The sequence below is a fragment of the Hydrogenophilus hirschii genome, from assembly GCF_054656675.1.
The window spans coordinates 285462-342693 of the sequence record NZ_BAAHXQ010000001.1 but is presented as its reverse complement, the minus strand read 5'-3'; the positions used below and the strand labels follow the sequence as shown (position 1 = coordinate 342693).

The window sequence follows — 57232 nt, the reverse complement described above, 5'->3', positions numbered from 1 at the left end:
TTCACCGAAAAAAAACACACAAAATTTTCGCAGCAAACTCCACCGACTCCGCGAACGCTTTTTGCTTGTTGCAAAGCCGGAAAACCGAAAAAGAAGAATGTCAAATAAACTCGACATACAATAACCGCAACTGAGGGTAACGCTGAAAATACTAAAGGAACATAAAAATGGTTAAAATTATAATAAATAGATTTAGAAAAATACAGAAATCTATTAGATCAGAGGGGTTAATCGCGTATTTACTGCGCCTTTACCAGTTTGGCGAATGGCGTCGTTTTTTGTACTTAGGAACACGTTTCTTTCGTAACAGAACAACCGCTCCGATGTTTGGTTACTCTTTAAAGCTGTCAGCAAGGTGGGAAGGACTTACCGAAGAGCTTGTTCTTATGGGAGTTCACGAGCCCATTGCTACAGAAACTTACAAAACCTTAATTTCTCCAGGAAAAACCATTATCGATGTAGGAAGCAATATCGGCTACTACATGGCATTAGCTGATTCGATCATGAATGGAAATGGGCAAATTCACGGATTTGAACCTGACCCTGAGCTTTATTTATTGCTAGATGAAAACACTAGACAGTTTAAAACAAAGACAAAAATAAATAATCTGGCAGTATGCGATAAACAAGGTCAGATTCTTTTTTATACTTCAGAAGCAAGTAATTGGGGATCAATCCTTCAGCATTCCGCTCTTAAACAGCAGCAAGCCATAAACGTAAAATGTACGGACATAGATACTTATTGCGCCACAGCTAAAATTAATCCAGACGTTATACGTATGGATATCGAAGGGGGTGAGCTTTACGCCCTAAGGGGGGCAAAAAAAACCCTCTTGAGTAAACCTATGCTGTTCATCGAGTTACATATTTTCATGTTTGAAAACGAACAACTTGAAGAAATTATTGATATATTGTCTAAGCCAAATTATTCAATGGCAACCTGGACAAACCGCTACTACGATACACCTTGGTCCTCCCGTGCAAGTCGTGCGGGTGCTTTGTACAGAGGCAACCCCAGCTGTCTATTTAGGGCAATAAAAGAAAGAGACTTTGCTGTTATGGGGATTTTCTTAAGCTGAAAAATTGCATCCGCGGCTGGTGATTCTTGGTATCACCCACGCGGATGCATACGAATTGCTTGCGCCTTGGGGTAGCAGATACATTCTTTTTGACTAGTCACGTGGCGAACGTCCACGATTGGCTGGCGCACGCCACGGTGTTCGCCCTCTGTTCTCGCTACGAAGGCTTTGGGCTGGTACTGCTGGAGGCGTTGAGCTGCGGGACGCCGGCGGAGGCGATGGACTGCCCGAGCGGACCGCGGGAGATTTTGCAGGGCGGTTGGGCCGACCTGCTCACGCCCGATGGCGACGAGGTAGCGTTTCAGGCGGCGCTAGAACAACTATTGACTTCCCCTGAGTTGCGCAGAACTTACACCGAACGCGGCTTAGAACAGGCGAAATACTATTCGCCGGGGCGGATCATCCCAAATGGGAAGCACTTCTTGCGCAGGTGGCAAGCTCAGGACAACGATCTGGCGCGGGCTAAACGCCAGCCTGTCGCCAACGCCTTAAGCGGCACTAAGCTGCGCGCTCGCCATGATCGCACCAGCGCACGCAGGGGGAGGCTGACCATGCGGCCAGCGAGCAGCAGCCACCGTTCACGCCGCGAGCGGGCGAGCTTTCCGGCGAGCCGCCAGTGGCCCGCCGCCACATGCGTTTCGTAAAACCACGAGCCGTTTCGGCTGGAGGCGCTGCCCTCGTGCCACGCCAGCACCTGTGGCACATGCACCATGCGTTTCGCACCCAGGCGCCAACCGAGCATCACGTCCTCGCCGTACATGAAAAAGTCTTCGTCGAATAGCGGTGGCTCGATGCGCTCGGGTGCGATGAGCAGCAGGCTGCCGCTGGGGTAGGGGAAGCTGCCCGGCCAGGCACGATCGAACCGCAGCAAGGCAAAAAGGCGTTGGTAATAAACCGTTCCGATGACCTGCCCGCCATGATCGAGACGGGGATAGGCGATGACCGCCTGCGGATGCGCATTCAGTGCGTGCGCCAGCGTCTGGATCGCGCCGCGGTGCAGGGTGGCATCGTTGTTGATGAGTAGCACCCAGGCTTGCGGCCAGTGGGCGAGAACGGCGTCGATCCCGCGATTGACACCAGCGGCAAAACCCAGGTTGCGCGTGCTGGCCTCGATGACCACGCGCGGCTCGTGCGCCCAATGCTGGCGCAGCGCCTGGGCCGAGTGCCCGCCGTCTTCGGAGTTGTCCCAAACCAGCACTCCGTCTGCACCATCGGCCATAAGCGAAGCGATGCAGCGGCTGGTGCGAGCGGCGTCGCGGTAGTTGAGGGTCAGGCCGATGAGGGGCCGGGGTTTATCTCGCATCGTGCGCGAACGATTTGCAATAAACGTCGAGCCACTGGCTGAGCTGCCTCGATGTATTGAAATGCCGCTCTGCCCGCTTCCTTGCCGCCCGGCGCATCGCCAGCCACCGTGCCGGGTTTTGCGCGAGCTGACGCGCCGCATCGGCGAAGGCGGCGACATCATCGACCGGGCAAAGCCAACCACTCGTGCCCTGTTCGACCACCTCGGGCAGCGAAGAGGTCTCGGCGGCAATCACCGGCAGACCGCAGGACAGCGCCTCGATGACGGTAAGCGGCAAGCCTTCCAGCCGACTGGGAAACAGCAGCGCGTCGGCCTGCTGGTAGGCGGCGACCAGCCCGGCCGTGTCGAGTCGGCCAAGGCAACGGGCGTTCGAGGGCAGGGCGAAGCGGGTGTGCGCGCCGCTGCGGTCGGCGGTGTAGTGCAGCTCGAAGCCCGGGCCGAGGGCGTGCAGGATGGGCGCGAGCAGATCGACGCCTTTGCGCTTGACCCAATTGCCGACGTAGAGCAAACGGAACGGCTGGTTCGGCGCATTGCGGTCGATGGGGCGGAATTCCTCAACGTCCACGCCGTTGTGGATGACCTGAATATCGCGACGGCCGAAGGCGGCTTGCGCAACTTGCGCGGTGTAGTGGCTGACCGCAACCACGGCCCGCGCGCGGCGCAGGTTTGCGGCTTCGACCCGTTTGATCCAGGCGGCGTGGTAAAGCCGCTGCGCCGGGCGCTTGTACGGCGCGAGCGCCGGGTCGTGCACGCAGGAATGCAGGGTGCTCACCACCGGCAGGCCGCGCGGTAAAAACCGCGGGTGCAGCCAGGAGTTGACGTGAACGATCGTTGCCCACTGCGGCGGCATGGGAACGGGCACGCTCCAGGGCGCGTATTCGGCACGCAGTGGCAGCCAGGTGATTTCGGCGCGGATGCCGCGCGCGTTGAGCGCGGCGCACAGCCGCTGTGTGAACACGTCGGCGCCGCTGTGAGCGCGCACGGCGGGGAACCAGACGGCTGGGGGCTTTTTCGGGTCAGCCGTCATGCTGCGAGCTCCCGCGCGACCCCCCGCCCAAACGCCTCCCACGCAAACCCCTGCGCAAACGACCGGCAACGCTCGGCGCCGGGCGGCGCGTCGAGCGCGCTCAGGATGGCGGCGGCGAAGGCAGCGGCGTCGCCCGGTGGCACCAGCCAGCCGCTATCGCCGGGTGCGACGGCATCGACCACGCCGCCGGTGGCGTAGGCCACGGTGGGCAGGCCGTGCGCGGCGGCTTCGACCGCGACCATGCCGAAACCTTCCGGGTCGCCGGGGATGTCGCGCACGGGAAAGACGTGCACGTCGGCGCCAAAAAAAGCGTCGGCGAGTTCTTGGCCAAATTGCGTGCCCAACAACCGAACCCGATCACCAACACCAGCTGAGCGTGCTGCTTCGAGAATCGAGCGCGGGCTTTGCGGCTGGGCGTAGAGCGCTTGTGTCGGCGCGTCGCCGACGATGGCGAGCACCACGTCGGGCCGGGCGCTGGCGACTGCGGGCAGCACCTCCTGCACGAACTCGCGCAGCCCCTTGCGCGCGGTGAGCCGCCCAACCGACAGCAGCACAGGAGCCGTGTTCGGCAGCCCCCAACGCTTGCGAAAACGCGCGCGGGCGGCAGGGTTGGGTTCGGGAATCGTGACACCCGGATGGACGATGCCGATGCGCGCGGCATCCACCCCAACACTGCGGGCGAGTTGAGCGGTAGGCGTGCTGTTGGCGATCACCCGGTCGAGGCGCCGCAGCGCTGGCAACCACAGCGCGCGATAGACCGGGTGCGGCACAACCAGATCCAGCCCGTGAACGTAAGCAGCCGTTCGGGCGGCACACTCGCGGGCAGCCCAGAGTGCGATCGGCGCGGTCAAACCACTTCCCGCTAGGACGATGTGCGGCTGAAATACGCGCGCCTCTTGCCGTGCAGCCCACGCAGCATGCCACAAAAAACGCGCCAGGGGCGCAAGAGGCACCTCTCGGACAACCGTCCCGTCTGGCGCCTGCTGCGCTGCACCTTGTGGCGCGATGATGCGCACCGCATAGCGCTTGGCAAGTTGGTCGGCCAAGTGCCAGTTGAGCCGCTCCATTCCACCCCACAGCGGCGGAAAGTTGCGGGTGACGAGCAATAAACGACGCCGCTCACTCATCGCGCTTGTAGGTAAGATGGGTGATCTGCTCCGAAACCAACCCGAACAAAAACACGATCACGCTGGCAGAAAAGAGCAACGCGCTCATGTTGGTAAACCGTCCCCAATGGTAAAAAGTATATCCGTACCACCCCAACCCAAGGGTTAGAAAGAAGAGCGCCACCGGCCCAAAAAGTTTGAGTGGCGCATAAAGCGTCGCGATCTTGAAAATGATCAACAAAAACCGCACCCCATCACGCAGAGGCCGGATGTGGCTCGTACCGATGCGCTTGTGCGCGGTAATCGGCACATAGGCAACCGAGTAGGCGCTGCGGAAAAACGCCATCGTAATCGTGGTGGGGTAGGAAAAACCGTTGGGTAGCAAATAGAGAAATTCGCGAAACTTATCCGCGCGCACCGCGCGAAACCCGCTCGTGAGATCGGCCACGGGGTGCTCGACCATCCAACTCGCCAAGCGGTTGTAAAAAGCGTTGGCCAGACCTCGCCAGAGATTCGCCTGTGATCCCTTTTGTCTGGCACCCACGACCATGTCGTAGCCTTCTTCCAGTTTGGCCAGAAGGCGCGGGATATCGGCAGGGTCGTGCTGGCCGTCGGCGTCCAGGAAGACCAGCACTTCGCCCGTGGCCGCGCGCGCGCCGCTCTTCACCGCGGCGCCGTTGCCCAGCGACACGGGGTGGCGCACCACGCGCGCGCCGGCGGCCTGGGCGATGTCGGCGGTGCCGTCGGTGGAGCCGTCGTCGACCACGATGAGCTCGGCCTCGGGAAAGCGCTCGCGCAGGCGCGCGAGCAGCGGGCCAAGCGCGGCGGCTTCGTTCTTGGCGGGGAGGATGAGGGAGAGGGTCATCGTGGTGCTCTGCATTCAGGACGAAGCTGCTCTCAAAAACGTACGCAAAAGTGCGCACGGTTTTCTTCCTGCCCCGAGCCGTCTTGATGACCGTGCTCGTGCCTGACAGGCGTGACTTTCCCGACTACTTCAGGAACCCCTCCTGAGGTAGCGCCGCCGTTACCGGACGGACTCGCCACGGGTAGGGCCGTTGCGGTGGCCAGCCGTTGAAGGTTGATCGCCGCGTTGAGATCGCGGTCGTGGTGCGTGCCGCATTCCGGGCACGTCCATTCCCGCTCGCCCAGCGTGAGCGTTTCGTGTTTCCAGCCGCAGACGGAACAGAGGCGACTGCTGGGATACCAGCGCTCGGCAAACACCAGGCGGGTGCCGTAGCGCAGCGCCTTGTATTCCATCTGCGAGCGGATGAGGCCAAAGCCCACGTCGGAGATCGCTCGCGCAAGCTTCTCGTTGGCGAGCATCCCCGAGACGTTCAAGTCTTCGAGCACCACCGCCTGGTTTTCGCGGCAGAGCCGGGTCGTGAGCTTGTGGGCGAAATCCGCTCGGATATGGGCAATGCGGGCATGCAGCCTTGCCAATGCCTGAGCGGACTTCTGGCAGTTGCTGGAGATGGGAAGACGGGTGCCTTTCGGCAGCGTGCCCTTGGCCTTGAATCCCGCAGCGACCTTTGCCGCCTCGAGCTTGCGGCTGAGGCGACGCGAGCGGATGCGAAGGCGGCGCAGGGCCGCCTTGAGCGGTTTCGGCGCTCGAAGCGATTCGCCATTGGAGAGCGTCGCGGCGGCCTTGACACCGAGATCGACGCCAACGATCCCATCTGCCTTTCGGCGGCGGTAGAACTGCTCGTCCTTCACCTCGACCTGAATCGACACGAACCAGCGATCCGCCATGCGGCAGACTGTGGCCCCGAGGATTTTCCCCTCGAATCGCAAAGATTCGGTCATGGCGACGTCGCCGATTTTCGGCAGGCGGATCGTCTGACCGGAGACGGAAAACTTGTCGTTGGCGACGTAGAAACTGTCGCGGCTGTGACCTTTCTTCTTGAACTGCGGCGGATAGGCGAGCTTGACGCCATGCTTGCGCAGTTTGCGCCGAAGCGCTTTGTCCTGCGGCGCGATGCGCGCCCCTTCTTCGATCTGCTTGAAGAACCGCTTCCACGCCCTTTCCAGGTGCGCGAACGGCTGCGAATGCGCATCCCTGTGGATGCCCTCGAGCCACGGCTGGCCGTTTTCGTCGAGCCAGTCGGAGTCGCTGTACTTGATGGCGTTGAACTGCCGCTTGAGCGCCATGGCATTGGGCTTTTGCCCGGCGGCATACTGCCGGTTCCATTCGGCGAGCGCCCAGTTCCACACGCGCCGGGCCGTGCCGCAGGCGCGTTTGAAGTAATCCGCCTGCTCGGGCGCGGGACGAAGGGCGATCTTGTGGGTAAGGTGCATGGTCAGTCACTCATCGCCAAGAAGTTTTGCCGCCTTGCCCGTGCTCATGGTGTTTTCCATGAACCCCATTATGGACTAATTTGCATTTTTTGTAATACGAGAGTTGGCTCCCTCGGGCGCGGTGGGGAGCAGGCCGCGGCCGCGGGCGTATTCGGCGAGCTCGGCGGCGAGCGCGAAGCGGCCTTCCTGCAGCAGGTTGGCCACGATCTGGCCGGGGAGTTCGGGCTGGCTCTGCGCGTGCTCGATCGCCTGCCGGAAGTAGCCGAGGGCGCGCGCTTCGTCACCGGCAAAGTTCAGGGCGAAATCGCCCACTTGGGCATAGAGGAAAGCCGGTTGGGGGCCGCGCGAGAAGAGGATGTCGAAGGCCGCGAGCAGCTGGTGTTCGTCCACGGGGTGCCCCTTGCGCCGGGCCGAGAGGAGATTGGTGAGGGAGTTCATGGTCTCGGGTGTGAGGGGGATGGTGCGCAGGCGGCGCTGGAGCCGGTCCCAGGATGCCTGCGGCGAGGGTTCGTCCCGCAGGGCGGCAAGGAGGATGAGGTTGGCGTCGGGCAGGATGCCGGCGCGCGGCAGGGCGGCGGCATGCTCCAGCTGCCGGCGGGCCATGTCGAGGAAAGGGGAGTCGGGGTTCCCGTCGGCCATGCCGTAATAAATGATGCCCAGGTCGAGCGCGGCGCGCGGCGAATCGGGGTTGCGTTCGGCCAGCTCCATGGCGAGCATGAGGGGGTTGCTCCACATGGCGGCACGGATGGCGCCGAACACGGCGAATCCTGCCACCAGAGCGCCGACGCCGAGGTATTTGATGGCCGGCCCGTCTCTCGTCGGCACGAGGCGCACGAGGTCGGCCAGGGCGAGCAGCACGCCGAAGAGGGCGAAATAGTTGCGGTGCTCGAACATGAGCTCCAGCGGCACCACGTTGCTGGTGATGAGGTGCGCGGCGAAAAACCAGAAGACGCCGAGCGCAAAGAGCGGGCGGCGCCGGCGCAGGGCCCAGGCCGCTGCGGCCAACGTGCCGAGAAAGAGCCCGCCCAGCGCCGTGGTGGGCGGATCGAAGAGGCCGCGGGAGGGTTCGAGCGTGTCGTAATAGAAGGTGAGGAAGCGCGGCAGGGGCAGCAGCATCTGCCCGAGGTAGGCGGGCAGCACGCGCAGCTGGGTGAGCAGGCGCTCGGCGGTGTTGAAATCCCGGTAGGGATAGGGTTCGGCAGCCCAGTAGTGCGGCGCCACCACGAAGGCGAAGAGCGCGAGCGCGGCCAGCGTTCCGGCGCAATAGGCCAGGCGCCAGGCACGGGCCACGCCCGGGCGGGCGGCGCGAAAACCCAGCACGGTGAGTTCCAGCGCCAGCGCGTAGGCCGGAAAGAGCGCGGCGCTTTCCTTGGCGAGCAGCCCCAGGGCGAGCAGCGGCAAAACGGCAAGGAGCCACGGCCAGGCACGCCGCCCCTCTTGCTGCCGCTGACGGGCCGCAACGTAGGCGATGAGCGCGAGCAGCACGAAGAAGAGGGAGAGCGTCTCCATGCGCTGCACCACGTAGAGGGCGGTGGAGACCTGCAGCGGATGCACCGCCCATAGCAGCGCCAGCGCCAGGGCGGCCGGCGGACGGTGTCTTTCCCCTACGCCGGCGAGCGCGAGCAGACGCAGGGCGAGGAAGAACACGAGGGCGGCGTTGGCGGCGTGCACCAGCAAGCCGGTACGTTTGTAGACGAAGGGGTCGAGGCCGCCGGCGAGGTGATCGAGGGCAAAGCTCGCCATGGCGAGCGGCCGGGCGCCGCCGCCGGGCTGGAAGCTCGTCGCCGCCCTCATGAACCCTTCCCAGGAGAAGGTTTCGAGGTGCAGCGCGCTATTCTCGACGAGGGCATCGTAGTCGTCGAAAAGAAAGCTGCCGGAGGTGCCCGGCCAGAAGACGAGGGTGGCGGCCGCGGCCACCAGCAGGGCAAGGACGAGGGGACGCAGGGCGGAAGGAAGGGTCATGGTCCTGGGGCCGGATTCAGTTGGTGCACTCGGGCGGAAGATAGCGCACCTCCAGCCCCGGGACGGAACAGCTCCAGCGGCCGGAGGCGGTGCGCGTGAGGGTGATGGTCTTGTCCGAGACCTTCGGGCTGCCGCGCAGTTCGCAGGTGATGCTCTGGCCGCGCGCATCGCCGGTGCTGCCGCCCAGCGTGACGTGGGCGCAGCGTGCCGTGGCAGCGGGGAGCCCCACGTCGGCGGGCTGGGGGGAAAAGCGGGTTCCGGACTGGATCAGCTCCTCGTAGGAAACCACGCCACCGCCGATGTCAGCCAGGCCGGTGGCCACTTGCGCCCGGGCGAGGTAATCCTGGAACATGGGCAGGGCGAGCGCGGCGAGCACACCGAGGATGGCCACCACGACCAGCAGTTCGACGAGGGTGAAGCCGGAGGGCGAGGGTTTCACGGAACGATCCCGGTCGGAAGCGGGGACACAGGCGAAAAATCGCCCCGCGAACGGGGCGAGAAGTGGCTCCTTCAGGCGGCGGCGCGGTGGCCGCCGCCGACGGCGAATGAGCGCTCAGTTACAGCCGACGGGTTTGTATTTGGCGTTAACGTTCGCGGTGCATGTCCACTGACCGGAAGAGTTGCGCGTGAGGGTGACCGTCTGGCCTGCGACTTTGGGGTTGCCCTTGAGGGTGCATGTGATTGTCTGGCCGCCGTTGTTATTAGCGGCGCCCGCGACCACGATATTGCAGCGCGCCGTGCTGGGAGCAAGGCCGATATCAGCCTGTGTGGGTGTTTTGCTCGTTCCCGACTGGATCAGCTCCTCGAACGCCGTGACGCCGCCGCGGATGTCGGCCAGGCCCGCCGTGACCTGCGACTTGGCGACATAGTCCTGGTACATCGGCAGCCCGATGGCGGCCAGGACACCAATGATCGCGACCACGATCATCAGTTCGATGAGGGTAAAACCCTGTTGTACCCGTTTCATGATTACCTCCTGTCGGTTAGACCATATCCGAACGCCCCATGCGTTCGCACGTAGTGTAGGAGCAATAACCGTGCCAACCACGAGAGCGTAGCGAAAGCAACAGACAATTGCTTCTTGCACAAAGATTTTTTGTTTTGTACCGCTTGGCGGTGCCCGTGTTGCGCGCGGCAGAGGCGTCGTGTGTTAAGGACACGCTGAACAAATCAGCATTTTACTGGAAATGAGCGAGAGTGACCGTATCCCTTCGACATTCACACCTCGGTGGGCAAGAAATGTCTTTTTTGCCGCCATTTTCGGCTGGCTTTCGCCCCGTTTCTCGGCGAATTTCCTCATTTCGCCCCTCTCAGGACGCACCTTGGGCGTTGAGTGCAAACAATTGCCGCTTGGCGATCAGCAGATTCGCCAACCCAAAGAGCGTGTAGAGCTGCGCAGTGTTCTTCGCCAATCCCTTGTAGCGTACCTTCTTCATGCCGAAGAGGTTCTTGACGATGTGAAACGGGTGCTCGACCTTGGCACGCACGCTTGCCTTGAGTTGCTCGATCTTGTCGATCAACCTGCCCATCGCCGTCTTCGGCAGCGCCTTGCGTTTGCCCGGACGCATCGCAACTTCCCATCGAACCTTGCCGTTGCGGTTCTCTTGCCGCTTCTCGACGCCCTGGTAGCCCGCATCGCCAAAGGCCACTTTCTCTTCTCCATGCAGCAGGGCATGGGCTTGGGTGACATCATTGGTGTTGGCCGGGGTGGTCACCAGCGTGTGGGTGATGCCGGTTTCGGCATCGACGCCAATGTGGGCTTTCATGCCAAAGTACCACTGATTGCCCTTCTTGGTTTGATGCATTTCCGGATCGCGCTTGCCGCTTCGGTTCTTGGTCGAGGACGGTGCGGCGATGATCGTGGCATCAACGACCGTGCCTTCCTTGAGGATCAAACCCTTCTGCGCCAGCACGGTATTGATGGCAGCAAAGATGCGCTCGGTCAGATGGTGCTTTTCCAGCAGGCGGCGAAACTTGAGCAGGGTGGTGGCATCGGGCGCAGACTCCCGCGACAGGTCGATGCCAACGAAGCGCCGGATGGCCTGGCTGTCGTAGATGGCGTCTTCGATCCCTTCATCGGACAATCCGAAGCACTGCTGGGCAATATACATGCGCAGCATGCGTTCCACGCCAATCGGCGGCCGGCCTCGTCCGGTTCCCTTCGGGTAGAACGGTTCGATCTCAGCCACCAGCGCCGACCAAGGCGTTACCGCGTCGATTTCGGCAAGAAACCGGTCGCGCCGCGTCACTTTCTTCTTGCTCGCATATTCAAGTTCGGAAAAGCTCGCTTGCATCGTCAAGTGCCTATCAAATGTCAGTACTTCAATTGTCGCATGTCAGGGATGAGTTCGGCCCCATCGATCTGCGAATAAATCAGTGTGTCCTTAACAATCCTGCGCGTTTTTGTTAACAATCCCGCTCATAGACCACCTTCCCCACCCACGCGATGTGGGCGCGCAGGTCTGTTGCCCGCAGCATCTCGAGCGTTCCCGGAGAGAAGCCGCCAAGGGGCGGTGCGGTTCCAGAGGAGGTCGGTTTCATCGCGCAGCAAGTGTCTCTTGAAGCACCAGGAAGAGGGGATAAAAGCGGGTGATCACCGCGTCGGCGATCGCGTGGGCAAGCGCCTCGTCGTAGGTGTGGCTGGTGCGGTTGCGGGCGTCGACCATCGCCAGCCACCCTTCGCCGTCCTCGATCAATCCCTGCTGGAACGCTTCGCGCAGGGTGCTGCGTGCGCCCACCAGTTCGGTGATCCCTTCGTGGGTGAGATAGTCTTTGAGGGTGTGCCCTGCCGGTTCACTACCGTGCCTCTCTCCCCCCCACCGGCGTCACCGCAAAGAGCGCGGCGATCTCCGCTTCGGTGAGCGTCCAGCCGCCCTGCCCTTCGCTGCCGGTTGCAGCGGCCGCGAGCGCCGCTTTCTGGGCTTGTAGTTTCAGGATCTGCTCTTCCACGGTGTTGGCGCAGATCAGTTTGTAGATGAAGACCGGTTTGTCCTGGCCAATGCGGTGGGCGCGGTCGATCGCTTGCGCTTCCACCGCGGGGTTCCACCACGGATCCAAGAGGATCACGGTGTCAGCCTCGGTGAGGTTGAGCCCCGTGCCGCCCGCTTTGAGGCTGATGAGGAAGACGGGCACTTCGCCGCGTTGGAAGCGCGCAACTACCTCGTCGCGGCGGCGGGTGGCGCCGGTGAGGAGCGCGTAGGGGATACCCTGCGCGGCGAGGCGCGCTTCCACCCGTTTGAGGAGCTGCACGAATTGCGAAAAGATGAGCACTTTGCGCCCCTCTTCCACCAGTTCTGGGAGCGTGGCGTCGAGCCAATCGAGTTTCGCCGACTCATCCACCCGTTTCGCATGCGGCACGTCGACGAGCGTCGGGTCACAGCAGCACTGGCGCAGTTTCAAAAGGGCGTCGAGCACCGTGATCTGGCTTTTCGCCAACCCCTTTTCGGCAAGGGCCTGACGCACACGCGCCTCCATCGCGATGCGGATTGCCTCGTAGATCTTGGCCTGTTTCTCTCCCAGAATCACGCTTTCGACGATTTCGCTCTTGGGCGGCAGTTCCTGCGCCACTTCCGCTTTGGTGCGGCGCAGGAGAAAAGGCCGGATGCGGCGACGCAGAAGCGCCAAGCGCTCCGTGTCGTGGTGTTTTTCGATCGGGGTGCGGTAGTGGCGGGTGAACGATTCGCGCGGCCCCAAGAAACCGGGCATGAGGAAATCGAAAAGCGCCCAGAGTTCGCCCAGGTGGTTTTCCATCGGGGTGCCGGTGAGGCACAACCGCTGTTCTGCGAAGAGCTGCCGCGCACATTGCGCCACCCGTGCACGCGGGTTCTTGATCGCCTGCGCTTCGTCGAGGATCAACACCGACCAGCGCTGCGCGCGCAACCGCTCGATGTCGCGCCACAACAAGGCGTATGAGGTGACCACCAGGTGGTGCGCCCCGAGCGTAGCTAGGGTGTTGTCGCGCTCGGCGCCGTGCCACGCCGCAACGCGCAATTCTGGGGTAAAGCGTGCCGTTTCGCGCAGCCAGTTGCCGATGAGGCTCGTGGGGGCGACGACGAGCGCCGGCGCGGTGAGCCGCCCCGCAAGCCGCTCGATCTCCAGATGGGTGAGCGCCTGGAGCGTCTTCCCCAGCCCCATGTCGTCGGCCAAAATTCCGTGCAGCCGATGGCACCGCCAGAATTGCAGCCAGGCCACCCCCTGGTGCTGATAGGGACGCAGCGCGACGGTGAGCGTCGCGGGGATCTCGACCGGCGCGGGGCCACCGTGGGTGCGCAGCTCGTCGAGCATCGCGGCGAATGCCGGCGGTTTTTCGGGCCAGAGGGGTTCGGGAATCGCTTCGAGCAGCGCGACGTCGAAGCGGGAAACGCGCGCCCGCCCTTTGCGGTGGGGTTCGCGGCTCAAGAGCTCCGCCGCGACGCGCAGCACCGGCTCAAGCGGCGCGAGCGGCACGCGCGCGCAGCGGTTGGTTGTCCCGGGGAGATCGAAGATGAGCGCTTCGGGCCAACCGTCTGCGCCGTAGCGCGCGAAAACCTCTGCGGCGATCGTCTCCACCGGCACACGCGTCGTTTCGTCCAGGATGACGTTGCCTTGCCATTCGAACCAGTCCGGTTCGTCGGCAAGCGGCATGAGTTTCACTTCGGTGAAGCGCGCCTCCACCGTTTCGGGCCAAAAGTCGGGGTCGGCGGCGATTGTTGGGGCGAATTCGGCCAACGCCGCAGGCGCCTGGTCGCGCAGTTCGAGCCACTGCGCAGCAGACCAGCGCGGAGTAAGGCGCCGGTACTCCGTTGTTACGGCGCGCGGTTCGCCGGCAAAGAGCGCCACCGCGTCGAACCAAACCCGTTCGCGGTCGCGGCGCCGTTTTGGGACGGTCAAAACCGTTTCGCCAAAGGGGTGGCTGAGCGTTCCGTCCGCGAACACCGTCACCGGGCCATAGACCACTTGCGGTTCGATCTGCCGCTGCCCCCCGTCGCTGGTGGTGAGATGCAGAAGAAAACGCGGCGCGTCGGGCACAGAGATCTGCGCTACCGGTTTGGGGGGCGGCAGTTCGGCGGGCAACACCTCGCGCCAGCGGCGCGCGAACGGGTCGACCACCTCGGGCGGGATCGCGGGCAACGTCTGCAACTGCGCAAATTGCGCCCATGAGACTCCTTCGGGGAGCGCAAACGCTCCGACGCGGCGCGTGCGGGGGCAGAGGTAGTGCCACGGCCAGGTGTTGGTGATCAGCAAGCAGCCTTCCAGTTCGTCCGGGATGCGGTACGCGCCGCAGAAGCGGCCGCGCGCATCTTCCCGCCATTGCCAACCCAAAATGGGCTGCGCGTCGCTCCACGCTAGGGGCAGGCCGTAGGTATGGTCGCCCCAATAGGCGCGGCCGCTTGCGACGATCGCTTTGAGCGCCTCACCCAGCCACTGCGGCACGGAGAGCATCGCACTTACTTGGGTTGCTTCGGCAAAGAGGAGGCCGTAGAGATCGGCCAGGGTCAGATGGCCCTCCAAGCCAACGAGCAGATGACGCGCCTCCCAACTCACCGCGGTACCGCGGATGAGGCGGTGCGCGTCGCGTTTGTGCGCCCGGGTGCGCCACGCGCTCCAGCGCACTTCGTGGTGAATTACGTCGACGTCGAAGACCAGCCGTTCGCCGTCGGTTGGCGGTTCGGTCTGCGCTTCGGCAATGCGCTCAAGCTGCGCGAACGCAAGCGATTCACGCGCCGGACGTGGCGATGCGCTCGCCCCTTTTTTGGGTTGTTGCGCCTGAGGGCCGTGCAGGAAGAGATGAACCAGGTGCCCAAGCTCGCCAGCCATGATCGTTCGCAGTGCGCGCCAAAAGGGGAAGTATAATCGGGCGGTAGCGCAAAGACAACGAGCGAAATGGAGGCTTGAGTCATGGCTGGACACTCCAAATGGGCAAATATCCGCTTTCGTAAAGAGCGCCAGGACGCCAAGCGCGGACAGATTTTCACCCGGCTGATCCGGGAAATCACCGTCGCGGCGCGCAACGGCGGCGGTGACCCGGAGTTCAACCCGCGGCTGCGTGCAGCGATCGAAAAAGCGAAAGAGCACAACATGCCGGCGGAGAACATCGAGCGGGCGATCAAGCGCGGGACGGGGGAACTCGAAGGGGTCAGCTACGAAGAGGTGCGCTACGAAGGGTACGGCCCGGGCGGCGCGGCGGTGATCGTCGACTGCATGACCGACAACCGTACCCGCACCGTGGCCGAAGTGCGCCACGCCTTCGCCAAACATGGCGGCAACCTGGGTACCGAAGGGTGTGTGGCGTTTCAGTTCACCCATTGTGGTCAAATCATCCTGCCGCCAGAGACACCCGAAGACAAGGTGTTGGAAGTGGCGCTGGAAGCAGGCGCGGATGACGTGCTCACCCATGAAGACGGTTCGATCGAGGTGATCACTCCGCCGTACGAGCTCGACAAGGTGAAAGCCGCGCTCGTCGCGGCTGGGCTCGAGCCCGCTGCCGCCGAGGTGGTGTGGAAAGCGCAGAACGAGATCGAGCTCACGGGTGACGACGCCGCGAAGATGCGCAAGCTCCTGGATGCGCTCGAAAGTCTGGACGACGTGCAAGCCGTCTATACCTCGGCGGTTTTCGACGAAAGCGAATGAGACGTGGGCAAACGCTCTTGGGTGTCGATCCGGGGCTGCGCCGCACCGGTTATGGCGTGATTCGGTGCGACGGCGCGCAGCTTGCCCACCTTGCGCACGGCGTGATCACCGCCCCCACCGCGGCACCGCTCCCGGAGCGGCTCGCGGCGCTTTTCGATGCGCTCACCGCGCTCATTACCAAATACGCCCCCGACGCGATCGCGGTCGAACAGGTCTTCGTCAATACCAACGCGCAAGCCACACTTCTCTTGGGACAGGCGCGGGGGGCACTTCTGGCTGCTGCGACCCGCAGCGGCGCACCGGTTGCGGAATACACCGCATTGCAGGTGAAACAAGCGGTGGTCGGTTACGGTAAAGCGCAGAAAGTGCAAGTGCAGGAGATGGTGCGGCGGCTTTTGGCGCTTGCCGAACCGCCACCACCCGACGCCGCGGACGCGCTTGCCTGCGCGATCTGCCATGCCCACCAGAGCCGCCATCCGCTTGCCGCCGCGGCGCTCGCCAACGTTTCCGGCGTCACTCGGCGCAAAGGACGGCTGCGCTGGGACGCCGCGGCGCTGGCGCAATTGAGCCGAAACGGGGAGCAACGGTGACGACCATGCGCGCACCCCCCCACACCTCCGCCGCAGGTTCGAAGACGCCCACCATTGCCACCCCTGAAGCCCTGTGCGCGCAGCTGGAAACCACGCTCTTTGGCAAAGGAGCAGCGCTGCGCTTAGCGCTCGCGGCTTGGCTTGCCGATGGGCACGTGTTGATCGAAGATCTGCCCGGCGTGGGGAAAACGACGCTGGCGCGGGCGCTCGCGACCGCGTTTGGCTTTTCCTGGCAGCGGCTCCAAGGAACCCCGGACCTGTTGCCCGCCGACATCACCGGCGGGCTCGTCTGGGACGCGGCGAAAGCAGAACTGCGTTTCGTCCCTGGCCCCATATTCAGCGAAGTGGTGCTCTTCGACGAACTCAACCGCGCCAACCCCAAGACGCAGAGTGCGCTTCTAGAGGCGATGCAGGAGCGGCAGGTGAGCATCGAAGGGCAAATCCACCCGCTTCCCGATCCGTTTCTGCTCATCGCGACGCAAAACCCGCTGTCGCAGATCGGCGCTAACCCGCTGCCCGAAGGGCAGCTCGACCGCTTTGCGGTGCGGCTGACGCTCGGCTACCCGCCGCGCGCCGCGGAGCGGCAACTCGTCCGCCACGCGTTGGACCGCAGCGAAGCGGTTGCCACACCACCAGCGCATGTGACCCGGGAGACGTTTTTGGCGTGGCGCGCGCAGGTACGCACGGTCACCGTTCGCGAGGCGCTCATCGACTACGCGCTCGATCTCGCGGCGGCTTCGCGCCGTCATCCCGCGCTGAAGCTGGGGTTGAGTCCCCGCGCGGTGGTGCAACTGCTGGAACTTTCCCGTGCTTGGGCCTTTCTCAGTGAACGGACGTTCGTGTTGCCCGACGACCTGCAGGCCGTCTTTCGTGCCGCCACTGCCCATCGCCTGTGGGCCAAGGCTGACGCGGCCCAGACGCCCGAAGCAGTTGCCGTCGAGTTGCTCACGACCACGCCGGTACCCCATTGACGTCCACCCAGCGAACCTTGTGATCTGCAATACCCTGTGATGCCTTCTGCCCACACGGTTACCCCATCACCGCCTTTGCCGCCCCGCTGGATCCACTGGCCGCGCTGGGTGCGCCGCCACCACCGCGGCGCGCGCTGGCAGTGGAACGCGTGGCAGGTGTTCCTGCTTCCTACCCCCTTTGGCTGGCTCTATGGTGGGGCGCTGGGGGCGCTCTTTCTCTTTGCGGCGAACTACCAGTTGTCGCTTGCCTATCTCCTCCTCTTCGTCATCTCGGCGTTCGGCGTCACCGCTGCGGTGCAGACGGTGCGCGTCGCGCACGGTGTCACGTTCACGGCACAACCGCCCGAATGGGTCTTCGCCGGCGACCCCGTCACCTGGACCCTGCACTGGCACGCCCCGCTCGACGCGCAAGGAAGCGCCTTGACCGTGAGTGCGGTAACGCCAGACGGTCACGTAGTTACCCGCCGGGTTCTCTTCGACGGCGCCGCAGGGGCCGTGACGTTGGCGCTCCCTACGCACCGCCGCGGTGCGTACCCGGCGCCCTGCTTCGCCCTTTCGACGACCTTACCGTGGGGGCTTTTTCGTGCCTGGGCGGTTTGGCACCCGCCGCTTACCGCATGGGCGGCACCACGACCGTTGCCCGACGCTCCACCGCTGCCCCGCACGTTCACGCCGCGCGCCACCACTTTGGCACTCGGGCGCGAGCAGCTGGGCGAAGGGGTGGATTGGGGCGATTGGCGTGCCGCGCAGCGCGGCGAACCCCTGCGCCGCGTGCACATGCGGCAGTTGGCGCGCCGGGGTAACCTATGGCTCGCGGAAACGACCGCCCCTACCGCGCCCAGCGACGACACGGTTTGGCTGCGGTTCGAAGCGGCAGCCGGTGCGAACCTCGAGGAAAAGTTGGCGTGCCTTGTGACATGGGTGCTGCACGCCGACGCGCTTGGGCTTCGGTATGGGTTGGCGTTGCCCGGCTTTTCCCTGGCTCCTCAACGCGGCGCGGCGCACAAAACGGCTGCACTCCTCCAGTTGGCTAAATATGAGGAGTGGCAATGAGCAGGCCAAGAATCCCCAGCAGTTTGTGGATTCGGCAAGGGTGGCAGCGCGTTGCCGCTACGCTTCCCCCGCCCCCGTTTCCCGTTGCGGCTTCGGCGCCGTGCGTCGCTGCCGGCGCTCTGGCGTGGGGGTTACACGCCGCAGCGCTCCCACTCCTCTGGAACGCCGTGGTGGCGCTCCTGATGGCCGGGGCGCTGGCGCGCTTTCTGCTTGCCGTACGCTGGCCGCGCTGGCTGCCCACCGTGGTTGCTCTGGCGGCACTTGCCGCGATTCGACCGATCTATGGGTACGGATTCGGGCAAGAGACCGGTCTGGCGCTCCTCTTTGCCGCTTTTTGGCTCAAAGGGTGGGAAGCCACGACTGCGCGCGACCTGCGCGCATGGGGGCTCACCGCGCTCTTTCTCCTGGCTGCGGCGTTTCTGCGCAGCCAATCACCCTTTTATGCGGTTGCGGTGCTCACCGGCTGGCTCGTGGTCGTGGTCGGCTGGGCGCAAGCGGCGCGGGTGGAATGGGGGTTGGCAACGACCTTGGGCCAACTGCCCGCGTTGGCGCGCCATACCGCGTTGACGTTGACGGTGAGTCTACCGCTCGTTCTTCTCCTCTTCGTGCTCGTGCCCCGGCTCGACCGCCCGCTCTGGGGTGTGCCGCAGGACGCCGCGCAGGCGCGCAGCGGCCTATCTGAGACGATCGCACCCGGTGCAGTCAGCGCGTTGGCGCTATCGGACGCCGTCGCGTTCACCCTGACCTGGGAAGGAGCGGCCCCGGCCCCTTCTGAGCTCTACTTTCGCGCCGTGGTCCTCACCCATTACGACGGCACGACGTGGCGCCCCGCACCCGAAGAGACGCTCGAACGCGAAATCGCGCAACAGCGCGCCCGCACCGCCCCTGCCGCAGTGGAAGAACCCCCCAAAGCCGTTCGCGAATCCTTCACTTCCGCCCTCGAGTCCCAAGGCCCCGCGGCAGCAACCGTTGCCGAGCGCAGCGCCCGCGGCGAAGCGCCCTCGGCCACCCGCCACTTTGCGCTGCTGCTCGCCCCGCAGCCGATCCCTTGGCTTCCCGCCCCCGAACGGACGGTGGCGCTTCGCGGAGCCTCGGTCGCGCTCCCCTGGCGCGACGGCCGGTGGTTGAGCGCCCACCCCCTCATCGAACGGACCCTCTGGTCTGGCGAAGCGCAACTGACCGACCGTTGGCCAGAGCCCCTGACCGCAACCCAGGCGCGGCAACTCACCGCGCTTCCTCCGAACCACAACCCACGGGCGCAAGCGCTAGGACGGCAGATCGCCACCGACCACGCAAGCCCCGCGGCACGGCTTGCGGCGATCGAAGCCGCGTTTCGCGCCGCGAACCTGCGCTACACCCTCTACCCGCCCCTCATGACGGAAAACGCTGCGGACCAGACGCTTTTCGACGCCCAAGCCGGTTTTTGCGAACATTTCGCGAACGCGTTCGCGGTAGTCGCCCGTGCTGCAGGACTGCCGACGCGCCTCGTTGCCGGTTACCAAGGAGCGACCTTCAATCCGGTGGATCGCAGTTGGGTGGTGCGCCACGCCGACGCCCACGCCTGGGCCGAAGTATGGCTCGACGGCGAATGGCGGCGCGTCGACCCCACCCGCTGGGCCGCGCCCGCACGCATCACGCTGGGCAGCGACGCCGCGTTGCGCAGCGAACTGCCACTGGTGCGCGCCGCCTGGCTCGATCAACCGTGGCTTGCAACGCTGCGCCAACAGCTCTGGGCGTGGCAACGGCAGTGGGATTTGTGGGTGGTCGGTTTCGACGCGGCGCGGCAGCGCGCGCTGCTCGCCCGTCTGGGGTGGGAAAGCGGCGATTGGCGTTGGGCGGCAGGCGGCGCGGTGCTCGTCGCAGCAGCGACGGCACTCCTTCTCTTCGTTCGCCTTCCAGAAAAACCGCGCGACCCCGCGCAACGCGCTTGGGCCCGGCTCACCGCGACGCTCACGCGCCGCGATCTTGCGCCGCATGCGGGCGAAGCGCCATTCGCGTACGTGGCGCGGGTGCGCCAAGCGCTGCCACCACCGCTAGCGGCGCGCTTTACCGCGCTGGCGCAGCGCTATCTCACCTACCGTTTCGGCGCGGCGACGGACGCGGCACACCACTTGGCGCGCGATCTGCGACAATTACGCCAGGCACTTGCCCGCGCCCGCTGGCCTTACCGCCGCCGCGCACGGAAACATTCGGCCCCTGTCCAGACGGAAAACGGAAGCGAGACGCACGATGACCCAACCGCCTGAACCTTGTGAAAACCCGATCGCCTCGGCGCTCGTTGCGACGATGCAAGCGATGCGCACGCACGGACTCAACGTCGGCGCCGCGGGCAACGCCAGCGCCCGCCACCCCGAAAGTGGCATGTGGATTACCCCCACTGGTATCGCTGCCGAGACGCTCACGCCCCAGCAGATCGTCTGGGTCGATGCCACAGGGCAGGCGCACGGCGCGTGGCGCCCTTCGAGCGAATGGCACTTCCATCTGGCGATCTACCGCGCTCGGCTCGACGTCGGCGCGGTGGTCCATTGCCATTCGCCCGCAGCGACGGCGCTCGCGTGCCACCGCCGCGAGATTCCTCCTTTCCATTACATGATCGCGGAATTTGGTGGGCAGACGGTGCGCTGCGCCCGCTATGCGCGTTTTGGCAGTGAAGCGCTTGCCGATGCGATCGTCGAAGCGCTCGAAGACCGTCTGGCGTGTCTCTTGGCCAACCATGGCCTAGTCGCTGTAGGTCGTGACCTCGCGCAGGCGCTTCATCTGGCCGAAGCGCTGGAAACGCTCTGCAAACAATACCTCTTCGCGCACGCGCTCGGCGAACCGGTCTGGTTGAGCGACGCAGAGATGGCAGACGTGCTCGACGCCTTTCGCAGCTACGGGCAACAGCCGCGTACTACCGGAGAGCACTTATCCGAATAGGTACTCCGGGCACGCGCTTACGGCTAGGCGCCTGCGTAAGGTCAGGAGCCACCATCGAAGAAAGGAGTTACGAGAGCACTTCCACGATCTTGCCGCCCAGCTCGTAGCGGTATTGCGCAGCCTCCCCTTCCGTGCTGGGCAACGCTTCGCAACGCCGCACTTCGAGCCGCACCCGCAGCGGCCGACTGTCAGCCCCGGGCGTAGCCGGTGGCTGATCGACCTGAACGGCCAGCACTTCGTGAAGCGCCGGAACGTAATTGCAGCGCAACGTCAGGCCGCCTACCGACAGCTCCGTACAGGTGGCCTCATGACGTTCGCCATGCGCCGTGATGAGGTGCGCCTTGAGCCCACCTCCAGGCACGGGGATACGGCGGTCTCGGCGTCGTTCTGCGTGCGAAAGGGGCATTGCGAATACTCCCCGAAGAAAACGGTGCACCCATTATACGCAGATGGTAGCACGAGTCATAAGCACAAGCCCCCTGGGCGTGCCTCGCGGTCACGACGGACGAAACGGTGTGCGCTTAGCATGTCTCGCATGCCACCGCAACGACGTTCCGCTGGCGTTTGCTGAATTCGACGCCGACAAGATGCACCGGTACTCCCTGGCCGCGGTACTTTTCGGCGTAGCCTTTGGCACGAAGTTGCGCAAGCGCCGCTCCTTCGGGTTCGTCCGCGACCACTTTGAATTCGAAGAGGTAGATCCGCTCCGGAAGCTTCACGGTAAGGTCGATGCAGCCGTGGTGGGTGACGTCCTCAGCAATGAGTTCCAGCCCCAGCGCCGCGAGGTGGCTATAGAAGACGCTGGCCCAGTACCCTTCGTAGTGGGTGATGGGGTTTTTGCGGTACCAGTCGTGCGGGATGCTGGCGTAGAGGCGCTGGAAGTGGTCACGCAGCCGTTCGAGGTCGCCTGCGCGCATCAGGTTGATGAGCGCTGTGACGCTTGCCGTGGGGCGCGTGGGTATGAGCGCTGCCGTAAGCGCCCGGTTCAACGCCATGCGCACTTCGCGGTTGGGTAGCTTGAGTTCGTATTCGGTAACGCCTGCGGTGACGTGTACGGCGCCAATCGTCAGGTAGCCCGTCTGCCACAGGATCGCTTCGGGTTCGATCCCGTCGACGTCGAACGCCGACAAGAGCTCCTCGGTGGCATAGAGCCCTTCCAATTGTGGGGTGAAGAAGCGCCGCGCTTTGAGCAGATCGATGAGGAAGGTGGGGGTGCCCGTTTCGAACCACCAGGCGCGAAATTCGCGAAAGAAGAATAGCTGCAGTACGTCGAAGGGGTTATAGACCCATTCGTTGCCGCCCCAGGAGTAGCCGTTGTACCAACTGCGCACCGCTTCCCGGGAAAGGGGTTTTCCTTCGGCTGCGGCAGCGGCAAATTCGGGGGCGAAGACGGTGTCGAGGTCTGCTTCGGTGTAGCCGCAGATCGTGGCAAAGGGTTCGCTTAGGGTAATGTCGGCAAGGTTGTTGAGGCCCGAAAAGATCGAGACTTTGCTGAATTTGGAAACACCGGTGAGGAACGCAAAGCGGATGTGGGCGTCTTGCCCTTTGATCACCGAGTAGAGGTTGCGTAGCCCTTCGCGCATCGCACGGGCAACCTCAGGCGTGGTGAGATTGTCGAGGATCGGTTTGTCGTATTCGTCAACCAGCACCACGACGCGCTGGCCCGCTTTTTCCGCGACGCGTTCGATGAGCCGCTTGAAGCGCAGGTGGGTGTCCATCGGGGGCGGTTCGATGGTTACGCCCAGCCGGTCGGCGTTGTCGCTCAAAAGCACGTGGATGTGTTCGTCGAGCGCGGTGGCCGTTTGCAGCCGCCCTTCGGCAAAGCTCAGACGCACCACCGGGTAGCGGACGTTCCAGTCCCAGCGGTCATGAATGTAAAGCCCGCGAAAGAGTGGTTCGTTGCCAGCAAACAGTTCGGCGAGCGTGTCGAGAAAGAGGCTTTTGCCGAAGCGCCGCGGACGGGAGAGGAAGTAGTATTTCCCTTCACTGACAAGCCGCCAGGCGTACGCCGTTTTGTCGACGTAGTAGTAGCCCTCTTCGCGGATTTCGCGAAAGGTTTGGATCCCGATGGGGAGTTTGCGACGCACAAGGGAGGCCGCGCTACTGGTCATGGTCGTTTCCTGCAAGCCGCCTGTTGCGACCATTTTCGCACAAATAGAAAACTTCCTTCATGCGCCAAACTCGCCAACTCCATTCCGATACTTTGCCGCTCCACGTAAGTGCGAGCATGATGAGATCGAACTTATGAACCTTGCTGCAACGCGTACATGATCCCCCAGACGCGCGTACGCTGCGTGCAGGTCATGATCTTCGACACTGTTTTTGAAATTGTCGTAGTCGATGGCAAGGATACGGTTGGCGATCTCCTCGTCTTCGGTGTCGCGCCGGGCCTCGTAGCGGTAGCAGGCCTGGCTGATCCGAAAGGCTTGACAAGCCGCCCGGATCGACAGCCCGCGCTGCTGCACGGCTCGTTGTGCCATCTCGCGCCGGCGAGATGGCTTCACCGCTTTTTTGCAAGAGCCTCCGCCACGACCTCGGCCTTGAGCATGCGCGCCATGAGCGAGGCGTCCATGCCGCCGTACTTGGCCCGCCACTTGTAGAAGGTCGCCGAGCTGATGCCCAGTTCGCGGCACAGATCGGGCACGCTCAGACCAGCCTCCGCCCGCTTGAGCGCGTCGATGATCTGGCTGTCAGTGAAACGCGATTTCTTCATCGTAGAGATTCTCCTTCGAGACTCTCTACTTCTCAGCGCACTGGTTTTGCGGGGGGATTACCGGCTCGAGCAATTCGCGAATGTACGTCTCCCTGTCTTCCTTCTGAAACAGGATGTGTTTTTTCTGCATTTCGTCTTTCGTGATGCCCCAAAGCTTGCTCATTTCATGCGAGGGCGTGTTGGAGACGATGAAGGACTCGAGCACAACATTAGACTGCCCCAGGCGCTTCTCGATCTCCTTGACCGTTTCGTAGAAGCTGATCTTGGGGTCCTGCAGGCCCACGTTGCGGATGCCTTTGGGGTCCACAAAGGTCACGCGCTGCCGCTCGCCTTCGGGCTGCTCTTCGACCTGCCAGATGATGAAGTCCGGGTGGAAGTTGCCGGCCTCGAAGAAGCCGACGCCACGGCCCTTGCTCAGGTTGCGCAGCAGGTAGAGCTCCCGTTCTGCAAAATAGTCGGGGTTGGCGTCGTGGAACGCCTTCAGGTCCTCGATGAACCGGCGCTCGCCCTTGTTGAGCGGGGCGGGTGAGATCTCGACTACACTGCCGTCCAGGAACAGCAACGGCTGGTAGAGGTGTCGCTCGAACCAGATCGCCTTGAGGCCCTGGAACTCCCAGTCCTTCAGATTCCCTTGCTCGATGGCCTCTTTCAGCTCTTTCAGTTTGGCGACGATTTCCTGCTTCGATTCCTCGATCAGGATCCGGTAACCGTATTCGGCGCCATCCTCACTCAGGATGGATGGGAAGTTGGGATCGTCCTCGGCGAGTTCACGGTACTCCAGGTGCGGAAGTTCCCATTCGTGCTTGCGGAAGGTGTAGTAGCGCTCCACGTACTTGCGCAGCAGGGCCTGGGCGATCTCCTGCCATACGCGCACCTTTTCGAACGAGTCGAAGGCCAGCTCCGATGCAGGGATCAGCAGCCGGTACCAGCTGGTGTCCATCAGCAAAGCAGCGATGCCGGAACGGGGTAGGTTGAGGTTGTGCCAGCCACGCTCGGCCTTGAAACGTTCGAGGTCGAAGTACAGCTGGTCGAGGTCCAGGAAGGCGATGTGCTGCTCCGTCAGGTGCGCCTCATTGGGGGCGCCCTCGTCCTCGCTGCCCGATACCGTTCCGTCAGACTTCATGGCCTGGATCTTCGGGTACCAGTTCAACACCACCTGGTTCTTCTGCAGATAGGCCGTGGCGGGCCCGAGGGTCGGAACCGGCCCCAGCTTGCGGAAGGCGTCGCCAAATTCGGTCTTGATGCCGTTGATCTCTTTCTTGAGACGGATCGTCTTGAGCGGCTTCGTGCCCAGGTTCCGGATGACCGGCAGGATGAATTCGATGCGTTCTTCGTTGGCGGGTAATCCTTCATCTTCCAGGAACTTCCGGAACTGTTCCATGTAGTCGGCACGGACGCCGAAGATATGCAGCGTTTCGAGCAGGTCGATGTACCTGGGCCGTTTCAGCGCCGCGGGGAGGGTTGCACGCACGCTGCGCTTGAGGCTCATGCCGTAACCCTTCAACCGCACACCGCGGCCGAAGAGCTGGATGATCTGCGCGCCCTCGCTGCGCCCAACGTTCATCAGTCCCATGGTGCTCACGCGCCAGCTGCTCCAGCCCTCGGTGAACTTCTTCGAACCAATGAGCACGTTGATGGCGGAGTGCGGCTTGTCCAGCTCGTGGAACAACGAGCCGGAGAATTCCCGCTCGGCGACATGCAAGCCGCTGGTTTCGCACAGCTTCACCAGCTTGGTGTCGTCACCGACGTTGATGACGCCAAAGAACGCATTGTCGCCCACGCGCACGCCGATTTCGCCGGCGGCACCCTTCAGGTTCTCGACGTGCAGCAGGCCGCCTGCGGGAGCGTTGAACAGGGTCGCCAGTGTTTCGTCGAAGATCTGTTCCGGCGACAGACCGCAGGTATTCAGGTAGGCGAAACGGCCCGCAAACAGGTTCTTGCCGGTGGCCGTCAGCAACCCCTCGTTCAGCACGCGCCGGATGCGCTCGGTGCTGTCCTTGCGATTCGCCACGTAGGTGGCCAGGAACTTCAGGATGGCCACGACGTCGGACACATCCTTCTTGTCCTCCTTGCGCACGGCATTGACGCTGCCGCCCACGAAGACCCACAACGGCTTTTCGATGTTGAACGGGCGCAGGCTCGCTTCCTGTTCCCGGTACAGCCGCTGCTGCTGGAAGAACGACAGCAGGCAGGCGGTGAGGTAGGTCCTCATCCATTCCTCGTTGCGATCGTCCTCCAGGTTGAGGATGTGGTAGTCCTTGCCGAAACCGTCGCCGTAGAACCAGCGGTAGGAATAGTCGAACAGCGTGCTGCGCGCGTAGAGGTCGGTCAGATCGCGGTTACCGGCCACGGCCTGCCCGAAGGTGGCGGAATATTCGAACGAGAAGCCCTTTTCACACAGCGCGTTGCGGAACTTCATCCAGGCCCCGTCGCCGCCTGCCGAAGCACCGCGGTGCCCTTCATCGACGAGGACAAGGTTGTTGCCCTCGAAGGCATCCACCGCCACTGTCTTCTCGCCCATCTCCTCCTTCAGCTTGGTGACCTCCAGGATTTCCACCGCACGGCCGGCGAACAGGCCGCGTCCGTCCTTGTTGAAGATCTCCGCCTCGATACCCGACTTCTGGAACTCGCGCAGATGCTGCTGCGACAGCCCCTCATTGGGCGTGAGCAGGATGATCCGGTTCAGCTCGCGCGAAAGACCATGTGTTTCCAGAAACCGCTGGTACTGGAGGATGTTGGCATGCATGAGCAGCGTCTTGCCGCTGCCGGTGGCCATCCAGAAGGCGATCTTGTTGAGCTGGAGACGGGGATCCTCGGACTCCTCCAGTGCCGCGATCCGGTCCGCTTCCGGGAGCGTCTCGTTCAGCGCCGCAATGCGCGCGTTGAGCGCCTGCCGCAGGCCGGCGGGGTCGCGGAAGTAGCGGTCGAGGTAGATTTCCGTGAACAGCAGCGCCAGGTACTGGAAGTACTTCCAGACGATCGGTTCTTCGCCCCGGGTGATGCGCCGGTCGTTGAGGCGCTGCGTGACCGAAACGATGGCCTGGTCGTACTCCAGCAGCTGCTCGTCCGTCAGCTCCGGCCTGTTCTCCGGGGGCAGGTGCAGGCACAGGGCGTGGTGGAAGCGGTGGATGTTGTCCGCGTTCAGTCCTTCCAGGGACTCATCCTTCAAATGGGCGGCGAGCTGGTCGAAACGCTCGACCCCGAACAGGCCGAGCAGCCACTGGTTGAGGGCGAGCTTGCGGTTGAACGGCAACGACGCGCGGGCCGCGGCGGCCCGGTCGCGCGCAGCCGCCCTGGGCGAAGCTGCATCGTTCTTGCGAGGACGTCCGCGCGGCATCAGGCGGCCTCCTTCCGCTTGTCGCTCATTGGATAGCAGCTACGGCGTTTGTTGATCATTTTTGATAACAAAGTGATCGACAAGGCGCCTTGTTGTGAATGGGTGAGCATCAAAACACCTCCCTGCCTTCGGCGATGTTGAGCAGCGCCGGAAAGACCAGCACCGCTGAGCGGCGCCCGCTGGACTCCATTAACTCTTTGATAATCTTGTGTTTTTTGAGGACGCCCAGAAACCGCCGGGCGGTCGGCGCCGGGATGCCGGCCATCTGGACGAAGTCCGAGGCGCTGAAGATGGGGCGGGCAAACAGCCACTCCAGGGCGTGGACCGCGTACTGGGAGCGGGTCATCTCCGGCAGGCGGAGTTTGAGGCTCCCATGCAGTTCGAGGATGGCCTGCGTGCGACGCAGGTTCTCCTCAGCCTGGGTCCGCACGGCTTCCAGGAAGAAGCCGCACCATCCCGTCCAGTCGTCGTCCCGGGAGACGGCCAGCAGCCGTTCGTAGTACTCGTCCCGGTGTGCCTCCAGCCAGGCGCTGAGGTAGAACATGGGCCGCCGAATCAGGCCCTTCTGCCACAGGAAGAGGGGCACCAGCATACGCCCCAGCCGGCCGTTGCCGTCCAGGAACGGGTGCAGGGCCTCGAACTCTGCGTGGAGGATGGCAAGCTGGATCAGCCGGTCTGGCGCCTCCTCGTGCAGGTATCTCTCCCAGGCGCTCATGGCATCGGGTAGCTTGTCGGCGCCGATGGGGACGAACCTCGCCTGCTCGATGGCGCAGCCGCTTGGGCCAATCCAGTTGGGAATGCGCCTGTACTCCCCCGGCGCCTTATTTTGGCCCCGCACCCCGTCTAGCAGCACCCGGTGCATCTCGCGGATCACCCGCTGGGACAGGGGCAACTCTGCCAGGAGTCGCTCGGCCTCGCGCATTGCCGCACGGTAGTTCAGTACTTCGCGGATGTCCTCGCGGCGCTCGGGGGAAATGTCCTCCCGGCCCGCCTCGAACTCCAGCACCTCGCCCATCGTGGCCTGGGTACCTTCGATACGCGACGAGAGCACCGCTTCCTGGGTGGTCAGCGGCGAGAGCAGGATGTCCGGGTTCGGCACGGCGGCCAGCATGCCATCATAACGGGCGACTGCCGCGGCCGCCGGACCGATCAGCGGGATAAGCCGCGGCCAGTCCAGCTCCCGCGGGGGGAACCGGCCCTCGTGGTAATGGACCGGAGCCATTACACCCCCTCCATTTCGAACATCAGGCGGAAGAAGTCCTCCTCGATCAGGCGCACCTTCCAGGTGTCATCCGGGGCCTTGAGGTTTTCCAGGTTGTTGTCGCCGTTCACGTAGATCAGGTCGAATTCGCTGTCCTTGCTGGAGTAGCCCTGCTTGCGGAACCACTCGTCCAGCACCAGGTTGTCGCGTTCGATGCCTTCCGGATCCTCCCCGCCCGGGCGCTTGCGCCAGATGACGAGCGTGCGGCGGCCGTCCGGCGTGGTGCCGGTGACGGTGCGAAACCACCACGGGCCTTCCGGGTCCGCCTTCAGGCGTCCGTCCAGCAGCAACCGGCGCGGCGCGTCCGCCGGCAGGTCCGGATCGTCGTCGCGGCGGAACGCGGCGCTGTAGGTGCGCGGCGCGGCGATGTGGTCCACCCTCAGGCCGATCAGCCAGTTGAAGGTCTCCAGCAGGTCGACATTCACCTCGCGGGACTCGTCCGAACCCGGGCGCTTGACCTTCAGCCTGTAGGCCGTGGGGTCCATGAAGGCGGACACATTCAGCAGCGACTGGCTGCCACGCGTTTCCACGTCCAGCATGTAACGCAGCAGGTACTGCTCCCGGAAGCCGTCCGGCCCCTGAGCTTGTGGACTGTCGAGCAGGCTTTGCTGTGCCTCGGAGCGGCGCAGTTCCAGGTTATTCAGCGTGTCCTCGTAGGATTCGAGGCGGATCACTTTCATGATTCGGGGGCTGCGTTCGGCTTCCTCGGCGGTGGCGAAACGCTTGGGCTTGCCGTCCTTCCACTCGGGGGTGAACGTGACTTTCTTCAGGCGGGGGAGAAGAACGGTGTCGAAGTAGTCAGCTTGCTCTACGAGGATGAACTTGCGCTGCCCCCCGTCCTCACGATTGAGGTTGATGACCGCATGTGCCGTAGTGCCAGAGCCGGCAAAATAGTCCAATATCCACACCCTTTCGCATTTCGCAGCGCCACCTGTTGCCATTTCCACAAATCGCGCAATGATTTGTTCATCCTTTGGATATGCGAACACTTCCTCGCCCAAGAGTGATGTAAGCCGCTCGGACGCGGAGCGTGCTGCTTGGTAGAAAACGCTCGGCGGTGTGACGGCTGTAGTTTCATGGAGATATCGTCGCACCATTACGGACGTCGACGTGACGAAGCTTATCCGTCCCTCCGCTACCATTTGATCAAACGTAGCCTGATCGAATGCCCAGCCGCGATTTCGTCGTAAGGGAATCTCTTCGCCCGTTATTGGATTAATCAACTTGAAGCGCCGTCCTCCAGGCGCGGTGGGATCGTCCTCCTTGTAGACGCCCCGTGCGTCTATGTACCGAAACCGACGGAGGCCAAAGGCCGGCTTGGCTTTCATGGAGCGGTACCAGCCGGCCAGGGCCTCCGACGCGGCGTCATAATCCGTGCCATATACCTCGCGTAGACGTTCTACTTCCCTCAGTACGTCTTCAACTCCTTCCTTCCTTATGCGCCATTCATTTGGCATGCTCGCGCGATCACGCGCGTATACGAGTACATACTCGTGCGTTACGCCAATTTGCCGGGCAGTATTCTTGTTCGCTCCTTCCCAAACGAGCCGAGCGATGAAATTCTCCGCGCCGAATATCGAGTCGGCGATCAGTTTTGCTACGTCGCCTTCGTTGTCATCGATAGAGACAAACATTGCGCCATCACGATGTAAGAGTTCGGTGGCAGCGAGGAGCCTGTCAGAGAACATTGCTGCCCACGACGAGTGCGGATACGAATCTTTATAGGCGAACCCGTCAGTTCCGGTGTTATATGGTGGGTCAATATAGATGCAGTGAATTTGCTCGCTGAATAGATTCCTAAATAGAGAAAGCGCTTGGTAATTCTCGCCGTGCACCAAAACGCCATCAATCTGCGTTTGTGCGTCCTCTAGGCTTGCAAGCAGTCGCGAAAGGAACTTGGCATCAAAATGTTGTGTATCCACGACCAGCGTCGGATGTGCCTTCAGGAATTCCACCGTCAGCGGCACGCTGTATCCCGGTGTCGTCAGGTCGCCCTTGATTTCATCAATCGCACACAGCCGCACCCATTCCTCACGCTGCGCATCGTTGGCGGCGATTTCCGGATAGAACTCCTCCGGAATCACACCCAGCCGGATGCAGTAGCTCGTCTCCACGACAAACTTCTTCTTCAGCCACAGCTTCTTCTGGAAGTCCTCCAGCTGCGCCAGGAAGTCGATGATCTTGTGGGCGATGCGGCGGATGACCTTGATCTTGGACAGGTACTGCTCGACGCGCGGCGCGGTTTCGTTTTCCACGTCGTCGAGGTGCATGACCTCGTTCTTGATGTAGAAGTCCAGCTCGCGCCGCAGGAAGCCGCCCAGGTCCTTGTGGATGAAGTAGTCGAAGGTGTTGCGGGCGGTGTAGCGGTCCAGATGCACGCGCAGGCGGGTGTTCTCCGAGACCGTGCCGTCGGCGCGCACGTGCCGCGCGCCCAGGGCCTTGATCCAGTCGGCCAGCGCCGGATCGTCGAGGCCCAGGATCGCCGCCTCGGCCTCGGCGTTCAGGTCCTTCTGCTTGGCCGGATCGGGCTCGTAGGTGAAGCGGATCACCAGCTCGCCGTCCTCGATGGCCGCAAAGGGCGCCGGGGCCAGCCGGAAGCGGCGCTCCTTGCCAGTCTGTTCCTTCACATTGCCGTGTTCGCCCTCGGCGGCGTCCGCCAGCTTGAAGTGGACGCGCATCGGGTTCGCTTCATCCTCCGGGCGCAGGCGGAACGCATAGTCCCGCAAATATTCGCTGGTCTTGATGTAGTACTGGTCCGCGTTGGCCCAGTGGAGCTTGACCTCCTCGCCCTCGTAGGGGATGGCGTAGACGCCGGGCTTGTAGACGCGCTTGCTGAGGAAGTCGCCCTCGGAGTAGTAGCGGCGGAAGAAACTGTAGAGATGGTCGTAGACCTCGGCTTCCAGCGCCTCGGTGTCCATGTCCAGTTCGGCCTTGTCGGCGGTGCGGTACTGGGCGAACGCCTGCTTCACCTGCGGCAGCAGGTCCTCGTCCAGGAACTGCGTCACCTCCGCGTTCCGTGCATGCAGGATGCGGTAGATGCCGAAGTCCAGCTCCGGCTGGTCGAGCTGGAACAGCTCCTTGAGCAGGGTTTTCAGTTTTTGGTATTTCTGGCTCATTGCGTGGTCGTCCTGTTGAATCGTTGGCGGGCGCGTCGCTTCGTCAGACGACGGCCCAGCGAATGGTGAAGAGTGTCTCGGCCTGCGCCTCCTCGCGCTCAATCAACGCCAGCGCTTCCTTCACGCCCATCGGCACGATGCCGTCGGCGGTAACCAACCCTCGGCGTTTCATCTCCTCGTGCCGGTACGGATCACGGCGGTTGGGGATCATGGCGTACTGGGCCTTGAGCAGTTGCGACTGCGCCTCGACCGACAGGTTGCCCTCGGCCTCGTATCGGCGTTTGAAGGCTTCGCGGTACTTGGGCAGGACGTTGCCGAAGCTGTCCAGGCAATCGGTGACGCCGGGGATGAAGTGCTTGACCAGTGCCCAATGGCCCATGCGGTAGACGCCAGCCTGAAAGACCACCTCGTCGTGCAGCCTCTCCTGGTCGGGTGAGCGCTGCCGGTAGGCGGCGATGAAGACCTCCAGCGCGTCGGCCAGCTTCGGAGCGCCGTCGTCAAAGGCCAGCAGCGCGCGCCAGTTGGCGGCCAGCTGGGCCAGGCGCTGATGTTCCTTGTCGGAAAACGGCGCGCGCAACACCTTCTCCAGCGTCTTGACCTGGCTAGGGACACGCTGAACAAATCAGCATTTTACTGGAAATGAGCGAGAGTGACCGTATCCCTTCGACATTCACACCTCGGTGGGCAAGAAATGTCTTTTTTGCCGCCATTTTCGGCTGGCTTTCGCCCCGTTTCTCGGCGAATTTCCTCATTTCGCCCCTCTCAGGACGCACCTTGGGCGTTGAGTGCAAACAATTGCCGCTTGGCGATCAGCAGATTCGCCAACCCAAAGAGCGTGTAGAGCTGCGCAGTGTTCTTCGCCAATCCCTTGTAGCGTACCTTCTTCATGCCGAAGAGGTTCTTGACGATGTGAAACGGGTGCTCGACCTTGGCACGCACGCTTGCCTTGAGTTGCTCGATCTTGTCGATCAACCTGCCCATCGCCGTCTTCGGCAGCGCCTTGCGTTTGCCCGGACGCATCGCGACTTCCCATCGAACCTTGCCGTTGCGGTTCTCTTGCCGCTTCTCGACGCCCTGGTAGCCCGCATCGCCAAAGGCCACTTTCTCTTCTCCATGCAGCAGGGCATGGGCTTGGGTGACATCATTGGTGTTGGCCGGGGTGGTCACCAGCGTGTGGGTGATGCCGGTTTCGGCATCGACGCCAATGTGGGCTTTCATGCCAAAGTACCACTGATTGCCCTTCTTGGTTTGATGCATTTCCGGATCGCGCTTGCCGCTTCGGTTCTTGGTCGAGGACGGTGCGGCGATGATCGTGGCATCAACGACCGTGCCTTCCTTGAGGATCAAACCCTTCTGCGCCAGCACGGTATTGATGGCAGCAAAGATGCGCTCGGTCAGATGGTGCTTTTCCAGCAGGCGGCGAAACTTGAGCAGGGTGGTGGCATCGGGCGCAGACTCCCGCGACAGGTCGATGCCAACGAAGCGCCGGATGGCCTGGCTGTCGTAGATGGCGTCTTCGATCCCTTCATCGGACAATCCGAAGCACTGCTGGGCAATATACATGCGCAGCATGCGTTCCACGCCAATCGGCGGCCGGCCTCGTCCGGTTCCCTTCGGGTAGAACGGTTCGATCTCAGCCACCAGCGCCGACCAAGGCGTTACCGCATCGATTTCGGCAAGAAACCGGTCGCGCCGCGTCACTTTCTTCTTGCTCGCATATTCCAGTTCGGAAAAGCTCGCTTGCATCGTCAAGTGCCTATCAAATGTCAGTACTTCAATTGTCGCATGTCAGGGATGAGTTCGGCCCATCGATCTGCGATTAAATCAGTGTGTCCCAAGAAGTCTCTTAGCGGCAGCCTCCTGCGCTTTCGGGCACTCCGAGTTTGCGCAGGATGTTCTCCAGCGGGCAGAGCCCAGTGAACGCACTCTGGAAGAGGTTCGCACCCACGAACGCTGTGAACCACAAAAAGTTTTTGCTGACGAAAAGGGGCGAACCTTCCACGCCGAGCGCCAACGACAACAGCACGAAAAACCCGGCAAATGCGCGAACCCACTGATTGATGGTCATTTGCTTCATTGCAGCCTCCTTGTTTTTGAACCAACCTTTGTCCCAACGACCAACGCCATTTTGTTACCGGTTACGCTACGCAATCACGGATCATTCCGCAGCAGCGGCAAGTTCAGCGACTCGTTTGCGTTTCGCCGCGTAAAACAGCATCGGAATCACCACCAGCGTCAACAAAGTTGAGACGAAGACGCCAAAGATCAAACTGATCGCCAACCCCTGGAAGATCGGATCGTCGAGGATGAAAAACGCCCCGATCATCGCGGCGAGCGCGGTAAGCGCAATCGGTTTCGCGCGCACCGCGGCGGAACGGATGATCGCCTCTTCGAACGCCATTCCCTGGCGAACCTGCTGGATCACGAAATCGACGAGCAGAATCGAGTTGCGCACAATGATCCCCGCCAGCGCGATCATCCCAATCATCGAGGTAGCGGTAAACTGCGCCCCGAGGAGTGCATGACCGGGCATCACCCCGATGATCGTGAGCGGAATGGGCGCCATGATAATGAGGGGCGTTCCGTAGCTCTTGAAGTGCGCGACCACCAAGAGATAGATCAACACCAACCCGACGGCGTACGCGGCGCCCATATCGCGGAAGGTCTCGTAGGTGACCTGCCACTCACCATCCCACTTCACCGCGTATTCCGCGTACGGATTCTTCGGTTGCTGGATGAACCATTCATTCAGCTTGCCGAAGAGGCCGGGACCGGAGAACGCCAGCCCATCGAGCGCCGCACGCGCGGCGAACATCCCGTAGAGCGGCGAATCGGTGCGACCGACGACGTCGGCGGTCACATAGACGACAGGCAGCAGGTCTTTGCGGTAGATCACCTGCTCGCGCGGCCGCTCGATCAGATCGACCAGTTCGCCGATCGGCACCAACTGCCCTTCGCGCGAACGGACCTTGAGCGCCAGCACCCGCTCGATGCGGTCTTTTTGCGCCGCGTTCATCTGGATACGCACCGGCACTTCGTACTGGTTGTTGCCCCCAAAGAGCGACGTGGCCGAATCTCCCGAAAGGGCGACCCGAATGGTCGAAACGATCTGCGCTTGCGCCACCCCGTATTGCGCCGCTTTCGCCTGATTGACCACCAGCACCAGTTCTGGCGCGACCTCTTCGATAGTGTCGTCGACGTCGACCACGTCGGGCGTCGTCTCCAGCACCTGCCGAACTTGCCGCGCCACCGCGATCTGCCCTTCATAGCTCGGCCCGTAGATCTCAGCGACGATCGGCGAAAGTACCGGCGGCCCCGGCGGGACTTCGACCACTTTGGCAGTCGCCCCGTAGCGCGCCGCAATTTCCTGCACGATCGGGCGCGCGGCCATCGCGATCTCGTGGCTCTTGCGGTGGCGGTGGCGGCGGTCGACCAGGTTGATCTGCAGGTCGCCCATCTCCGGCATCTGCCGCAGGTAGTACTGCCGCACCAACCCGTTGAAATTGATCGGGCTCGCGGTACCCGCGTACGCTTGCCAATCGCGCACCTCGGGGATCGCCGCCGCCAGCGCTTCGCCCATCTCTTGCAGCGCGCGGCTGGTCATCTCCGGCGGGGTGCCGAGCGGCATATCGACCACCACCTGGAATTCGCTCTTGTTGTCGAATGGCAACATCTTGAGAATCACCGCTTGTAGCACCGGTAGCGCCAGCGCCACCGCAATGAGCGCCATCACCGCAAGGCCCCAGGTGAAGCGAACCCACGCCCCGTATTTCGGGTGCATGATCGGGTTGAAGATGCGACGAAAGAGCCGGTCGAGCGCCGCGGTAATGCGATCGTCCTTCGTTTCGTGCGGGTGGGCGTCACCGGCTGAAGCACCGGCGTTCCCCATCCCGCCGGGGAGCAATTTGCCCGCGAGCCACGGGGTGACGATGAACGCAACGAGGAGCGAAAGGAACATGCCCATCGACGCATTGATCGGGATCGGGCTCATGTAGGGCCCCATCAGGCCGGTGACGAACGCCATCGGCAACAGCGCCGCGATCACGGTGAACGTGGCGAGGATCGTCGGCCCACCCACCTCGTCGACCGCGTGCGGAATCACGCGCCACAGCGGTTCCCCAGGCTTGAGGTGGTGCCAGCGGTGGATGTTCTCGACGACGACGATCGCGTCATCGACCAGAATGCCGATCGAAAAGATGAGGGCAAAGAGCGAAACGCGGTTCAAGGTGAAACCGTACGCCCACGAGGCAAAGAGCGTGGCCATGAGGGTGAGCGTCACCGCAACACCGACGATCACCGCTTCGCGCCACCCCAGCGTCACGAGCACCAACACCACCACCGCACCGGTAGCAAAAATCAGCTTACCGATCAATGTATTGGCTTTGTCGGTTGCCGTCGCGCCATAGTCGCGCGTCACCTGCCAGGCGATCCCTTCCGGAATGATCTGGTTTTCCAGAAGCCGCATCCGTTCGACCAATGCATCGACCACGGTTGCGGCGTTCGCGCCCGGTTTTTTCGAGACCCAGATCGTCACCGCAGGCTGCGACGCGCCCGCGGGCATGCCCAACGTCTCCGCCCCGGCTTGCCCGGCGCCAAACCAGACGTAACGGCGTGGCTCGTCTGGACCGAGCGCCACCTCGGCAACATCGCGAAGATAGACCGGTCGCCCTTCGACGACGCCGACGACGATATTGGCGACATCTTCGACCGAATCGAAATACAACCCCGTGCGCACGAGCACTTCGCGGTTGTCCTGCGTGAGCATCCCGGCAGGCAGCGAGACGTTGGTAAGCGACAGTGCCGTTTTGAGCTCATCGACGGTGAGGTTGTAGGCGTTCAACCGCACCGGGTCGAACACCACACGCACCACCTGCCCCGGGCCGCCAATCGTGCGCACGTCACGTGTTCCTTCAACCCGTTTGAGTTCGAGCTCCAGCGCGTGCGCAACCCGCTCCAAGTCGTACCCGGCTCGTTCGGGATCGCGCGTAAAGAGCGTGAATGCCGCGACGGGAACGTCGTCGATCCCTTTCGGCTTGACGATCGGTTCGCCGACACCCAGGTTGGGGCTGAGCCAATCGCGGTTCGACATCACAGTGTCGTAGAGGCGCACGAGCGCGGTCTCGTTCTTCACGCCCACCTGGAACTGCACCGTGATCACCGCAATCCCAGGACGCGAAACGCTATAGACGTGATCGACGCCGGCGATGCGCGACAACACCAGTTCCGCGGGCCGCGCGATGATCGCTTCGACGTCTTTCGCCGACGCGCCGGGCCAGGGCACCAGGACGTTGGCCATCGTCACGTCGATCTGCGGCTCTTCCTCTTTCGGCGTGATGACGATCGCGAAAAGCCCGACCAAGAAGAGGACGAGCGCGAGGAGCGGCGTAATGGCGTTGCGCTGGAACGTGGCCGCGGTGCGCCCCGAAATGCCGAGCGGGTTGCCCGTGGTTTCGCCAGGAAGGATCGGTTCGCGCATCACAGGCTCCTTACGACCGGTCACCGTCGCCGCGCGCCGCTTGTGCCGCGATCAATCCTGCTTTCACCGGGTCAAGCGCAACACGGTCCCCAGCTGCGAGCCCAGCCAGAACCTGAACGTGCGCCTCATCGACGCGATCCCCCAGGCGAACCTGGCGCAAGCGCCAACCGTTGGCGGTTTCGACATAGACTGCGGTCAATTCGCCACGCCGTAGGATCGCTTGCGTGGGCACGACGAGCCGTTCCCCACCCGCTGCGGAGATCTCCATTCGGGCAAACGTCCCGGGAACCAGCCCATCACCTGCGTCTGGCGGAAGATCGGCACGCACGGTCTGCGTCTGCGTCTTCGGGTCGACCGCGGGCAGCACCGTCACCGCGGTAGCGTTCCAAGCACGCGCTTGCCCGGGGACTTCGACGCGGGCAGCAAGCGGCTGCCCCAACGCGCGAATCCGCTCTTGCGGCACTTGCGCCACGGCGCGCAACGCGCCCGGCTGGTAGAGCAAGAGGAGCGGCTGCCCGGGCTGCGCCATATCGCCCTGGTTCCCGTAGCGCTCCGCGACTATCCCATCGAACGGCGCTTTCACTTGGGTATAGGCGAGCGCCGCTTCGGCGCGCGCCAGCTGTGCTTGCGCCGCGTTGCGTTCCGCTTGGGCCGCATCGAGTGCGGTGCGCGCCGAATCGAGACGCGATTCACTGATGAATTTTTGGGCAAAGAGGTTTTTCGCCCGTTCCCATTCGGCACGCGCCTGCGCCAGGTTCGCTTCGGCCTGCGCCAAGCGCGCACGGGCCGCAGCCACCTCTTGGCGCACCGCCGTGTCGTCGAGCACGAAAAGGAGATCGCCCGCTTTGACTTTCGTGCCCGCGTCGACGCGCACCTCGACGATGCGCCCAGCAACCTCGGGCGCCACCCGCGCCTGCAAGACCGCTTCGATCACCCCTTCGGCAACGATGCGTTCGCGAACCTGTTGCCGTTCGACGACACCGACCGCAAGCGCCGCATCATCCTGCGCCGCCTCTGGCGCGTTTTGCGCCCAAGCGCCCGCTGCCAAAAAACCGACCACACCCAGCATCACAACGTTTCTGAGTATTATCATTTTCTAATACTCCGCCGCCAAAAAAAGTCCCGCTTGGGACACTGATCGATTCTCTCTACCACTGAGAGAAGATGGTCGGGGCGGCGGGATTTGAACTCGCGACCCCCTGCACCCCATGCAGGTGCGCTACCAGGCTGCGCTACGCCCCGACACCTTGCGAATTATAGCATAGCACGCTGGTCACACAATAGTTTTGTATTCGTTCAGTCAGGGCTATCGCATTTGCACCCTCGGACTAAGACTGGTTGTGCAACCTTTTTTCTGTAAATTTCCGTGGTGTTGGTCATGACGCCGGGGTTACGGGTTGAGGTTGAGATAGACCTTGCCGGTCATCCACTCGTCGTCGAGTTCGGCCAGCAGCGCCGAGACCAGGCGCAGGCAGGAATCCATGTTGGGGAAGATGCTGGCCACTCGGGTGCGTCGTCGCAGTTCCCGGTTGATGCGTTCCAGCCCGTTGGTGGTACGCAAACGGATACGGTGCGCAGCGGGGAAGTCGAACACCGTCAGGGATTCAGGAATCGCGGTTTCGGCCCACTCGGCCAGTTTCGGATGCTCCTTGCGCCAGGTGTCCAGGGCGGCTTTCAAAAGCCGCTCGGCTTCTGCCTTGTCCGGAGCATTGAAGATCGCGCGCAGTGTCGCGGCGACGTGCTTTTTCGCCTCCTGTCGGGTGACGAACTGGCCGGCGTTTTGCTGCAGATGGAACTGGCAACGCTGCCAGGGAACAGAAGGGAACACCGCTTTGCGGGCAGCTTTGAGGCCCGCATGATCATCCGCGATGATGAGCTTGATCCCGTGCAAACCGCGGGCAAGGAGGGATTCCAGGAAACGTCGCCAATTGATCTCGGCTTCCGACGTGGCCACCGTGCAACCGAGCACCCGCCGTTTGCCCGTCGCATCGACGCCGACGGCGATCAAGACGGCACAATCGACGATTCGCCCTTCCAGCCGCACTTTCTCGTAACGGGCATCCAGAAAGAGATAGGGCACTTCGCCCAGAGGACGCTCGCGCCAGGCCGCAAGCCCCTCGTCGAGCCTGGCGGCGGCACGGCTCACCTGGGCGGTGGAGAGCGAAATCTCCGGCCCCAGCAGGCGCTGCAGTACCTCGATCACCCGGCGGGTGGAGACCCCCTGGACGTACATCTCGGCCAGGGCCAGATGCACCGCCTGATCGGTGCGGGTGCCTTTTTCGAGGGCAGAAGGGTAGAAGTCGCCGCAACGCACCTGGGGCACCTGAAAGGTCAGCTCACCAAGGCGGGTGAGTACCGTCTTGGGTTTGTACCCGTTGGCGTAGTCACGCCGTCGCTCACTACGTTCATAGGGCGCCGCTCCAAGGAACTGGGATCGTTCGATCTTGGCGGCTTCATTGACGAGGATGCGCAGAGCCTCGCCGGCACCCTCCAGTCCGTGTTCGAGCAACACAGCATAAGCCATTTCCAAAGGATTGGTTTCGACACGCATCGCCATGATGGGCATACTCCTTTCTCGAAGTCATGGCGTCAGACCGAGCGCCGCGCACTTCCTGCCATAGGCGCTAAACGGAATTTACAGAAAGGATGGTACACAACCAACCATTCACAATTGAGCCATTCGCTCATTGAAGAACTGCCCACAGGAGAAGTCGCACGTTTCTGCCCAAGGAGCTTCTGCTGCATCGACTGCACTCCAACGCACGATTCAACGGTACGATCCTGCACCTCTGTCCCAGCTTCGATCCAGCGATCATCTACTGTTCGGCGCCCCCTGATCCACTGTGCCGCATCATGATGGCATACTCTTTATTGTTAGTGTCAATATTATAGATAATGAGAATTGTTATCGTCAACACGAAAGGGGTTATGTCTTCTCTTTTGTTTCCACACAACAGCACCGCAAGCAACCGCGCCAACTGCCAAACTTCCCAGCAGAATACTGACATCTACCCAAAGCGGATCAGTCTCCTGGGGTATGCGCTTTCATTACGGAATAGCGTCACTTCGCGAAGTATGGCTGCCAATTCAACTACGACTTCATTGCGAAGACGCGGCCACAACGAGTCATGGTCAAAGCTGTTTTGCCGCGCGTACCGGTACCGTTCGTCCGCCTGAGAGAGCGAACTGTTCTTCTCGAGCATCTTCCCCCTTGGCCGACCATGTACGTTCCGATCACTTTGAGCTGTTGGGCAGCAGCGTTTGCATCCACGAGCGGCATCGCTCATCAGTACGATTTACCACCATATCCGTGCTTGTACCAAAAATTACATTGCGAATGAGATCGATTGTATTTTACACACTTTCTGTGACGCAGCATCATTCCCCAGCACGCCGGGAACAGGTGAAGTCGAGTTCACCAAGGATCAAGGTTGTTGAGTCGGGGTTTTTTCCAGCACGGCATTTAGATACCGAACCACCGCCGCAAGCGCATGCTCGACTTCGGCAAGCGCTCCGCACCAGCTCGCCAGTTGCTCACTCACCGCCTCATCCGCCAGTGCGCTGAGCCCGAGCAATTGTCGCACCTCGTCATGCGACCTGCCCTCCCCCAAAAGCAGCCGCCGGATGCGCCGCAACAAGAGGATTTCGCTGCGGCGAAAAAAACGCCGCGTCCGCCCGCGCGGGTGGTCCACTGCAAACTCCCGTTCCCACTGCCGTAAGAGCCGCTCCGGTACGCCGACGAGCTCGGCTGCCTCTTGCCGCGTGAAAAACGGTTTGGCGGGCACTTCCGGCAAATCAGACCACTGCGGGTTCACGTTCCGGGTTTCGTTCGACGAGGTCATGGTGGGCGACTGCCTCTTTGAGTTTGTTGCTGGCGTGAAAGGTTACCACACGCCTCGGTTCGATCGGAACGACCTCTCCCGTTCGCGGGTTACGCCCCGGGCGCTGCGGCTTGTCCCGAACCTCGAAAACGCCAAACCCGGAAAGTTTCACCGTTTCCCCGGCAACCAGCCGTTCGGTGATCGTCTCGAAAAAACACTCGACCAATTGTTTGGCCTCGGCACGGGGAATCCCCACCTGCTCGACCAAGATCTCCGTCAGCTCTGCTTTCGTCAATTCTGCAGCCATCGTATCCTCTGTCGCTCCAACGCATTCGCGATCACTGACGCAGGGTTGCGGCACATTGGGCGGCAAGCGCGTCGACGATCTGCACCACCGCTTCGTCGATCTCGGCGTCGGTAAGTGTTCGCTCCGGATGCTGCCAGCGGAATCGCAACGCCACGCTCTTCATCCCTTCCGGCAACCCTTTTCCTTGGTAGACGTCAAACACCCAGACCGATTGCAGCGCTTGCGGCGCAGCGGCACGCGCCACGGCGATCAGTTCGGCGGCAGAGCGCCCTTCGGGCACCAAGAACGCCAGATCGCGTGTCACCATCGGTTGCTTCGAGAGCGGTTGGTATTCGGGTTTGCGGCGCGCGAGCGCCCATTCCAGCTCGATCTCGAAAACCACCGGCGCCGGTTTCAGCTCCCAGTGGCGTGCCCATTTCGGGTGGAGCTCTCCAATCACCCCGATCTGGGTTCGCTCCTTGCCCTGAACCAACCAAACCGACGCCGAACGCCCCGGATGGAGCGCCGGGTGTTCGACCCGTTCGAACGCGAGCGTTTCCGGTGTGAAGAGCGCTTCGAGATCCCCTTTGAGATCGAAGAAGTCAACCGCACGGTGCCCCGCCTCCGTCCACCCCGGCTCCGCGGTTCCCCAAGCGATCGCCGCCAATTTCAGCGGCTGGTGATGGGCGAGCGCGGCATCGAGCGCGTCTTGGGTCACCGCAGTAATCGGCTCTGCCGAAAGAAAGCAGCGTCCGATTTCGAAGAGCCGCACGCTTTCGACTTGCCGTTTGCGGTTTGCCGCAACCGCGTCCACCAACCCGGGAATGAGGGAAGAGCGCATCACCGCAAGCGGCGCAGCGATGGGGTTCGCCAACGCGATCGGCTGTGCGTTGCCCAGCACCTCGGTCTCCCAACGCTTCTCGACGAACGCGTAGGTGATCGCTTCACTGTAGCCACGCGTGCACAAGAAATGGCGGACCGCATGGCGCGCACGGCGGGTTTCGGGCGATTGCCCCATCACTGCGGAGATCTCCGGCATTTGCGCTGGGATCGCGTCATAGCCGATCAACCGCGCCACCTCTTCGGCCAAATCTTCCGGAATCGCCAGATCGAAGCGCCAGCTTGGTGGCACCGCGGTGATCGTCTCACCGACCACCTGAGTGGCCACCCCTTCGCGTTCGAGCCACCGCGCGGCATCGTCTGCGTTCACGGGAACCCCCAAGTGGGCGGCAAGCCGCGACGCGGTGACGGTGATCGCCGACCGCACCGGTAAATGAGCGGGCGATTCGGCAACGACCACTTCGCTCGCTTCGCCCCCAGCAATCTCAAGGATCAACGCGGTTGCCCGTTCCAGCGCACGGCGGCACCCTTCTGGATCGACACCGCGTTCGAAGCGGTGCGCCGCGTCCGAATTCAGCCCGTAACGTCGGGCGCGCCCAGCGATTGCGCTGGGAGTGAAATGGGCACTTTCCAGAAAAATCTCGGTCGTCGTCGTGCGCACGCCACTTTCGAGCCCGCCCATCAGACCGGCCAACGCCACCGGGCCTTGGGCGTCGGCGATCACGAGGGTCGCGGCGTCGAGCGTCACCTCGTCACCGGTCAGCACCGTCAGTCGCTCGCCGTCTCGAGCCCAGCGCACGGTGATGTCGCCTGCCAACTGCTGCGCGTCGAACGCGTGCAGTGGCTGGCCCAATTCGAGCATCACGTAGTTGGTGACATCGACCAGAAAATGGATTGGGCGCAAACCCGCAGCGCGCAGACGCCGTTCGATCCATTCGGGCGTTGGCCGCGTGGGGTCGACGCCGCGGATCCAGCGCCCGAGATAACGGGGACACGCTTCTGGCGCGTCGAGACGCACCGCTCGCCCGGCGGTAAAGCCTGCAGACGGCACGAGTGGTGCTTGCGGCGACAAGGGATGGTCGCGCTCGGTTACCGTGCCCGGCGCCCACGGCGGGGTCACAGACGTATTCGTAAGTGCCGCCACTTCGCGCGCAACGCCCAAGACACTGAGGCAATCGGCGCGGTTTGGGGTCATCTTGAGCTCGATTACCGCATCGTCGAGTTGCAGGTAGCGGCGAATATCGGCACCAACCGGCGCGTCGGCAGGGAGTTCCATCAACCCGGCGTGGTCGTCGGAAATGCCCAACTCCCGCGCCGAGCAGAGCATCCCGAACGACGCCACCCCGCGCAATTTGGCTTGGCGAATGGTCAAGCCGCCCGGCAGCTGCGCACCGACGAGCGCGCACGGCGCTTTGAGCCCCACGCGAGCGTTCGGTGCGCCACAAACGATCGCAAGCGGCTCGCCTTGCCCGACATCGACGGTACAGAGACGCAGCTTGTCCGCGTTGGGATGCGGCGCCACTTCGACAATCTCGCCGACAACCACGCCAGTGAAGGGCGGTGCAACCGGCTCGACACTTTCTACTTCGAGCCCTGCCATCGTCAACCGCTCCGCAAGCGTCGCCACGTCGAGCGGCGCGGCGTCCTTCACCCACGATTCCAGCCAACTCACCAGAATTTTCATCGTCGATTCCCTACGCGAACTGCGCCAAGAAGCGCACGTCGTTCTCGAAGAAGAGCCTGAGGTCGTTGATCCCGTACTGCAACATCGCCAACCGGTCGAGGCCGAAACCGAACGCAAAACCACGGACCTGTTCGGGATCGAAGCCACCGTTGGCAAGCACCGTAGGATGAACCATGCCGCAGCCAGCGATCTCCAACCACTTCCCTTTGAGCGCGCCGCTCATGAACCGGACGTCGATCTCAGCCGACGGTTCGGTGAATGGGAAGAACGACGGCCGAAAACGCACTTCGAGCGCGTCGGTTTCGAAAAAGGCGTGCAGAAACGCTTGCACGACCCCTTTGAGGTGGGTAAAGGCGATGGTCGGCCCAACCCAGAGCCCTTCCAACTGATGGAACATCGGCGAATGGGTCGCGTCCGAATCGACGCGATAGACCCGTCCCGGCGCGATGATACGCAACTCCGACGCGGCACCGTGCGCGGCGACATGGGCGCGCATCGCCCGGATCTGAACGGGACTGGTATGGGTGCGGAGCACCACGTCCGAGCGCCCTTCGAGGTAAAACGTGTCGTGCATCGAGCGCGCGGGGTGATCTTCCGGCGTATTGAGCGCGGTGAAATTGTGCCAGTCGTCTTCGATTTCAGGACCGTCGGCCACCGAAAACCCCAACGACGCAAACAAAGCCTCGACCCGCTCAAGCGTGCGCCAAACCGGGTGGGGCGCACCGACCGAACGGTGGCGTCCCGGCAACGTGACGTCGATTGCTTGCGCGGCAAGTGACCGTGCCAACTGCTCCGCTTCCAGACGCGCCCGCGCGGCTTCGAGCAACGCTTCGATGCGCGCTTTGGCCGCATTGATCGCCGCCCCTTGCGCTTTGCGCTTCTCTGGCGGGAGCTTACCCAAGCCTTTCAACGCATTCGTGATGACGCCGTTTTTCCCTAGAAAACGCGCTTTGGCGTCTTCCAGCGCAGCGACTGTCGTCGCCGCAGCAAATGCGGCTTCTGCCTCCCGAACCCATTCGCTACCCATCTTCGTTCCTCACCAACAAAAAAAGGGAGGCGCGCCTCCCTTTTTCGTTTCGCGCCACCGCAGTCGCTAGCGACTTGCGCGTCCTCCGATGGCGCAACACAATCAAGCAGTCAGGTGCGCGCGCGCTTTTTCCACCAACGCACCAAACGCGGGTTTGTCGAAGACGGCAAGATCGGCCAACACTTTACGGTCGACGTCCACTTGCGCTTTCTTCAAACCGTTGATGAATTCGCTGTAGGTCATGCCGTGTTCGCGCGCAGCCGCGTTGATCCGAGTGATCCAGAGCGCACGGAACTGGCGTTTGCGCTGACGGCGGTCACGGTAGGCGTATTGCAACGCCTTCATCACCGCCTGTTTGGCTACCCGATAGACGTTCTTGCGGCGACCGCGGTACCCTTTCGCGAGCTTCAGAACTTTTTTGTGGCGAGCGCGCGCCGTTACCCCACGTTTTACCCGAGGCATCTTGCTTCTCCCTTATGCGTACGGCAACATCTGTTTGACCAAGCCCATGTCACTGGGATGAACCTTGACCATCCCACGCAGCCGCCGCTTGCGGTCCGGACTTTTCTTGGTCAGGATGTGGCGCTTGAACGCTTGGGAACGCTTGATGCTGCCGCTACCACGCACTTTGAAGCGCTTGGCGGCTCCTTTTTTCGTCTTCATTTTGGGCATTGCTTCTGCTCCTTTCCGATGTGGCGCCAGGCGCATCGCACCGGATGCTTGAGAGCCCGACGGCCACTTGTTCAACGAATCGCTTGCCCGCGCAAGGGGCAAGACCCGCTATTTTACCTTTTTTTTGATCGGTGCGATCACCATCACCATTTGCCGGCCTTCGAGCTTGGGCATCTGTTCGACGACGCCGATATCCGCCAAATCTTGTTGGATCCGTTCCAACTGGCGTAGCCCAAGCTCTTGGTGGGCCATCTCCCGTCCGCGGAACCGCAAGGTCACCTTGGCTTTGTCCCCGTCGGTCAAAAAACGGCGCAAATTGCGCAATTTGATTTGGTAGTCGTTTTCGTCGGTACCCGGACGGATTTTGATCTCTTTGACCTGGATCTGTTTTTGTTTGGCGCGCGCTTCCTGCGCCTTTTTCTGTTCCTGGTACTTGTACTTCCCGTAATCCATGATCTTGCAGACCGGCGGATTGGCCATTGGCGCGATCTCCACCAGATCCAACCCCGCTTCGTCCGCTGCAGCAAACGCTTCGCGCAACGAAACGATCCCGACCTGCTGCCCATCCGGGCCGATCAATCGTACCTGCGGCGCGTCGATCTCGTCATTGACGCGCACTTTCTTTTCCTGAGCGATGGCTGTCTTCTCCCTATGAAAACCTCAACATTCGGTGCTGCGACTGGCTATCCGTTCCTGGGCGCGCGCTAGGAACGCCGCCACCGGCATCGCTCCGAGGTCGACACCGCCGCGGGCCCGCACCGCAACCTGGCCACTGGCTGCTTCTTGGTCCCCCACTACCAACAGGTAAGGGACCTTTTGCAGACTGTGCTCGCGAATTTTATAGGTAATCTTTTCATTGCGCAAATCGGTTTCGCACCAAAGCCCTGCGGCACGCAGCTGCTTCTGCACCGAGACGGCGTAGTCGGCATGCCGTTCGCTGATCGGCAACACCACCGCTTGCACGGGGGCGAGCCAGAGCGGCAACGCCCCGGCGTAGTGTTCGATGAGAATTCCCAGGAAGCGCTCGAGCGAACCAAAGAGCGCCCGGTGCAGCATCACCGGACGGCGACGCGAATTGTCTTCGGCGACGTACTCGATATCGAAGCGCTCCGGCAGGTTCATATCGACCTGCAGGGTTCCGCACTGCCAGTCCCGACCGATCGCATCGCGCAGGACAAACTCGAGCTTGGGTCCGTAGAACGCCCCTTCTCCTGGGAAGAGCTCGTATTCCAGTCCGAGCCCGGTTACCGCGTCGGCAAGCGCCGCTTCGAGTTGATCCCAGACCGCATCGCTGCCGATCCGGTTTTCCGGGCGTGTCGAGAGCTTGATGCGGACCTGATCGAACCCGAATTCGCGATAGATATCGAGAATCAACCGCACAACTTCGGCGCATTCGGCCGTCATCTGCTCCGGCGTACAGAAGATATGCGCGTCGTCCTGAGTAAAGTGGCGCACCCGCAATAGGCCGTGCAACGCCCCCGAAGGTTCGTACCGATGCACCTTGCCGAACTCGGCGACGCGAAGCGGCAAATCCCGATAGCTGTGCAACCCATGCTTGTACCAGGTGCACGCGCCGGGACAGTTCATCGGCTTCAGCGCGAAGACCCGCTCATCCTCGGTTTGGGTCACGAACATGTGATCGTGGTAGTTCTGCCAATGGCCGGAACGTTCCCACAGCGAACGGTCCATCACGTCCGGCGTGTTGATCTCGATATAGCCCGCTTCGAGCTGCCGCTCGCGCATATAGCTGATGAGCTTCTGGAAGATGCGCCACCCTTTCGGATGCCAGAAGACCGAGCCGGGCGCCACGTCCTCGAAATGGAAGAGGTCGAGCTGAACCCCCAAGCGGCGATGATCGCGCTTTTCTGCCTCTTCCAATTGTTTGAGGTACGCATTGAGCGCTTTTTTGTCGGGCCACGCCGTTCCGTAGATGCGCTGCAACTGTTCGTTGCGTGCATCGCCACGCCAATATGCCCCAGCTACCTTGGTCAATTTGAACGCTTTGAGTTTTCCGGTATCCGGAACGTGCGGCCCGCGACACAAATCGATGAAATTGCCTTGCCGGTAGAGGGAGATGGTCTCCCCTTCCGGGATCGACGCGATGATTTCCGCCTTGTAGTATTCGCCTTGATCACGGAAAAAGCGAATCGCCTCGTCTCGATCCCACTCTTCGCGCACGACTGGGATCTGTTGCGCCGCGAGCGCCTTCATCCGCTCCTCGATGCGTTCCAGATCCTCGGGCGTAAATGGGCGCGGAAAGGCAAAGTCGTAATAGAACCCGTTCTCGATCACGGGGCCGATGGTCACCTGCGCTTCCGGGTAGAGCTCCTTCACGGCGTGCGCCAATAGGTGCGCGGTCGAATGGCGGATTACCTCCAGCCCTTCCGGGTCGCGCTCGGTGACGATCGCGACGTTGGCATCTTCGGTGATCGGATAGGTCAGATCGACCAAACGGCCATTGACCTTCGCGGCCACCGCGGCTTTTGCCAAACCCGGACCGATCGCCTCTGCGACTTGAAGCGGGGTGACAACCCCTTCGAACGCTTTCACCGAGCCATCCGGCAAAGTCACTGCAACCATCGTACCCCCCAAACAAAAAATGCGGCCCATGGGCCGCATTTCATCGAATCCTGGTAGGCGCGATTGGACTCGAACCAACGACCCCCACCATGTCAAGGTGGTGCTCTAACCAACTGAGCTACGCGCCTGTGGAGCGCGAATTATACGAAGTTCTGCGCCGCAAGGCAATACCTTCTGAACAAAAAGTGCGATTGCCGGATGCACTCGCGATTCACCCGCTTTTGCGCTATATTGGAATGGATCCCACTATGTGACGCGAAGGAGCAGACAATGGACCCCAAACAACTGGCACGACGTGAGATCACCTTGCCATCGGGCAAACGGTTTCGCATTTTCGACCTTTCCGCACTGGAAAAAGCGGGCATCGGCCCGATCAGCCAACTGCCCGTCTCGATCCGCGTGGTTCTGGAAGCACTGGTGCGCCATTGCGACGGCATGCGTGTCACCCCAGAACAGGTCACGGCGCTCGCCAATTGGCAACCCAACGCCGAACGCACAAGCGAGATCCCATTCGTCGTCGCACGGGTCGTCTTACAAGATTTCACCGGCGTACCGCTTCTGTGCGATTTGGCCGCGATGCGCAGCGCCGCAGCTCGGTTACAGAAATCGCCCCAAGCGATCGAACCGATCGTGCCGGTCGACCTGGTCGTCGACCATTCGGTACAAGTCGATACCTTCGGTAGCCCCGCTGCGCTGCGTAAAAACATGGAGCTGGAATTCGCGCGCAACCGTGAGCGCTACCAGTTCATCAAGTGGGGCATGCAAGCGTTCGACACGTTCGGCGTTGTCCCACCCGGCATCGGGATCGTCCACCAGGTCAATCTGGAGTATCTGTTCCGCGGCGTGCGCCGGGGTCAAGACACGGATGGCACCCCCACGCTCTTTCCCGATACGCTGGTGGGAACCGACAGCCACACGACGATGATCAACGGAGTCGGCGTCGTGGGTTGGGGTGTCGGTGGCATCGAAGCGGAAGCGGCGATGCTCGGGCAACCGGTCTATTTCCTCACCCCCGACGTGATCGGTGTCGAACTCACGGGGCAGTTGCCCGAAGGGGTCACCGCAACCGATTTGGTGCTCACGATCACCGAGATGCTGCGCCGGGAAAAGGTGGTCGGCAAATTCGTCGAATTTTTCGGCGATGGGGCAGCCACGCTCTCGGTTCCCGACCGGGCGACCATCGCCAATATGGCACCCGAATACGGCGCAACGATGGGGTACTTCCCCGTCGACGACAAGACGGTCGAATACCTGGCGCGCACCGGGCGCACCGCCGAGGAGGTCGAAGCGTTCGCCGAATATTTCAAAGCGCAAGGGCTCTTCGGCATGCCACGTGCGGGCGAAATCGCCTATACCCGCACACTCCAGCTCGACTTGCGCACGGTCGAGCCGTCGCTTGCCGGTCCAAAACGGCCGCAAGACCGGATCGCGCTCAAGGCGATGAAAGCGCAGTTCGAATCGCTCCTTGCGGCGCCCCGCGAGCAAAACGGGTATGGCCTCGACGCGCAAGCGCGCGCCAAACGGGTTCCGGTGACGCTGCCGCTCGCGCATGCGGGACGACTCGAAGGCGACGCCCCGAGCGACAAAACCCTTGAAACCACGGTCGGTCACGGGGATGTGCTGATCGCCGCGATCACCTCCTGCACCAACACCAGCAACCCCGCCGTTTTGATCGCTGCGGGCCTGGTCGCGAAGAAAGCAGTCGAACGGGGCTTGACCGTGTCGCCCAAGGTCAAAACGTCGCTTGCGCCCGGATCGCGTGTCGTCACCGAATACCTGGAGAAAGCGGGACTTCTGGCGCCGCTTGCGCAACTTGGGTTCGCGGTGGTGGGTTACGGTTGCACCACCTGTATCGGGAACGCAGGAGACTTGGCCCCGGAACTCAACGAAGCGATCCAGAAAGAAAACTTGGTGGTCGCTGCGGTGCTCTCTGGCAACCGCAATTTCGAAGCGCGCATCCACCCCAACATTCGGGCCAACTTCCTGGCTTCACCGCCCCTCGTGGTTGCGTTTGCGCTTGCCGGGCGCGTCGACATCGACCTCACCAGCGAGCCGATTGGCACGGATCGCGCCGGGCAACCGGTCTTTCTGCGCGACCTCTGGCCGACGAGCGAAGAGATCCACGCAGCGCTTCCCTTCGCGCTCGACCCCGAGGTCTTCCAACGCCTCTACCAAGATTTCACCGCGCACCACGACCTCTGGAACGCCGTCGAAGCGGCGAGCGGCGACGTCTACGACTGGCCACCATCGACCTACATTGCCGAACCGCCGTTCTTCAGTAATTTCTCCCTCACCCCGGCGCCGGTGCCTCCGATCACGAACGCTCGGGCGCTGCTCCTCTTGGGCGATTCGGTCACGACCGACCACATCTCACCCGCTGGGTCGATCCCCGAGTCGTCTCCGGCCGGGCAGTGGCTCCTTGCGCACGGCGTCCCGAAAGCGGAGTTCAACAGCTACGGCGCGCGGCGCGGTCATCATGAGGTGATGATCCGTGGCACCTTTGCCAACGTTCGCATCAAGAACTTGATGATCCCGCCTCGCCCGGACGGAAGCCGCGTCGAAGGGGGGTACACCCTCCTGAACGGTGAAATCGTCCCCGTTTACGACGCTGCGATGCATTACCAGCGCCAAGGGATCCCTACCCTGGTTTTCGCGGGCGAAGAGTACGGCACCGGCTCGTCGCGCGACTGGGCAGCCAAAGGAACTGCGCTCCTTGGGGTACGCGCGGTGGTGGCGCGCAGTTTCGAACGGATCCATCGTGCCAACCTCGTCGGAATGGGCGTCTTGCCGCTACAGTTCCTCGGTGACGACTCTTGGGAAAAACTGGAGATTACCGGCGACGAAACCTTCACGATCGAAGGCATGGAGACGATTTCGCCGCAGCAACAGCTGACTCTGACGATCACCCGCGCAAACGGCGAGGTGGTCCGCGTACCGGTACGCTCGCGGATCGACACCGCGATCGAGGTCGAGTACTATCGCCACGGCGGGATTCTTCCCTACGTGCTGCGGCAAATCCTCGCAAAGGTCTAATAGATGGCGCGCGTCGGTTTACCGGTCTGGCGCGCCCTTTTTTGGGGCGCGCTCATCGCGGTTTTCGGTCTGGCACTCCTGCCGCTTGCCGAACTCCCTCCGCTTGCCTTTTCGCTCTCAGATAAAGCCCAACATGCGCTTGTCTTCACCGCACTTTGGTGTCTGGGCGCGACGGCGTACCCCGACACTCGGGGGCTGCTTGCAGTGGCGCTTTTGGGGTACGGCGGCGCGATCGAAACGGCACAAGCGCTGACCCCCACGCGCCAAGCGGAGTGGGCCGACTGGCTCGCCGACGCAATCGGCATCGCATTGGGGTGGTGGGCGATGTCCTGGGCGGTCAGGCTGCGGCAGGCGGTTCCGTAGGCGGTTCGGTTGGCGCGCCATCGGGGTCGTTTGCGGGCGCTATCGGCAATTCCGGTAGCGGCGGCAACCCCACCTGGGCACGCAATTCGTTGCATTTGGGATTTGGACGCCCGTCTTCGAGATAGACTGGAAATTCGCGACAGGGCGACGGGCGCTGGGAATAGATCGCACACCGCACCGCTTGCCCGACCGTTCCGGTAAGCGCAATGCAGCGTCGCGTTTTCCCGTTCGTCCCTTTCATGCAACGCAGCCACGGATTGAGCGGTTCGGTGAGCGACGCGGGAACCCAGCCGCTCGGCGCGTCGTCCGCCTCTGCCCAGTAGAAAGAGATGCGAAAATGGGTACAACAGACACCGCAGTGCATGCAGGGATTGTTGGCGTCCGTGGCAAATTCGAGAATCGGGGTGCTCATGGTTCCTTGCTCATCGTCGTCAAAGGGGGTAATCCGTGACGGCGGCGCGCACGGGCACACGCCTCGTCGCCGATGCCAAGCGGCGCCAGCGGCGCGAATTCCCGACACGGCGACGGACGGTGCTCGTACACGGCACACCGCACCGCGGTGCCAATTTCGCCGATGAGCGCAGCGCACCGCGGTGGCGCCGCATCAGTACCGCGCATCCGGACGAGCCGCTTCGTCACCGGCACGATCCATTCGCTCAGTGTTGCCGCTTCGCTCACGTGAAAATCGACACGAAACGCGGCGCAGCACGCACCACACCGCGTACAGGCATTCTGGCCCTCGGCTTGTTTGCGCCCGGGCAATGACTTCTTTGCCGTCATCATGCGTTCCGGGGTTCCGTTGCTCCGGGTTGGCCACGCACGGGGTCTGGCGACCACCTTGTGAGATCGGCCGTAACCCGGTAGAGCGTTTGCCCCGAATCGTGGTATTTGCGCTCGAATGGGGTCATCGGCTCACCATCTGGCACCCATACGCTTTTCTGCGCCGCGATGCCGCTACGCGCGAACGCGACGACCAGTTCTTCGGCGAAAATCGCCCAGTTGGTTCGGCATTCGAAGCGCCCGCCAAGTGTGAGCACCGTTGGCCAAACAGGGTGGGCATACCAGCGACGTTTCAAATGACCGATCTTGGGCCACGGGTTGGGATAGAGCCACCAATGCGCCGCGACGCGAACGCCGTGCGCCGCCAACAAGCGCCAGAAGTCGATCACGTCGGCACGCAAAAAGAGGAGATTCTCTGGCCAGAGCGCGGGTGGCAACGGTTTGCGGCGCATGAGGCGCACCTCTGATTGGTCGATGCCGACCACCAGCGCCTTCGGGTGCGATTGCGCAAGGCGCAGCGTCGACCACCCAACCCCACACCCCGAATCGAGGATCACCGGTTGCGCCCCGTCCCAACGGGCGCAAAACTGCTCGAAAGCCGCTTGGTTGTAGGGCGCAATGGGCTTTCGGAACGGGGATGCGAGATGGCGATCGACCACCGCCACCAGGTGCTCATGAACCCCCTGTTGGGCGCTCTGTGGAATACGTGATGTGCCATAACTCATGGGGCGCGATTTTATTGCTTTTTTTCCGTTTTTTGGTGATAATTCCGGTTTTCCATCATCAAACGGCGGCCACAATCGCCGTCGGCCTATTGCGAGGTAACCCCATGAAAGAAGGTATCCACCCTGACTATCACGAAGTCACCGTCACCTGCTCGTGCGGCAACACCTTTGTCACCCGTTCCACATACGGGAAACCCACGCTGCACGTCGAAGTCTGTTCGAACTGCCACCCGTTCTACACCGGCAAACAGAAGATCGTCGACACCGCCGGGCGCGTTGAACGGTTCCGTCAGAAATACGGGCAAATGGCACGGTAACCGTTTTTTTCTGCACGTCACACGCTGGGCAGCTCCGCTTCGGCTGCCCAGTTGCTTTCTCCACCCATGTTTTTCGACCCGCCCCCATATCGCGAACCTGCGCTCTGGGTGCGGCACCTTTTCGGCACCGCCGGCATCGTCCTGCTGATCACGGTCTATCTGCTCTTGGGCCAATTCCATGCCCCTTGGCTCGGAGAAGATCTGCGCCATTTTCTCCCTACATGGATGGTATTCCAAGGGCAGATCGTCCCAGCGTCCCTTTCCCATCCTGATCTGACCCCTTGGGGTCCGCTCTACGCCTGGAGCGCCGCGATACTGGGCAGTGTCGCCCAAGCACTTGGCTTGCCGTTCCATGACGGCAGCCGTCTGGCCACGCCGCTGTGGTTGGCACTTCAGACCGGATTACTCGCGAACGCCGTGAAACGGCTACAAGGCAAATCCGGCGCAATCGTCGCCGCGATCGCAGCACTTTCGCCTTTGGGTTGGTTGGTTTTCGCCCACGTCCACACGAGCGTTGCCGCAGCGAGCGCCTCCGTCGCTGTGCTCCTTTGGGCTACTACCGTATGCGCACCACGGCGCGACCGTTTGACGGGTTGGGCCGTCGGCACACTCTTGCTTTTTTGGAGCAGTGGACTGCCTGGTGTCGTCTTGGCGCTCGGCGCACTGCCGCTGGCGTACTCGCGCGGCACCACCGAACAGCGCGAGGCATGGACTTTCCTTTTCGCTCCACCCGACGCAGCACCGAGCCACACCGCGCCACGTTCCGCTCCCTTGGGGGCGCTGTTTCGCTTCTGGACGGGTGCCGCACTCCTTGCTGGAATCGCCACCGTTGGAATCTTCCTTTGGAACCCTTCGGTTCAGGCGTGGGCACGAACCACGCTGCAGTCATTTTCCACTACCCCAGAATTTGAGGGACTGTTCAGCCGAGGCGGGTGGACGCTATGGCCCTTGTGGCTGGTAGCGTTTTGGCCCATTCGCTGCTACGAATTGTGGCGCGTCCCCAAAATTCGTCCAGTCTTCCTTTGGCTCCTCTGGATGATTGCGGTGACGCTCACCTGCTTTCCGGTGGGCGAAAGCACGTTGCTGATTTTGTCTCCGCCGCTGGCGTACGTGGCCACGTTGCGCCTGCTGCGCTTTGGACCGAGTACCACCGCCGCGTTCGCGTGGTTCACGCTCACGATGACCGTCGTGCTCGTTGTACTGGTTGCAGCGATGCTCAGCGCCCAGCTCTTCTCTTGGCCTCCTGGGTTGGCGCGCCACATCGCCCGTGCCACGCCCGAATTCGCTCTGGACGCGGCGCCAATTCGTCTGGCCACCGCCGCATTCGGACTGCTCCTTTGGGCCGTACTCGTCTGGCGACTCCCGCGCCAGGCCGTGCGCGCCGCAGCGCATTGGCTGTTGAGCGTCGTGCTCCTCTGGTGGCTCACCGTTTCGCTTCTCTATCCCTGGCTCGACGCCGCCCGCAATCTCGTACCAGCCGTGCGCACGCTATGGCACAACCCCGTGGTGGCCGCGCACCGCTGTCTGGCGCCCGGCCCGCGCATGGGCGCCGATCTCGTCGCCGCACTCCAATACACGGCTCCACCCACGGCAACGGTTGCACCAGATTGTCCGTTGGTCGCCCTTCGCTTGCGGGTTCGGGAACACACCCCGCAGGCGTTGGCCGAATGGCGGCGGTGGGTGCTCGCGGATGCGACGCGCGGTCGCGGTAAACTCGCCGAATGGTGGGTGGTGGTACCGCGCGGCGCCCCGCCCTTGGCCACCCTGAGTGATCAATAAAAGAAGGAGAAGCGCACCATGGCGACACAACGCGCGCAAGCATTACCGTTCGCTTTGGGTTGGCAACCCATAGAACAGACCGCGGCGCACGGCACGTTGCGCGAACACGCGACCCGCTGGCGTGCATTTCCGATCCGCGAGCAACTCCAACACGACCGGCAGCGCGTCTCGGCGTTGACCTGGCACGTCGGCGACTGGCATCTCGACCTCAGTAAGCAGGCATGGGACGTCTCTGTCTTGCAGGCATTACTGGACCTCACACACGCCACCGCGCTTCCCCAAGCGATCGCGGCACTCTTTGCGGGGGAGCCTGTGAACCTCACCGAACGGCGCGCCGCATTGCACATGGCGTACCGGGGAAGCGCGCAACCCCCAGCCGCGCAGCGCGACCGTTTTGTCAGCGAGGAAACGCGCCTTGCTGCTTTCGTTGCGACGTACCGTAGTGGTGCGCTCGAAGGGTTCAGCGGCGCCCCCCTCGACACCGTGGTCAATATCGGCATCGGTGGCTCCGACCTTGGGCCGCGCCTCGTCTGCGAGGCGTTCGCCCATTGGGGCATCGCGCGCCACGGCACGGTCCGCTTCGTCGCGAACCTCGACCCGAGCGATTTCGTAACGACCACTGCGGAGCTCGATCCGGCGCGTACGCTCTTTCTCGTCACCTCGAAGAGCTTTTCCACGGCGGAGACCTTGTCGAACACGCGTCTGGCGCGATTGTGGCTCGCGCGCCATTTCGGCGTCACGCCGGACGATCCGCGTCTCAACGGCCACTTCGTCGCGGTGACGAACGCGGTCGAGAAGGCCGAAGCACACGGGTTCGATTCCAACCGGATTTTTTGGCTCCCCGAATGGGTCGGCGGGCGCTACTCACTCTGGTCGGCGGTGGGGTTACCGATCGCGCTGGCGTACGGGTGGGAAACTTTTGCGGCGCTGCGCTCGGGCGCAGCCGAGATCGACCGCCATTTTCAGAGTGCACCGCTCGAGGCGAACGTACCGGTGCTCCTCGGGCTCCTGAGCGTCTGGCTCGCCACCTACCTGGCGCAGCAACAGATGGCCATGCTCCCCTACGCCCACGGGCTGCAACTGCTCCCAGCCTGGTACCAACAACTCGAAATGGAGAGCAACGGCAAACGGGTGCGTTTCGACGGTTCCACCGCACCCTATCCCACCGCGATGGCCGTCTGGGGAATGGCCGGCACACTGGGCCAGCACGCTTTCCATCAGTGGTTCTACCAGGGAACGCAACCCATTCCTATCGAGTTCGTCGCGTTTGCACCCGAACCTGCTGCAGCAGACGACGATCCGTTGCTCCGTGCCCGAGCCGATGCCGAAGCGGCGCTGGCAGCCAACGCGGTTGCGCAAGCCGAAGCGCTGCTGCTCGGCCGCAGCGAAGCCGAAGCGTTCGCGCACCTCTGCGCTCAGGGGCACTCTGAAGCTGACGCGCGTGCGCTTGCGCCCTTTCTGGCGATCTTGGGTAACCGCCCCAGCTCCTTTCTACTGGCGTCCCGCCAGAGACCCGAGACGCTCGGGCAGCTGCTCGCGCTCTATGAGCACGCGACCTTCGTTCGCGGTTGGCTTTGGGGCGTCAACCCGTTCGATCAGTTCGGCGTCGAATTGGGCAAACAGATGGCGCGCCAAATCGAAACACGGTGCGACGCGCCACACGATCCTTCGACCGCTCAGCTCCTCGCCTGGCTGAAAAAAGCAGCACGGTAGCGACGCAACTCCTCGATCGACTCCATGATGTCGGCCAGCGCCGTGTGCGCACTCTCTTTCTCGTACCCTTCGAGCACTTCTGGCGCCCACCGTTTGGCCAACTCTTTGATCGTAGAGACATCGAGGTTGCGGTAGTGGAAATAGTGCTCCGCTTTCGGCATGTAGCGGTAGAGAAAGCGGCGGTCTTGGCAGATCGAGTTGCCGCACATCGGGCTTTGTCGCGGTTGAACATACTGCGCCATGAACGCAACGAGCTGCGCTTCGGCTTCTGCTTCGGTGACGGTAGAAGCGCGCACCCGTTCGATCAACCCCGACGCGCCGTGGGTCTTCTGGCACCACGCATCCATCGCGGCCAACACCGCGTCGGACTGATGCACCGCGATTGGCTCCAAAACGCCCACGACGTTCAAATCGTTGTCGGTGGCCACCAGCGCCACTTCCAATATCCGGTCTGTGTCGGGATCGAGCCCTGTCATCTCCATGTCGATCCAGATGAGATAGGGACTCACCGTTTCTTGCTTACCCATCCTGTATCCTTTCTTGCTGTCCTACAGGCGACACGCTAAGATAAAATCATCGCCCACCCAGAGGAGTTCCCATGAAGAACCGTTTCGCTGCCGCGTGCGCCATTGCCATGAGCGTTCTGGGGAGTTTCGCCACCGCCCCCGCAGCGTTCGCCAACCCTTTCCCGGATGCCGATCTCGAACAAGGAAAAGCTTACCATGAGAAACTGTGCGTCGCGTGCCACACCCGGCGTTTTGGCGGCGCCGAAGGCTCTGGCGCCTATCTGCGCGACAA

At 62.5% G+C, this 57232-nt stretch carries 48 protein-coding genes, 2 tRNA genes and 3 pseudogenes (2 of these 53 only partly in view); 15 read left to right on the top strand and 38 right to left on the bottom strand.

What is annotated here, in order from left to right:
• The 3 genes and pseudogenes from ACYQ4Z_RS01760 to ACYQ4Z_RS01750 all read left to right on the top strand — a co-directional run.
• Positions 1–134: the final stretch of an oligosaccharide flippase family protein gene (locus tag ACYQ4Z_RS01760; RefSeq protein WP_459859856.1), read on the top strand. The gene continues 1255 nt to the left of window position 1, outside the view; only the last 134 of its 1389 coding nucleotides appear in the window; its start codon lies off the left edge, out of view; it ends in the stop codon at positions 132–134.
• Positions 135–167: 33 nt separating this feature from the next.
• Complete coding sequence (locus ACYQ4Z_RS01755; protein ID WP_459859854.1) at positions 168–1079, top strand: FkbM family methyltransferase; 912 nt, start codon at positions 168–170, stop codon at positions 1077–1079.
• A 44-nt stretch (positions 1080–1123) separates the two neighbouring features.
• Positions 1124–1432 (top strand): annotated as a pseudogene (locus tag ACYQ4Z_RS01750) (glycosyltransferase); the annotation flags it as partial.
• A gap of 86 nt (positions 1433–1518) precedes the next feature.
• On the opposite strand, the gene ACYQ4Z_RS01745 reads toward ACYQ4Z_RS01750, so the two are convergent.
• From ACYQ4Z_RS01745 to ACYQ4Z_RS01690, 12 genes and pseudogenes are all read right to left on the bottom strand, one after another.
• Positions 1519–2382: a glycosyltransferase gene (locus tag ACYQ4Z_RS01745; RefSeq protein WP_459859852.1), complete on the bottom strand. Its 864-nt coding sequence runs from the start codon at positions 2380–2382 to the stop codon at positions 1519–1521.
• Positions 2372–3409, bottom strand: a complete 1038-nt coding sequence (locus tag ACYQ4Z_RS01740; protein ID WP_459859850.1) for a glycosyltransferase family 4 protein — start codon at positions 3407–3409, stop codon at positions 2372–2374. Before ACYQ4Z_RS01740 ends, ACYQ4Z_RS01745 begins: the two co-directional genes overlap by 11 nt.
• Positions 3406–4536 (bottom strand): glycosyltransferase family 4 protein, encoded by a 1131-nt coding sequence (locus tag ACYQ4Z_RS01735; protein WP_459859849.1) that lies wholly within the window; start codon positions 4534–4536, stop codon positions 3406–3408. Before ACYQ4Z_RS01735 ends, ACYQ4Z_RS01740 begins: the two co-directional genes overlap by 4 nt.
• On the bottom strand, positions 4529–5395 hold the full coding sequence (locus tag ACYQ4Z_RS01730; protein ID WP_459859847.1) for a glycosyltransferase family 2 protein: 867 nt from the start codon (positions 5393–5395) through the stop codon (positions 4529–4531). Before ACYQ4Z_RS01730 ends, ACYQ4Z_RS01735 begins: the two co-directional genes overlap by 8 nt.
• 17 nt (positions 5396–5412) lie before the next feature.
• Positions 5413–6810, bottom strand: coding sequence for an RNA-guided endonuclease InsQ/TnpB family protein (locus ACYQ4Z_RS01725; RefSeq protein ID WP_459859845.1), 1398 nt, complete (start codon positions 6808–6810; stop codon positions 5413–5415).
• Between the two features lie 75 nt (positions 6811–6885).
• Positions 6886–8772 carry a hypothetical protein gene (locus tag ACYQ4Z_RS01720; protein ID WP_459859843.1) on the bottom strand — a complete coding sequence of 629 codons (1887 nt, stop codon included), beginning with the start codon at positions 8770–8772 and terminating at the stop codon, positions 6886–6888.
• A 16-nt stretch (positions 8773–8788) separates the two neighbouring features.
• Positions 8789–9211, bottom strand: coding sequence for a pilin (locus ACYQ4Z_RS01715; protein WP_459859842.1), 423 nt, complete (start codon positions 9209–9211; stop codon positions 8789–8791).
• Positions 9212–9325: 114 nt separating this feature from the next.
• Positions 9326–9739 carry a pilin gene (locus ACYQ4Z_RS01710; RefSeq protein ID WP_459859841.1) on the bottom strand — a complete coding sequence of 138 codons (414 nt, stop codon included), beginning with the start codon at positions 9737–9739 and terminating at the stop codon, positions 9326–9328.
• A gap of 343 nt (positions 9740–10082) precedes the next feature.
• Positions 10083–11066 (bottom strand): IS5 family transposase, encoded by a 984-nt coding sequence (locus tag ACYQ4Z_RS01705; protein WP_108079952.1) that lies wholly within the window; start codon positions 11064–11066, stop codon positions 10083–10085.
• Positions 11067–11178: 112 nt separating this feature from the next.
• Positions 11179–11313, bottom strand: a complete 135-nt coding sequence (locus ACYQ4Z_RS01700) for a hypothetical protein (protein ID WP_459859839.1) — start codon at positions 11311–11313, stop codon at positions 11179–11181.
• Positions 11310–11549: pseudogene (locus tag ACYQ4Z_RS01695) on the bottom strand (HI0074 family nucleotidyltransferase substrate-binding subunit); the annotation flags it as partial. The pseudogene ACYQ4Z_RS01695 and the gene ACYQ4Z_RS01700, both read right to left, overlap by 4 nt.
• A 19-nt stretch (positions 11550–11568) precedes the next feature.
• Positions 11569–14568 (bottom strand): DEAD/DEAH box helicase, encoded by a 3000-nt coding sequence (locus ACYQ4Z_RS01690; protein WP_459859837.1) that lies wholly within the window; start codon positions 14566–14568, stop codon positions 11569–11571.
• Between the two features lie 81 nt (positions 14569–14649).
• On the opposite strand from ACYQ4Z_RS01690, the gene ACYQ4Z_RS01685 reads away from it, so the two are divergent.
• Genes ACYQ4Z_RS01685 through ACYQ4Z_RS01660 form a run of 6 tightly spaced genes read left to right on the top strand, consistent with a single transcriptional unit; the run spans position 14650 to position 20911 of the window.
• Complete coding sequence (locus ACYQ4Z_RS01685) at positions 14650–15381, top strand: YebC/PmpR family DNA-binding transcriptional regulator (RefSeq protein ID WP_119334607.1); 732 nt, start codon at positions 14650–14652, stop codon at positions 15379–15381.
• Complete coding sequence (gene ruvC / locus ACYQ4Z_RS01680) at positions 15378–15971, top strand: crossover junction endodeoxyribonuclease RuvC (protein ID WP_438438683.1); 594 nt, start codon at positions 15378–15380, stop codon at positions 15969–15971. The genes ACYQ4Z_RS01685 and ruvC overlap by 4 nt, the downstream gene beginning before the upstream one ends.
• 5 nt (positions 15972–15976) lie before the next feature.
• The gene (locus ACYQ4Z_RS01675) at positions 15977–16942 is read left to right on the top strand and encodes an AAA family ATPase (RefSeq protein ID WP_459860456.1); all 966 of its coding nucleotides are present in this window, start codon (positions 15977–15979) and stop codon (positions 16940–16942) included.
• 39 nt (positions 16943–16981) lie between these two features.
• Positions 16982–17995: a DUF58 domain-containing protein gene (locus ACYQ4Z_RS01670; RefSeq protein ID WP_459859835.1), complete on the top strand. Its 1014-nt coding sequence runs from the start codon at positions 16982–16984 to the stop codon at positions 17993–17995.
• Positions 17992–20241 (top strand): transglutaminase TgpA family protein, encoded by a 2250-nt coding sequence (locus ACYQ4Z_RS01665; protein ID WP_459859833.1) that lies wholly within the window; start codon positions 17992–17994, stop codon positions 20239–20241. The genes ACYQ4Z_RS01670 and ACYQ4Z_RS01665 overlap by 4 nt, the downstream gene beginning before the upstream one ends.
• Positions 20225–20911, top strand: coding sequence for a class II aldolase/adducin family protein (locus ACYQ4Z_RS01660; RefSeq protein ID WP_459859831.1), 687 nt, complete (start codon positions 20225–20227; stop codon positions 20909–20911). Before ACYQ4Z_RS01665 ends, ACYQ4Z_RS01660 begins: the two co-directional genes overlap by 17 nt.
• Positions 20912–20978: 67 nt before the next feature.
• Here ACYQ4Z_RS01660 and ACYQ4Z_RS01655 read toward each other — a convergent pair whose 3' ends face one another.
• From ACYQ4Z_RS01655 to ACYQ4Z_RS01550, 22 genes and pseudogenes are all read right to left on the bottom strand, one after another.
• Positions 20979–21317, bottom strand: a complete 339-nt coding sequence (locus ACYQ4Z_RS01655; protein ID WP_119334602.1) for a PilZ domain-containing protein — start codon at positions 21315–21317, stop codon at positions 20979–20981.
• A gap of 115 nt (positions 21318–21432) precedes the next feature.
• Positions 21433–23022, bottom strand: coding sequence for an ATP-binding protein (locus ACYQ4Z_RS01650; RefSeq protein ID WP_459859829.1), 1590 nt, complete (start codon positions 23020–23022; stop codon positions 21433–21435).
• Positions 23023–23250: 228 nt separating this feature from the next.
• Positions 23251–23624, bottom strand: a pseudogene (locus ACYQ4Z_RS01645) (transposase); the annotation flags it as partial.
• A gap of 25 nt (positions 23625–23649) precedes the next feature.
• Positions 23650–26961 (bottom strand): DEAD/DEAH box helicase family protein, encoded by a 3312-nt coding sequence (locus tag ACYQ4Z_RS01640; protein WP_459859828.1) that lies wholly within the window; start codon positions 26959–26961, stop codon positions 23650–23652.
• 109 nt (positions 26962–27070) lie between these two features.
• Positions 27071–28183 (bottom strand): Fic family protein, encoded by a 1113-nt coding sequence (locus ACYQ4Z_RS01635; protein WP_119334598.1) that lies wholly within the window; start codon positions 28181–28183, stop codon positions 27071–27073.
• Entirely contained in the window at positions 28183–31338 is a 3156-nt protein-coding gene (locus ACYQ4Z_RS01630; protein ID WP_459859827.1) for a site-specific DNA-methyltransferase, read from the bottom strand. Before ACYQ4Z_RS01630 ends, ACYQ4Z_RS01635 begins: the two co-directional genes overlap by 1 nt.
• A 43-nt stretch (positions 31339–31381) precedes the next feature.
• Entirely contained in the window at positions 31382–31915 is a 534-nt protein-coding gene (locus ACYQ4Z_RS01625; protein WP_459859826.1) for a hypothetical protein, read from the bottom strand.
• A gap of 185 nt (positions 31916–32100) precedes the next feature.
• Positions 32101–33084, bottom strand: coding sequence for an IS5 family transposase (locus ACYQ4Z_RS01620; RefSeq protein ID WP_108079952.1), 984 nt, complete (start codon positions 33082–33084; stop codon positions 32101–32103).
• A gap of 100 nt (positions 33085–33184) precedes the next feature.
• Entirely contained in the window at positions 33185–33406 is a 222-nt protein-coding gene (locus tag ACYQ4Z_RS01615) for a YgaP family membrane protein (protein WP_119336038.1), read from the bottom strand.
• 90 nt (positions 33407–33496) lie between these two features.
• Entirely contained in the window at positions 33497–36814 is a 3318-nt protein-coding gene (locus ACYQ4Z_RS01610; RefSeq protein WP_219973388.1) for an efflux RND transporter permease subunit, read from the bottom strand.
• 10 nt (positions 36815–36824) lie between these two features.
• Positions 36825–37907: an efflux RND transporter periplasmic adaptor subunit gene (locus ACYQ4Z_RS01605; protein WP_459859823.1), complete on the bottom strand. Its 1083-nt coding sequence runs from the start codon at positions 37905–37907 to the stop codon at positions 36825–36827.
• A 72-nt stretch (positions 37908–37979) separates the two neighbouring features.
• Positions 37980–38056, bottom strand: a tRNA-Pro gene (locus ACYQ4Z_RS01600).
• A 148-nt stretch (positions 38057–38204) separates the two neighbouring features.
• Positions 38205–39371: an IS256 family transposase gene (locus tag ACYQ4Z_RS01595; protein WP_119334379.1), complete on the bottom strand. Its 1167-nt coding sequence runs from the start codon at positions 39369–39371 to the stop codon at positions 38205–38207.
• Positions 39372–40239: 868 nt separating this feature from the next.
• Positions 40240–40629, bottom strand: coding sequence for a MerR family transcriptional regulator (locus tag ACYQ4Z_RS01590; RefSeq protein WP_170141245.1), 390 nt, complete (start codon positions 40627–40629; stop codon positions 40240–40242).
• A complete protein-coding gene (locus ACYQ4Z_RS01585; RefSeq protein WP_459859821.1) occupies positions 40610–40942 on the bottom strand; it encodes an integration host factor subunit alpha in 333 nt (110 codons plus the stop codon). Before ACYQ4Z_RS01585 ends, ACYQ4Z_RS01590 begins: the two co-directional genes overlap by 20 nt.
• 31 nt (positions 40943–40973) lie before the next feature.
• Complete coding sequence (gene pheT, locus ACYQ4Z_RS01580) at positions 40974–43445, bottom strand: phenylalanine--tRNA ligase subunit beta (RefSeq protein WP_459859819.1); 2472 nt, start codon at positions 43443–43445, stop codon at positions 40974–40976.
• Positions 43446–43455: 10 nt separating this feature from the next.
• Positions 43456–44472, bottom strand: a complete 1017-nt coding sequence (gene pheS / locus ACYQ4Z_RS01575) for a phenylalanine--tRNA ligase subunit alpha (protein WP_459859817.1) — start codon at positions 44470–44472, stop codon at positions 43456–43458.
• Positions 44473–44574: 102 nt separating this feature from the next.
• Complete coding sequence (gene rplT, locus ACYQ4Z_RS01570; RefSeq protein ID WP_119334580.1) at positions 44575–44934, bottom strand: 50S ribosomal protein L20; 360 nt, start codon at positions 44932–44934, stop codon at positions 44575–44577.
• 12 nt (positions 44935–44946) lie between these two features.
• A complete protein-coding gene (rpmI, locus tag ACYQ4Z_RS01565) occupies positions 44947–45144 on the bottom strand; it encodes a 50S ribosomal protein L35 (RefSeq protein ID WP_459859815.1) in 198 nt (65 codons plus the stop codon).
• Between the two features lie 108 nt (positions 45145–45252).
• Positions 45253–45780 (bottom strand): translation initiation factor IF-3, encoded by a 528-nt coding sequence (gene infC / locus ACYQ4Z_RS01560; protein WP_119334578.1) that lies wholly within the window; start codon positions 45778–45780, stop codon positions 45253–45255.
• Positions 45781–45804: 24 nt separating this feature from the next.
• Positions 45805–47724: a threonine--tRNA ligase gene (thrS, locus tag ACYQ4Z_RS01555; RefSeq protein WP_459859813.1), complete on the bottom strand. Its 1920-nt coding sequence runs from the start codon at positions 47722–47724 to the stop codon at positions 45805–45807.
• Positions 47725–47775: 51 nt separating this feature from the next.
• Positions 47776–47852: transfer RNA gene (locus ACYQ4Z_RS01550), tRNA-Val, on the bottom strand.
• Positions 47853–47994: 142 nt separating this feature from the next.
• Here ACYQ4Z_RS01550 and acnA point away from each other — a divergent pair.
• Both acnA and ACYQ4Z_RS01540 read left to right on the top strand, forming a co-directional pair.
• Entirely contained in the window at positions 47995–50757 is a 2763-nt protein-coding gene (acnA, locus tag ACYQ4Z_RS01545; RefSeq protein ID WP_119334577.1) for an aconitate hydratase AcnA, read from the top strand.
• A 3-nt stretch (positions 50758–50760) separates the two neighbouring features.
• On the top strand, positions 50761–51120 hold the full coding sequence (locus tag ACYQ4Z_RS01540) for a VanZ family protein (RefSeq protein ID WP_119334576.1): 360 nt from the start codon (positions 50761–50763) through the stop codon (positions 51118–51120).
• Here the strand turns inward: ACYQ4Z_RS01540 and ACYQ4Z_RS01535 are convergent.
• Genes ACYQ4Z_RS01535 through trmB form a run of 3 tightly spaced genes read right to left on the bottom strand, consistent with a single transcriptional unit; the run spans position 51095 to position 52625 of the window.
• Entirely contained in the window at positions 51095–51532 is a 438-nt protein-coding gene (locus ACYQ4Z_RS01535; RefSeq protein ID WP_219972226.1) for a YkgJ family cysteine cluster protein, read from the bottom strand. The genes ACYQ4Z_RS01540 and ACYQ4Z_RS01535 overlap by 26 nt on opposite strands.
• Positions 51529–51903, bottom strand: coding sequence for a YkgJ family cysteine cluster protein (locus ACYQ4Z_RS01530; protein WP_219972227.1), 375 nt, complete (start codon positions 51901–51903; stop codon positions 51529–51531). Before ACYQ4Z_RS01530 ends, ACYQ4Z_RS01535 begins: the two co-directional genes overlap by 4 nt.
• Positions 51900–52625, bottom strand: coding sequence for a tRNA (guanine(46)-N(7))-methyltransferase TrmB (trmB, locus tag ACYQ4Z_RS01525; protein WP_459859811.1), 726 nt, complete (start codon positions 52623–52625; stop codon positions 51900–51902). Before trmB ends, ACYQ4Z_RS01530 begins: the two co-directional genes overlap by 4 nt.
• Before the next feature lie 104 nt (positions 52626–52729).
• On the opposite strand from trmB, the gene rpmE reads away from it, so the two are divergent.
• The 3 genes from rpmE to pgi all read left to right on the top strand — a co-directional run bounded on the left by rpmE (position 52730) and on the right by pgi (position 56434).
• On the top strand, positions 52730–52942 hold the full coding sequence (gene rpmE / locus ACYQ4Z_RS01520) for a 50S ribosomal protein L31 (protein ID WP_119334573.1): 213 nt from the start codon (positions 52730–52732) through the stop codon (positions 52940–52942).
• A 66-nt stretch (positions 52943–53008) separates the two neighbouring features.
• Positions 53009–54721: a hypothetical protein gene (locus ACYQ4Z_RS01515; protein WP_219972228.1), complete on the top strand. Its 1713-nt coding sequence runs from the start codon at positions 53009–53011 to the stop codon at positions 54719–54721.
• An 18-nt stretch (positions 54722–54739) separates the two neighbouring features.
• Entirely contained in the window at positions 54740–56434 is a 1695-nt protein-coding gene (gene pgi, locus ACYQ4Z_RS01510; RefSeq protein ID WP_219972229.1) for a glucose-6-phosphate isomerase, read from the top strand.
• On the opposite strand, the gene orn is transcribed toward pgi, so the two are convergent.
• Positions 56398–56961 (bottom strand): oligoribonuclease, encoded by a 564-nt coding sequence (orn, locus tag ACYQ4Z_RS01505; protein WP_219972230.1) that lies wholly within the window; start codon positions 56959–56961, stop codon positions 56398–56400. The genes pgi and orn overlap by 37 nt on opposite strands.
• Before the next feature lie 71 nt (positions 56962–57032).
• On the opposite strand from orn, the gene ACYQ4Z_RS01500 reads away from it, so the two are divergent.
• Positions 57033–57232: the 5' portion of a cytochrome c gene (locus ACYQ4Z_RS01500; protein WP_459859810.1), read on the top strand. It continues 142 nt past the right edge of the window; the window shows 200 of its 342 coding nt (coding positions 1–200); it begins with the start codon at positions 57033–57035; the stop codon falls past the right edge of the window.

Bases quoted from the DNA above. Each gene is read 5' to 3' on its own strand.
- ACYQ4Z_RS01755 (WP_459859854.1), top strand. From the start codon at position 168: ATGGTTAAAATTATAATAAATAGATTTAGAAAAATACAGAAATCTATT.
- ACYQ4Z_RS01745 (WP_459859852.1), bottom strand. From the start codon at position 2,382: ATGCGAGATAAACCCCGGCCCCTCATCGGCCTGACCCTCAACTACCGC.
- ACYQ4Z_RS01740 (WP_459859850.1), bottom strand. From the start codon at position 3,409: ATGACGGCTGACCCGAAAAAGCCCCCAGCCGTCTGGTTCCCCGCCGTG.
- ACYQ4Z_RS01735 (WP_459859849.1), bottom strand. From the start codon at position 4,536: ATGAGTGAGCGGCGTCGTTTATTGCTCGTCACCCGCAACTTTCCGCCG.
- ACYQ4Z_RS01730 (WP_459859847.1), bottom strand. From the start codon at position 5,395: ATGCAGAGCACCACGATGACCCTCTCCCTCATCCTCCCCGCCAAGAAC.
- ACYQ4Z_RS01725 (WP_459859845.1), bottom strand. From the start codon at position 6,810: ATGCACCTTACCCACAAGATCGCCCTTCGTCCCGCGCCCGAGCAGGCG.
- ACYQ4Z_RS01720 (WP_459859843.1), bottom strand. From the start codon at position 8,772: ATGACCCTTCCTTCCGCCCTGCGTCCCCTCGTCCTTGCCCTGCTGGTG.
- ACYQ4Z_RS01710 (WP_459859841.1), bottom strand. From the start codon at position 9,739: ATGAAACGGGTACAACAGGGTTTTACCCTCATCGAACTGATGATCGTG.
- ACYQ4Z_RS01705 (WP_108079952.1), bottom strand. From the start codon at position 11,066: ATGCAAGCGAGCTTTTCCGAACTTGAATATGCGAGCAAGAAGAAAGTG.
- ACYQ4Z_RS01700 (WP_459859839.1), bottom strand. From the start codon at position 11,313: ATGAAACCGACCTCCTCTGGAACCGCACCGCCCCTTGGCGGCTTCTCT.
- ACYQ4Z_RS01690 (WP_459859837.1), bottom strand. From the start codon at position 14,568: ATGGCTGGCGAGCTTGGGCACCTGGTTCATCTCTTCCTGCACGGCCCT.
- ACYQ4Z_RS01685 (WP_119334607.1), top strand. From the start codon at position 14,650: ATGGCTGGACACTCCAAATGGGCAAATATCCGCTTTCGTAAAGAGCGC.
- ruvC (WP_438438683.1), top strand. From the start codon at position 15,378: ATGAGACGTGGGCAAACGCTCTTGGGTGTCGATCCGGGGCTGCGCCGC.
- ACYQ4Z_RS01675 (WP_459860456.1), top strand. From the start codon at position 15,977: ATGCGCGCACCCCCCCACACCTCCGCCGCAGGTTCGAAGACGCCCACC.
- ACYQ4Z_RS01670 (WP_459859835.1), top strand. From the start codon at position 16,982: ATGCCTTCTGCCCACACGGTTACCCCATCACCGCCTTTGCCGCCCCGC.
- ACYQ4Z_RS01665 (WP_459859833.1), top strand. From the start codon at position 17,992: ATGAGCAGGCCAAGAATCCCCAGCAGTTTGTGGATTCGGCAAGGGTGG.
- ACYQ4Z_RS01660 (WP_459859831.1), top strand. From the start codon at position 20,225: ATGACCCAACCGCCTGAACCTTGTGAAAACCCGATCGCCTCGGCGCTC.
- ACYQ4Z_RS01655 (WP_119334602.1), bottom strand. From the start codon at position 21,317: ATGCCCCTTTCGCACGCAGAACGACGCCGAGACCGCCGTATCCCCGTG.
- ACYQ4Z_RS01650 (WP_459859829.1), bottom strand. From the start codon at position 23,022: ATGACCAGTAGCGCGGCCTCCCTTGTGCGTCGCAAACTCCCCATCGGG.
- ACYQ4Z_RS01640 (WP_459859828.1), bottom strand. From the start codon at position 26,961: ATGCCGCGCGGACGTCCTCGCAAGAACGATGCAGCTTCGCCCAGGGCG.
- ACYQ4Z_RS01635 (WP_119334598.1), bottom strand. From the start codon at position 28,183: ATGGCTCCGGTCCATTACCACGAGGGCCGGTTCCCCCCGCGGGAGCTG.
- ACYQ4Z_RS01630 (WP_459859827.1), bottom strand. From the start codon at position 31,338: ATGAGCCAGAAATACCAAAAACTGAAAACCCTGCTCAAGGAGCTGTTC.
- ACYQ4Z_RS01620 (WP_108079952.1), bottom strand. From the start codon at position 33,084: ATGCAAGCGAGCTTTTCCGAACTGGAATATGCGAGCAAGAAGAAAGTG.
- ACYQ4Z_RS01615 (WP_119336038.1), bottom strand. From the start codon at position 33,406: ATGACCATCAATCAGTGGGTTCGCGCATTTGCCGGGTTTTTCGTGCTG.
- ACYQ4Z_RS01610 (WP_219973388.1), bottom strand. From the start codon at position 36,814: ATGCGCGAACCGATCCTTCCTGGCGAAACCACGGGCAACCCGCTCGGC.
- ACYQ4Z_RS01605 (WP_459859823.1), bottom strand. From the start codon at position 37,907: ATGATAATACTCAGAAACGTTGTGATGCTGGGTGTGGTCGGTTTTTTG.
- ACYQ4Z_RS01595 (WP_119334379.1), bottom strand. From the start codon at position 39,371: ATGGCGATGCGTGTCGAAACCAATCCTTTGGAAATGGCTTATGCTGTG.
- ACYQ4Z_RS01585 (WP_459859821.1), bottom strand. From the start codon at position 40,942: ATGGCTGCAGAATTGACGAAAGCAGAGCTGACGGAGATCTTGGTCGAG.
- pheT (WP_459859819.1), bottom strand. From the start codon at position 43,445: ATGAAAATTCTGGTGAGTTGGCTGGAATCGTGGGTGAAGGACGCCGCG.
- pheS (WP_459859817.1), bottom strand. From the start codon at position 44,472: ATGGGTAGCGAATGGGTTCGGGAGGCAGAAGCCGCATTTGCTGCGGCG.
- rplT (WP_119334580.1), bottom strand. From the start codon at position 44,934: ATGCCTCGGGTAAAACGTGGGGTAACGGCGCGCGCTCGCCACAAAAAA.
- rpmI (WP_459859815.1), bottom strand. From the start codon at position 45,144: ATGCCCAAAATGAAGACGAAAAAAGGAGCCGCCAAGCGCTTCAAAGTG.
- thrS (WP_459859813.1), bottom strand. From the start codon at position 47,724: ATGGTTGCAGTGACTTTGCCGGATGGCTCGGTGAAAGCGTTCGAAGGG.
- acnA (WP_119334577.1), top strand. From the start codon at position 47,995: ATGGACCCCAAACAACTGGCACGACGTGAGATCACCTTGCCATCGGGC.
- ACYQ4Z_RS01540 (WP_119334576.1), top strand. From the start codon at position 50,761: ATGGCGCGCGTCGGTTTACCGGTCTGGCGCGCCCTTTTTTGGGGCGCG.
- ACYQ4Z_RS01535 (WP_219972226.1), bottom strand. From the start codon at position 51,532: ATGAGCACCCCGATTCTCGAATTTGCCACGGACGCCAACAATCCCTGC.
- ACYQ4Z_RS01530 (WP_219972227.1), bottom strand. From the start codon at position 51,903: ATGATGACGGCAAAGAAGTCATTGCCCGGGCGCAAACAAGCCGAGGGC.
- trmB (WP_459859811.1), bottom strand. From the start codon at position 52,625: ATGAGTTATGGCACATCACGTATTCCACAGAGCGCCCAACAGGGGGTT.
- rpmE (WP_119334573.1), top strand. From the start codon at position 52,730: ATGAAAGAAGGTATCCACCCTGACTATCACGAAGTCACCGTCACCTGC.
- ACYQ4Z_RS01515 (WP_219972228.1), top strand. From the start codon at position 53,009: ATGTTTTTCGACCCGCCCCCATATCGCGAACCTGCGCTCTGGGTGCGG.
- pgi (WP_219972229.1), top strand. From the start codon at position 54,740: ATGGCGACACAACGCGCGCAAGCATTACCGTTCGCTTTGGGTTGGCAA.
- orn (WP_219972230.1), bottom strand. From the start codon at position 56,961: ATGGGTAAGCAAGAAACGGTGAGTCCCTATCTCATCTGGATCGACATG.